A 57,033-nucleotide genomic window follows, 5' to 3' on the forward strand; every position below is an offset into this window, starting at 1 on the left:
AAGTCGACAGCGCCCGTAGCACCCTGGGTGCCCAGCAGAACCGCCTGCAGTCCACCGTAGAAGGCAACGCCACGACTTCTACCAACCTGTCTGCTGCCATGTCGCAGATCAAGGACGCCGACTACGCGACCGAAGTGTCGAACATGTCCAAGGCCCAGATCCTGCAGCAGGCCGGTACCTCGGTACTGGCGCAGGCCAACCAGACCACTCAGGGCGTCATGTCCCTGCTGCGTTAATCGCAAGCGGTCAAGCATCAAGGGGCGCCTTCGGGCGCCCTTTTTGCGTTCAACAACAACTAGATACTGTTAAAGAGCGACAGCCCTCGCAGGCATGACACGAAGGCAGCGGCGCCGAGCCAAAAAAGTCATCGCTAATTCAAGGCATTTTTAACCTGGATCAAACATGAAGTAAAGTTTGGTTAAATACCAGAGCGTAATTTCATGTGAAAAATCTTATATTGGACCTAAAAGGATGGCGCCCGGCCGGGATAATAAGCGCGGTGATAACAGGGTGGAAAAGCAGGAGAGACGACAGGTGTGTCTAAAAGAGTCGATATAGGCTCATGGCCCGAAAAAAAGAACCGGCGGAATGAACCGATGGCGTTCTTTTCAAAAATGAAAGGTGTTTGTTGGGCGCATTGTATTAGTTTAAACAAATAAAATGCTGGCGATGTTTCGTGTTACCCGCGTGTAAGTCCTGATGCAGGTTATTGCCCACCTCTACCAATTCCTTCCTCATACGAGATCGCAATGGCGCTCGAAGGCTGTGCTGCCACAGCAGTAAGACCTTCAGGTATGGACAATGTTGTTAAAGCAACAAAAAAGGCGCCCGAAGGCGCCTTCCTGGTACGGTCGTGCAGCGATTAACGCAGCAGGGACATGACGCCCTGAGTGGTCTGGTTGGCCTGTGCCAGAACCGAGGTACCGGCCTGCTGCAGGATCTGGGCCTTGGACATGTTCGACACTTCGGTCGCGTAGTCGGCGTCCTTGATCTGCGACTGAGCGGCAGACAGGTTGGTCGAGGTAGTGGAGTTGCCTTCCACGACCGACTGCAGACGATTCTGCTGGGCGCCCAGAGTGCTGCGGGCACTATCGACATTCTGCAGGGCCGCGTCGATGTCGGCCAGAGCAGTACCTGCATCAAAATCGGCAGCAGTGACATCAGGTGTGGTACCGCTGCCACCCGCGAAGAGCGTCGCGCTGGTCATGTCTGCCATGGTCAGGTTGATGGTCTGACCGTCGTTGGCACCGACCTGAATGCGGATGTCTGTTTCGGTACCGTCCAGCAGGTTCTTGCCGTTGAACTGGGTCTGGCCGGCCAGACGGTCAATCTCTTCCATGCGCTGACCGATTTCTTCCTGAATGGAGGCCAGGTCAGAGTCAGTGTTGGTGCCGTTGGCCGCCTGTACGGTCAATTCACGAACGCGCTGCAGGTTGTCGGTGACCTGGCCCATGGCGCCTTCAGCAGTCTGTGCCAGAGAAATACCGTCGTTGGCGTTGCGGTTGGCCTGATTCAGACCGTTGATCTGTGCGCCCATGCGGTTGGAGATGGCCAGGCCTGCGGCATCGTCCTTGGCACGGTAAATCACGAATTCGCCTTTTTTGAGGCACAGCAGGCAACTACGTTAGCGCTGGAAAAATCGTCGGATTCAGACTCATCAGTGTCCCAACAATGAATGATGCGGCTGTATTTATTTTTCAATGATACAACGAGGTTTAAGCACCGAATTGACGGCATTCAAAACCTGAAAATTGACCCAACAGATACCCAATTCTGACGCTAAAATGTCCTTTTTTAAAAATTAGCTGTCATTTTTTCTTGATTTTAACCATCAATGACGGCTTATATTTTAGGAGAAAACCCACAGGTGATGTATGCCGACGCTGAAATTTACCCAGAATCGCGTTGATAAACTCAAGGTAGAGTCGGGAAAACGCAAGACGGTCTATGCCGATAGCACGACAAAAGGATTGCTGCTGGAAACCCGTTCCTCCGGCAGTGCGACCTGGTATCTGCGCTACCGGGACGCGGATAAAAAACTGCGCCAATACCGCATTGGGGATCGAAATGTGATCACCCTGGGCCAGGCACGGCACATTGCGCATCAGCTCCATTTTCGCATCAGCAGCGGCGAAGACCCGATGATCATGCGTCGCGAGCAGTTCGAATGCCCAACGGTAGAGGCCTTTTTTCGGGGCGATTACCTGGACAGCGTACGCCAGCGCAATCGGGGCTGGCGCACCGATGAGGCGTTTATCCGCCTTTACGTCGTGCCCATCATCGGACATCTCAAGGTCAATCGCGTCGGCCTGCAGGAAGTTCAGGAGGTGATGCGCCACCGGGAGCCGCAGGCCAGCGCCGCAACGCTCAATCGAGGGATTTCATCGTTGCGCTCGCTTTTTAACTGCGCGGTGAAGTGGCAGGTGGGCGGGATCACCGAGAACCCTGCCCGGGGACTGAAAAAGTACAAGGAGGCACAGCGCCCGGTGAAGTACCTCTCCCCCGATCAGGCCCGTCGGCTGATCGCTGCGGCGGAGCACTCCGCCAACCCCTGGCTCAAGTACATTCTTGTGCTGCTCTTACAGACCGGGGCGCGCAAGGGGGAGCTGCTCAAGGCACGCTGGAAGGATATCGATCTGGATCGCGGACACTGGTACGTACCGCAGAGCAAAAGCGGCAAGCCGCTGTGCAAGCTGCTCAATGCCCGCGCCGTGAGTACGCTGCGTGCCCTGCCCTCGCGCCACAGCTCCGAGTGGCTCTTTCCCAACGAACACAATCACGGCCAGCCACTGGGCATGTTCTACCACTCCTGGGATACCGCCCGACGGGAAGCAGGGCTTGAGGGCTTCCGGATTCATGATCTTCGCCACACCTTCGCTTCGACGCTGGTCAGAAGCGGCCATTCGCTGTACGAGGTCAAGGAGCTGTTGGGTCATACCAACATCACCACCACCCAGCGCTACGCGCATCTGGACCCCGAGCATCTGCGTCAGACGCTCAACACCATGGACCGGCTGTTTGATATCCGGGTGTCGTAACGCCCCGCCGACCCGGCATTCGGGTAGCGTCCTTCGAACCTCGATATTTGAGACGCTGAAAAGCCTGAACTTTCAGCGTTTCAAAAACGCAAAACCTGAGAAAGTAGGCGTCAGCGGCCTTTTTATCGACCTACGAGATGATTAAACATGGCGCCTTCCTTTTGTGACTCAGGACGGCATTGGTCGCCATGATGACACAAGGCGTGATGCATCATTTAAAATCATGGATAGCTCCAGAAAAACACATCTGGCCAAAGCCTCAACAACAAGACTGGCCAGCCTTGTGCAACCCATACTTGAGATATGTATGTATATGGATACCAGAACACATCTTAAAAAAATATTTTTATCAAAAACGGTTTACGGGCTATTCTTTACAGCCCTTGGTCTTTGTTATCTTTATGCATATACGCGCATTATTGGAAGACCCGATATATTTGTAACTGCCTTGAACGACAGCGCCATCGTTATTTACGTTCTCGCGTTTCTGGCAGTCATGGGTGTTGTTGCTCTTACCATTTTCGCCCTGCCTTCCTATTTTCTAATTTTCGCATGCGACAGAACAGCAATAGAAGCCAGAATGTCTGACAGATACGACACCAGAGCGTGTATCACTGCCATATCAGGAATTTGCACGTTTTTAGCAATATTCATAATATCAGTTTTTATTGATGTACAGACAGGAACTTCTGTGACGGCCTCTCAAATATTGCTGGCACTATTGATATCGATGATAATTCTTTATGTCTTGATAATGCGGAAGGAAATCAAAGTCAAAATAAACAGCAGGCATTATCGAAAATTCCCGGGATTTATAAAAATAGCATTTGTACATTTTCAAATATTATTTTTTCTGTTCGCCAGCTCAATATTGAGCTTTTTTGTTGTCGATCTTGTTTTCAAGTTTAACAATTGGGAAGAGAATTGGCACGACTATGCTTTAATTGCTGCATACTGTTTTATCTGCATGACAACTACACTTCTTCCGGGTGTTTTTTACCTGTTGGCACGCCCGTGCCGCAACAGTGAAAACCACAGCAATATAAAAAACAAGATTATCGCACTTTTTATAGGCTGGATAGTGTTTACGGCCATCCTGATGGCTTGTACCGGAAACCTTTTAGGCGTAGCAGCCTTGAACCTGGGTAAGGGGCTTGGCATGACTGACGAAACTGCTCGCTACTACAACGTCCCGGCAGTCTACAGATACAGCTTGACCCCTGAGCGTTGGGGTAAATATGAAGCAAATGGAAACACTCTACAGCTCAAGGGTAAGCTACTGTTCAACTTCGGCAACATCAGACTGCTCTGCCCTGCCGATATCGACCTCACGTGGTCCAGCATGGATCAGATTCGCAAAACGTCCGATCAGTGCATCAGCTTTCATCGCGACGACATTACGAAGCTGCATGCCGCCGCTGAAAAGAGCGATGGCGCCAACCCGGAGTAACCGCTTGCAGCGAGCATTGCGTACGCTCAGCCACGTCTGGCAAAACCGCTGCCATACGCCTTTTTTCACATTCCGGCATCAAACATGGCGCACACTTGTTTTCCGGCTAAACCTCAGCAAACTTTGGCCGTTACGCCCCTTATTCAATAAACCGCCTTTTCAGGAGCGGCATGATTACAACCTCCTCTACGCTGTCCCGCTCGGTCAACAACCAGCTCGACAGGACCCAGCGCTCACTCAATCAGGCGATCGAGCGGCTCTCCAGCGGCCGGCGCGTCAATTCAGCGGCCGATGACGCCGCGGGGCTGGCGATCGGTAATCGGATGGAGGCGCAGATACGCGGTACCGAGCAGGCCCGGCGCAACACCAACGACGGCGCTTCGATGTCGCTGACCGCGGAAGGCGCGCTGTCGCAGGTCAATGACCATTTACAGCGCATTCGCGAGCTGACCGTGCAGGGGCTGAACGGCACGCTCAAGCTGGTCGATCAGGACGCCATCCAGCAGGAGATCAATCACAATCTCAAGGCGATCGATCGCCTCAATACGCAGGCCGAGTTCAACGGCGTCAACCTGCTCGATGGCTCGGCGGGCACGGTCAACGTGCAGGTCGGCGCCAACGACGGCGACACCCTGGGCGTGGATCTCAACCCGCCCGGCTTCAGCGTGGAGAAGCTCGGGCTGACCGATTTCACCGTCGCCGGCATCAGCGGCGAGGTCACCGATATCAATATCGTCACGGGCCGGGCGCGGGATATCGCCGTCGAAGCCGGTGACTTTGCCCTGCCCACCGGTTACAACAACCCGCAGCTGATGCAGGCCAGTCCCCGCACGGCCGATTATCCGGCCGACTGGTACACCCGCGCGGAGGACAGCGCGGGCAATACGGTCTATTTCGCCTCAAGTGTGGAGGCCTCCCACGATACCGCCACGGATGCCAGCCGGGTTCGCATCGATATCGGTCAGCAGCTCCATGCGCCGGTCACCAGCCATCAGGGATATCGAATCGAGGACGTGGACAGCGTCTTTCGCGACAGCCGCGGCAATCCGCTGGAAGGTGACCATCAGCTGGTCAGGACCGGGACGCAGCACTTCATTAAAAGCGGCAGTGACCCTAATGCCACCTACTCCCCAGCCAATGTCACCACCGCCCCGGCCGCCATCGATGCCCGGGTGAGCAGCGACGAGGCCGTGTGGCCGCCCTCGCCGGCGACCACCATTGACGGCGTGGCGTTCAGCAACGAGGACGTCGACTATTTCGACAGTAGCGGGCAGGCCGTTAGCGGCGCGACGCTGAGCCGAGTGGGCGATGAGGATTATCTAACGACCTCCAATGGCGATTTTTATCCGGCCACGGTTGAGAGCACGCCGGATGGCTATATCGTCAGGGCGACCGCGGATTGGCCGGCGTCCGCGCCGGCCACCCAGCCGGTCACCGAGGTCAATGGCCAGTCGATCGACGATGCTCGCCATCGCTATCTTGATGCCAACGGCGCGACGGGCTCGTTTCAGGAGGCGACGCTCACGCAGTCCGGTGACGGTCAGTACTATCTCGAGCAGAACGGACGCTACTACGCCGTCACGGCGGACAGTGTCACCGCCAGCCGGCCGCAGGTGATTACCACCGCCACGACGGAGACGTCGATCACATCCCCCGACAACGCCATCACGACCGAGCGCGACACGGTCGATGGCACCTCTACCATTACGCTTGACCCGCGCAACGTCACCGCCAGCTACACCGACCGCGACGGCCGTCGCATTGAAGACGCCCTGCGTGTGGATGCCGACGGGCAGTATTTTCTGCGCGCCGCCAGCGGTAGTGATGACACCACCGGCTATCGCTCCGCCACCCTGGTCAATACGCAAGAGATGGGCACCCTGCTCAAGACGCGTACCGGCAGCGGCGACCTGATCATTTATTATCGGATGAACGTGCGCGCCAATACGGATGTGCCCGATACCCACAGCACGGTGGAGCTGACGGAAGTGAATCCCGAGATTCGCCTTAAAACACCGGATGACCCGCTTGCCGCGCTTGATCGCGCCATCGCCCGGGTCGATGACAAGCGCAGCGCGCTGGGCGCCACACAACACCGCATGAGCGCGATCATCGATCAGCAGGGCCATACCATCGGTGCCCTGGGCGAGGCGCGATCCCGCATCATGGATGCCGACTACGCCCTGGAAGCCGCCAGCATGAGCCGCGACCGCATCATTCAACAGGCGGGTACGGCGGTGCTGGCCCAGGCCAATCAGCGCCTCGACAGCGTGCTCGCCCTGCTGCGTTGAACGTGAACCGGCTGTCGGCCTTGATACCGACGTTCCGCTTTTCCCTGCCCGCTTTTAATGGCCTTCTCCTGCCCGGTAACAACACACCCTGGGCAGCCTTTTTGTTACACAATGTTAAAGAAACTTTGCCCCGGGCCGTTATTTCAGCCATCAGACAGTGCTTTCGATTCGTCATACGACGTCGTTTTTCGCGCTGAATCATCGCCTTCATGGAGGTTATGCCGGTACGCCTGACCATCACTTTTTATGGAATGTTGTCATGTTTCGAATCACGCGGCCTTTTCCAGCTTCCCTGATGGTTATCGCACTGATGGCGTTGTTCATGCTGCCCGGGCTGTCCCGGGCAGCATCGAGTGACGTTCAACAAGGCGACTGGCTGCTGCGCCTGAAGGTAGCCGGCCTGATTCCCACGCATGAAACAAGCCGCACTACCCCACTGGGCGGCCATCTGGACACACCATCGACGGTATTACCCACGCTGGATGTGAGCTGTTTCCTGACGGACCACTGGGCCATCGAAGTGAGCGGCGGCACCTTCTCAAGCGATTATCGACTGCGCGATAGCCTGCTGGGCGATCTGGAAGTCGGCACGATCAAAAGCGGTAGCGTCTCACTGGTGGCGCAGTATCACTTTCGCCCGGAGACCGCTCTCAGGCCCTGGCTGGGTCTTGGTCTCAACCATGCCTGGCCGATAAGTATCGACCCGGAAGAAGGTGTGCCCGATTTCAGGGCCGGCAGGCTGACCAGCCCGCTGCTTGATGCCGGCCTGGATTACCCGTTATGGGGGGCGTGGTTTGCCAGTGCCAGCATGCGCTATGTGATGCTGCCGACCCAGCGCTTTGAGGGGAATGGTTTCAACGCCAGATCACGCTTGAATATTTTGATCATGAGCGCCGGTCTGGGGCTTCATTTCTGACAATAGACGCCACTACTGGCGTCTTTATTTTTCCTGATTGTCTGGTGGTGGCGCATTACCCGTGCGGCCCAAACGACAGATTACCGGAAACCGGCATATTGGCAGGGGGATCATTCACCTTGATGCTCGATCTCGGCACACTTCATTTCTCGAGCGCGGTCAGCCGTGGAGCCTATTTTGCCGTGTTTCTGGTGCTGGCCCTGCGCCAGTGCGAGGCACGCTATCTGTGGCACTGGATCGGCGCGACGCTCGCCTCCCTGCTGGGCACGCTGGTGTTGTTCAATAATCCCATCGACGGGCAGCTTTCCGTCTGGGAAAGCGCGCAGCTCTTTACCTTTTACATGACAAGCCTGGTGCTGTCATGGAGCGGGCTACGGCGCTTTTACGGACACCATCTGCCCTGGCCCGCGATGCTGATACTGATCATGTTGCCGTCGCTGCTCTGCCTTCCTGCCCCCGGGTTCAATGTGTCCCCCCACGCCCAGACCCTGGTGTTTTTCATCTGCGCCGCGCTTGCGGCCGCACTGGTCGTGACCGAGATCATCAGGGCCAGGGGCGAGACACTCTGGTCACAGCTGCTCGTGGCGGTGGCCTTTGCAGGCTACTGTGCCAGCTTCCTGCTGGTCGTCGTGCTGCTGCTGTTTACCCCGACACAGGTGTCCACGAAAACGTCATACCTGTCGATGGTCTTTGACCAGGTCACCAGTATCCTGGTGTATGTCGGCTTTATCGCCATGAACGGCGAACGCGCCAATCTAAAGCTGAGACAGCAGGCCGACACCGACCCGCTGACCGGGCTTTTCAACCGGCGTGGCATCAAGCGCATGCTTCATGAAAAAGTCTTCTCGAAACACAATGCCGGGCCAATGAGCGTCATGATTGGCGATCTGGATCATTTCAAGCGTATCAACGATTCGCTGGGGCACGAGGGGGGCGATATGGTGTTGAAAACCTTTACCGAGTGTCTGAAAAGTACGCTGCGCCGCGATGATCTGGCGGTGCGTTGGGGCGGCGAGGAGTTTCTGGTGGTATTGCCGGATACCGATATCGAGGCCGCCGAAGCATTTGCCGAGCGCCTGAGAGCGCTGACCGAGACGCACTCCTTTCGGGTGGGCGGTGAGCCTCTTGGCGTTACCATCAGCATCGGCGTGGCCGAAGTGGACCCGCACGCGGACACCATCAACCAGGCGATCCAGCGGGCGGACAAGGCGCTCTATCGCGCCAAGCGCGAAGGGCGCAACCGGGTCTGTTACTGGCACGAACCTGCCGGGCACCATCGCTGACACCCGACAGGCTCTCCGGTCGCCATGCGCTCAGTAGCGGTTGCCTTCCATATCTTCATAACCAAAATCTGTCGTCATCGGTCGGTGATCAAACAGCTCCCCCCAGGCACGATCATGCGCCGGTGAACGGAAGTTTTTCATGCCGCCGGTCGGGGTAAAGGTAATTTCACCAAAGTAGATCGCATCACGCATCAGATAGAAATCGACGCGGGCAAAGCCAAATCCTTCCGACAGCTTGAGCGCCAGCGCCATGGCACGATCCAGCTGTGCCGGCTTCTCGATCGGACAACCGGTGTTGTAGCGCTCGTTAACCACATCCACGAGATTCCAGTCCTGATCGTAGTAATCGACGTGGAAATCGGTGAAGCGATCATGGGTCACCTCGATAAAGACCTTTGGCGCCTGACCTTCGGCCCGGAAACAGTAAAACTTGTAGTCCTTGGGGATCTTGTTGTTTTCGTCCAGCAGCAGCTTTTCACACATCAGGCGCGGCGTAATGCTGCGATAGTGCAGTTCCCGACTGTCACGGTAAAAGTTGCTGGCCAGCCAGTGATCGCTGACACCACGCATCAGCTCATAGCTGTAATCGGCCTTGTTACGCACCACCAGATTGTAGCCGGAGCCATGATTGGCCTTGAGGACAAAGCTGTTGGGAAGCTGGTCGTAATCCTCCCGGGTAAAGGGCTGGGAGATCGGATAGAGCGGCAGCAGGGTGTCACTGCCGATTTTCTGACGCACGTAATCGCGCACCAGCAGCTTGTCACTCAGCGGTGAAAAGATGGGCTCGGGACGCAGGCGCCGATAGCAGATCTTTTCGTTAAAGGTCCGGGGATTGACCAGATTGGGCCTGACGCCAAAGCGTTTCTGGTAACGATAGGCAATATACAGGCGATCCGGTATCCAGCGGCTGATGCTCCTTCGCATCATCCGCAGCAGGTTCTGACGTTTTCGAGGAAGAAGCTGCTTGTTATCTATCTTGTAACCCTGCATTTCCGCTTTGGCGTGCTGACTTGCGGTTGAAAACACGTGTAGTTCCGCCATTGCCTTCCCCTGCGAGGTCAATTGATATTTCATTAAGTAACTTTGACTACGCAAAAGGTAAAACGAGTAACCTGAAGAAAGTGTGCTGCAGCGAGCATTCCCCCTGGTTGTAACTTATCCCCTGGAGATGGCAGAGCTCACCAGAAAACAGTATGTCATGAATCGGAACCGAATCACGCGACCTTTTCAGGCAAGCACCAGGCAGCATGATAATCCCCTTTTTTTGGCTTTTTTTCGCTTTATCGGTGCAGAAGGGACCATTTTAAAGAAAATTAATGTCAGGAAACGATCTTGTTGTTGTGGTGTGGCGCATGTATCCCCTCCTGAATCGTCAGATTCGAATTCATGTTTTTTAGTGATTTATTGCATCAGCCGGTTTTTATATAAAGGCGTTTCAGCACAATTTTGTAAATCACATCGATCACCTTCAACAGCAACCCCGGCAAGGGATCTCCTCCATGACCATCGATCTACATCCCGTATCCCGCAGCGCTACCGGCGCACTCTCATTGAACCGCGCCCTGTCAGCCGCTTCTATGCCTGATGTCTCATCGCCCCTGCCCATGAGCCAAACGGCGATCACCGCGGGGCTGGCAAGCGCTGTAACGCAGCTGAACAGGGAGTTCGCCGTCATTGGTATCGAATTTGATATTCACGACGACAGTGGTCGGATCGTGACGCGCGTGATCGATCGCGACAGTGGCGACGTGATCCGTCAGATTCCCGGTGAAGAAGTGCTGCACATGGCGCGCCTGGCGGCACGCGAGCAGGGCCGGCTGTTGCAGACAACTGCTTGAGCCGCCGCCGGAAGCACAACATGTGATGGCAAGGTGAAAACCGCAAAAAGCGCTCTTTCGGGCGCTTTATCAACACTTGTCGAGTCCTGCAGGAACGCAGTCGACGTGACGCCAATGCTTACACCTGCATGCTCATGATCTCGCGGTAGGCGCTGAGAACACGGTTGCGTACCTGAATACCCATTTCCGTGGCCACACTGGCCTTTTGCATGTCGACCATGACGTCGTTGAGTGCCACGTTGCTGTCACCACGTGAAAACGCTGCGGCCTTGGTTTCGGCAGTCTGCTTCATGCCATCGATACGATCGATGGCGCCCTTGAGCTCCCCTGCAAAACTGACCCCGCCTGCCTGTTGCGCAGCGTTGTGCTGACCGCCTGCCTGCTGCGCCACACCCTGCATCTGCTGAACCAGGGCCTGAAGGCCCGCTGCTGCCACTGACATGTCGGTAACTCCTCGGAGAGAGAAAGTAACTAAAAGTAATTTTTGTCAACGAATGTGGCGCAGCTTAAAGACAAACCGTTCCTGTCGATTGTTCTAAATAGTGAAAAAAACCACGGCTATTCGATCCTTCAATCTGGTTACTTACCGTAATAATGACGCCACTCCCGGTATAGGGCGCCACCGTTTGCAGGCGCCCAGCGCATAAAGAGTCCGCCGATGCCCATCGAGCTCAACCCGCGTACCACCAATAACACTGAGGCGATGTGATGAGTGCTCAAGCAACAAAAGGCACCGATCAGAAGTTGTCCGGATTGATGGATCGCCTCAAGGCCAATCCGCGTCTGCCCCTCATTGTGGCCGGCGCTGCTGCCATCGCGATTCTGGTCGTGCTTTTCCTGTGGGCACGCTCCCCCGACTATCGCGTGCTGTTTTCCAACCTGAGCGACAGCGACGGCGGCGTCATCATCGCCCGGCTGGATCAGATGCAGGTGCCCTATCGCTTCTCCGAGGGCGGTCAGGCCATCCTCATCCCGGCCGAGCGTGTCGAGCAGACCCGCATGGCACTGGCCAGCGAAGGACTGCCCAAGGGCGGCGGTGTCGGCTTTGAGCTGATGGATGGTCAGTCCTTCGGCATCAGTCAGTTTGCCGAGCACGTCAACTACCAGCGTGCCCTGGAGGGCGAACTGGCACGCTCCATCGAATCCGTCGATGCCGTCCAGAGCGCGCGCGTCCACCTGGCCATGCCGCAGGAGTCCGTTTTTGTCCGGGACCGTCGTCAGCCGTCGGCCTCGGTCATTCTGACCCTTTATCGCAACCGGGCCGTCAGCGAAGGACAGGTCAGCGCCATCACCCATCTGGTGTCCGCCAGCGTGTCGAATCTACCGGTCAATCAGGTCACCGTGGTGGATCAGAGCGGCAACCTGCTGTCGCAGTCCGGTAGTGAAGGCAGCCGTAACCTGAACGATGCGCAGCTCAAGTACACGGGTCAGATCGAGGAAAACTATCGAAAGCGTATCGAAACCCTGCTGTCGACCATCGTGGGCCACGACAATGTCCGCGCGCAGGTCACGGCCAATATCGACTTTTCCGTGGGTGAACATACCCAGGAAACCTATGACCCCAATCAGGACCCCGCCCAGGCCAGCGTTCGCAGCATCCAGTCCAGCGAAAGCGAACAAAGCGGCAGTAACGGTGCTGGCGGAGTTCCCGGCGCGCTGAGCAACCAGCCGGCGCCTACCGTCCCCTCGCCGGTCGAAAACACTGACGATGACGATCAGGAAGAGGGTGAAGGTGAAGAAGAAGCCGATACGGTGGCGGCGCCTGCCCCACCGCGCTCTACCACACGCAGCAGCACGACCAATTACGAAGTCAATCGTCTTATCCGCCATGTGCAGGAAGAGACCGGCCGGGTAGAGCGTCTGTCGGTGGCTGTCGTGGTGAACTACCGCGAACGGACGGACGAAGACGGCCAGACCGAAATGGTCCCCCTCTCCGAAGAGGAGATGGATCGCATCCAGCGTCTGGCCCGGGAAGGCATGGGCTTTTCCGAGACGCGCGGTGATTCGCTGGAAGTGGTCAACGCCACCTTCAGTCAGCAGGCGACACCTCAGTCACCGGAACTGGCCTGGTATGAGAATCCCGAGCTCATTTCTCTGGCCAAAACGCTGGGTCGTTATCTGCTCATCGCCATCGTCGCCTTCATTCTCTGGCGCAAGCTGCTCAAGCCGCTGGTAGAGCGTCAAAAGAGCCTGCTGGTACCGGCAGGCAGCACGGCCGACGCCAGCAGCAGTACCAGCAACGGCGCCCTGCTGGCGACTGCCGGGGAGGACGAAGAAGATGAGACGACAGAAGAAGAAGACATTGCCGAGCAGATCGCGAAAAAGCAGAAGCGTCGCCAGCGCATCGAACATGAAACCCTGTTGAGCACGGTTCGCGAGCAGGCTCAGAAGGATCCCAGAATGGTCGCGATGATTATCAGAGGCTGGATCAATGGCAAGGACTGAAGTCAGTGAAGAAGGCATCGAGCGCAGTGCCATTCTCATGATGGCACTGGACGATGACTCGGCCGCCGAAATCTTCAAATACATGTCACAGCGTGAAGTACAAAAGGTGGGTCTGGCCATGGCCGGCCTGAGCCAGCTGACCACCGAGCGTCTGATGGAAGTGCTCCGGCAGTTCGAGGTCGAAGCCGAAGAGCTGGGCGGCCTCAACCTGCAATCCGACGATCATATCCGCTCGGTACTGGTCAAGGCGCTGGGCGAGGAGCGGGCGTCGAGTCTGCTCGAGGACATCTTCGAAACCAACAACGACTCCGGCATCGATGCGCTGAATCTGATGGAGCCCAGCGTGGTCTCCGAAATGATTCGCGACGAACACCCGCAGATCATTGCCACCATCATGGTCCATCTGGAGCGTCATCAGGCCTCTGAAGTGCTGTCGCTCTTTGATGAAGGACTGCGCAATGATGTGGTGCTGCGTATCGCCACCTTCAGTGGTGTCCAGCCGGCCGCCCTTCAGGAACTGACCGAAGTACTCAGTGGCCTGCTGGATGGCCAGAACCTCAAGCGCAGCAAGATGGGCGGCGTGAGAACGGCGGCCGAGATCCTCAATTTGATGAACAGCACTCAGGAAGAGAGCGTCATCGACAGCGTGCGCCACCACGACGACTCGCTGGCACAACAGATTCTTGATGAGATGTTTGTCTTCGACAACCTGGCCGATGTCGATGACCGCAGCATCAAGCGCATCCTGCAGGATGTCGACAGCAACTCTCTGGTCATTGCCCTCAAGGGGGCCCCGGAAGCGGTACGCGACCGCTTCCTCGCCAACATGTCCTCGCGTGCGGCAGAACTTCTGCGCGAAGACATGCAGATGCGCGGACCGATTCGACTGTCGCAGGTCGAAGCCGAGCAGAAAAACATCCTGCAGATGGTGCGCCGTCTGGCCGATGCCGGCGAAGTAACCCTGGTCGGAGGCGACGACGCCTATGTCTGATTCGAATGACCGGGCCGTGTGGCAGCGCTGGGAGATGGGCAATCTGGAGCGGCGTGAAACGCGCCAGCCCTCCCCCCGCGAGGCGGAAAAGCACAATATTCCCCAGCGTCGGGAAGATGACGACGCGCGTCGGGAAGCCTTCGAGAAGGCGCGGCGGGAAGGCTTCGAGCAGGGCCAGCGCGAAGGGCACGAGGCCGGCTATGCCGCAGGGCTTGAAGCCGGCCGGGAGCAGGCGCGTCACGACTATCAGCTCGAGCTGGAATCGCGCCTGCATGAGGCGCTCGCCCCGGTGGCCGATATGGTCAACGCCTTTGATACGGCGGCCGGCCGGCTCAGGGACGATATCGCCTACAGCCTGGTCGAGCTGGCGCTGGAGACCGGTCGCCAGCTGGCCGGGCGGTCACTGGAGCTCGCCCCCGAGCATATTCTCGACGATATCGAAGCGCTGATGATGGAACACCCGACCCTGGGCGGGTCACCACGGATCTGTGTGAACCCCGATGATCTGTCCATGGTCCAGAAGCAGCTCAGCACGTTACTGGGGGATGCCGGCTGGCAGCTCAAGAGCGACCCGTCGCTGTCACGCGGTGACTGCCGGCTGGAAACCGATCAACTCGAAATTGATGCCACGCGCGATGATCGATGGGAACGGCTGCGTCACGCCGTCGGTCATGGCAAGCATTGATGGCCCCCGGGACAGGAGTCAGCGCTCATGTCATTGAACAGTGATGCCATGCTCAGCCAGTGGAAACGCACGCTGGACACCGCGACCCGCCGTGTCCAGAAGCTTCCCGCCAATCGCGAGCGCGGCCGGCTGACCCGCGCCACCGGGCTGGTGCTGGAAGCGGTCGGGCTGCGTCTGCCGCTGGGCTGCAGCTGCATGGTCGAACTGGCCGATGGCCAGGGAGAGACCGAAGCCGAAGTGGTCGGCTTTACCGGTGACAAGCTCTTTTTGATGCCACTGGTCGAAACCTCCGGCCTGGTGCCAGGCGCGCGCGTGTGGCCGGCCAGCCCGCGTCCCGGCGCCAGCCAGTCCCAGAGCAAGCAACTGCCGGTAGGTGATGCCCTGCTCGGGCGCGTGGTGGATGCGCGTGGCCGTGTACTGGATGGTCGCGGCCCGCTGGCCGAGCCGGACAACGTCTCGCTCAATGCGCCAACGCTCAACCCACTGCAACGCGCGCCCATCGAGGAAGTCCTTGATGTTGGCGTGCGCGCCATCAACGCCCTGCTCACGGTCGGCCGTGGACAGCGACTGGGCCTGTTTGCCGGTTCCGGCGTGGGCAAGAGTGTGCTGCTGGGCATGATGGCCCGCTATACCCAGGCCGATGTCATCGTGGTGGGGCTGATCGGCGAGCGTGGCCGTGAGGTCAAGGATTTCATCGAAAACATTCTGGGCCCCGAAGGCCAACGCCGCGCCGTGGTCGTTGCTGCCCCGGCCGACATGTCCCCGCTGCTGCGTCTGCAGGGCGCGGCCTACGCCACCCGCCTGGCCGAGGATTTTCGCGACCGCGGCAAGAATGTGCTGCTGATCATGGACTCCCTGACCCGCTACGCCATGGCCCAGCGTGAAATTGCGCTGGCTATCGGCGAGCCGCCGGCGACCAAGGGCTACCCGCCCTCGGTCTTTGCCAAGCTGCCCGCGCTGGTTGAACGCGCCGGCAACGACGCACCGGGCAAGGGCTCGATCACCGGCTTTTATACCGTACTGACCGAAGGCGATGACCAGCAGGACCCGATTGCCGATGCGGCACGCGCCATTCTCGACGGCCATATCGTATTGTCCCGAAAGCTGGCCGAAGCCGGCCACTACCCGGCCATCGATATCGAAGCATCAATAAGCCGTGCAATGACCGCGCTTATCGACGAACCACATTTCGAGTGCATCAAATACTTTAAGCAGATGTTGTCACGCTATCAGCGCAACCGTGATCTGATCAGCGTGGGTGCCTACGCCGCAGGCAGTGATCCGATGCTGGATGAAGCCATCAGGCTCTACCCGGAGCTCGAAGCCTTTTTGCAGCAGCGCATGAGCGAACGGGCCGATGTCGAGCACTCGGTAGAAGGGCTCAAATCGCTTCTGCACGCCTAGCGACCGGCACAGCGGATACCAGGCGGCCATCCGGCTGAATGTCACCGATACCCGAGGGGACCATGTCCAATCATTCCTCACTTGAAATGTTGATCGAGCTGGCCGAAGGCGACCGCGACGCGGCGGCCAAATTGCTGGGACAGCTGCGCTCGGCGCATCAGCAGAGCCATACACAGCTCGAGATGTTGAGTGATTACCGCAACGACTATCTGCGTCGCTTCGAGCAGGCCATGCAGCGTGGCCTGACCATGGCCGCCATCCAGAACTATCAGCGTTTTTTGTCGTCGCTCGACCGCGCCATCGACCATCAACGCCAGCAGGTCGACCAGCACCAGGGGCGTATCGCGCGCGGCATGACAAACTGGCAGCAACAGCAAAAGCGCGTGAACTCCTACGACGTCCTGATCAACCGACGCCGCCAGGAAGCGGAGCATCGCATGAACAAGCTCGAACAGCGCCAGAGTGATGAATATGCCAGCCGGGCCGTCTCCGCACTGGGCGGGTTCTAACCACGTTTTTTCTGTCAGGAAACATGACGCATGCTGACGCCAGTCAATGTCCAGCCCACCACTCAGGGCTCTGCCAGCACCAGCACCAAAAGCAGCAGTGATGGTGACAACGGCTTCGGCGCCCTGTTAAGCGATACCAGAGCGCGCCGCCAGAACGACGCCGGCACTTCGGCAACCGCTACCGAGACACGCGCATCGGCGACGTCCCGGCAACAAACACATGCCAAAGACGCCGACTCCGAGGACAAGCGCTCGGCCCTGAAGGCAGGTGGTGAGGCCAGTCACGCCAATGAGCGTCTCCCCCTGCAGGCCGACAATGCACACCGGGCGCTCTCCGGTACGCAGGAACGCTTCCAGAACAGTCGCCTCGACGGCCGTGAATCGCGCGGGGAGACGTCGCTGCAGCAGGGCGATCGACCTCGTACGCCGCTGAGCGAGCAGACATCGACTGACGATACCCGCCGGGCCGGACTCGCTGCGCTGGCCGGTGGCCGCCAGCCGCTTGAAGCGCTGAGCACCGAGCGTGGCGGCAACAGGCTGGCGGGGATGGACCGGCAGATGGCTCGCCGTAGCGATGCCGAAACCGACGCACTCGGAGACAAGGGTAAACGCCTGGCCGACAGCGAGCCGACAGAGGACAAAAGCCCCCTTTACGCCCTGATGGATACCGGATTTTTGATGCAGGCATCGCCGGGACAGAAAGCGTCCACCGGTCGTGAAGGCGCCATGCCCGCTCGTGGCGCCATGCTCGAGCAGGGATTGCGCGGCCGTAACGCTGAAGCGTTTGAGACCGCATCAAGAACCCTGAAGGGTGGCGATAACCAGGACATTGGCAGAAGTGATCGGCTGTTCGGCGATCTACTGCAACAGCGTGAAGGACCCCTGTTCCGGGCAGGCGGAACCGGAGCTGCAGCCATGGCCGATGCCCGCACCGGTGCCTCTTCGACCAGCGATAGCCCGCTGAATGCCCTCTCGGCACTGACGGGGCAGACCACCGCCAGTCCGATGACACCCAACGCCGCCCAGGCCGTCACCACGGCGACCCTGCCCGCCATGGACAGCGATCAGTGGAGCTCGGCACTGGAGCGTCAGACCATCAGTCTCAGCATGAAGGGTGGCGGTGAAGCCCGGTTGAACATGAATCCGCTCGAACTGGGTCCGCTGTCCATTTCACTGAAGATGGGCGAACAGAGCGCGCAGCTGCATATTGCCTCGCATCATGCTCAGGTACGCGCCGCCGTTGAAGCCGCCCTGCCTCAGCTGCGGGATGCCTTCAGCGCCAGCGGTATCGAGCTGGGCCAGACCTCCGTCAGCGACCAGGGCAGCTTCCAGCAGGGCGGGTTTCAGCAGCAGCAGGAACGTACACCCGGTGCCCTCGCCGCCCATGATGCTTCAGGCACGATGCCCGGTATCAGCGCCGAAGCCGACAGCGATGTGATCTCGATTACCACGCCGATCGGGCGGGCACTCAATGGCGGTATCGATCTGTTTGCCTGATCGTCCCCGAGCGCTGAAAACGCGCTTCTCAAGGGCCGCGTCGATGGTCATCGGCGCGGCCCTTTTGTTTTCTAAAACGTGTCGTGCAAAGGGCTGCCCGTCGGTCAAAACGCCGAGATAACCCCATGAGACCGCGCTATTTGATCCATCGTTTGGTGCGCCAGCCCGTACCATGGCATCAACCCGAACACACCATGACACATGATGTTACGGACTCACGAATTAGTGTTCTCAACCCTGATGGATTGATCTGACGCCATGACGACATCTACCGCAACGCCACCGGCCAAGGCCGGCAATAAAAAACTTCTCTGGGTCATCGTCGCGCTGCTGGTCATTCTGGTCGGCATGGCGTGTGCCGCCGGCGCCTGGTTTTTCCTCAAGGATGACACCGCCGCGGCCGGGACGGCCCAGGAGAGCGTTCAGAGCGAGCCGGCCCCCGTCCCGGTATTTGTCGAGCTCAAGCCCTTTACCGTGAACCTCAATGATGGCACCGGCCGCATTCTCTACGTGGGCATTACCCTCAAGGCAGAAGGCGAAGAAGCCGCCAGCACGCTCAAGGCGCAGATGCCGGAAGTGCGCAATCGTATTCTGATGGTATTGACCGGCCAGCAGGGGGATCAGCTGACCACATCGGCCGGCAAGCAGGCCCTGGCCCGCTCTTTGATCGGCGCCTTCGAGCAGCCGTTCAATGGCGATACAAGCAGCGTCGCGGTAAGCGATGCCCTGTTCACCGACTTCATCGTTCAGTAGGTCCCCATGGCAGATGAAATGCTGTCCCAGGAAGAGATCGACGCGCTACTCAAAGGGGTGAGTGGCGAGGAAGAAGAGACGCGTTCCGGGGACGTCGGCACCAAGCGTATTCGCCCTTTCGATCCAGCCAACCAGCAGCGTGTGGTACGCGGCCGGCTGCAGTCGCTCGACATTATTCACGAGCGCTTTGGCCGTCGCTTTCGCATGGCGCTGTTCAACCTGATCAGACGGTCAGCAGATGTCACGGTAGGCCCGGTCAAGATTCAGAAGTACAGCGATTTCACACGCAATCTACCGGTACCGGCCAACATCAACATGATTGCCATCAAGCCCCTCAAGGGCAATGCGCTGATCGTGTTTCCACCCAACCTGGTGTTTCTGGTGGTGGACAGCCTTTTTGGCGGCGACGGGCGCTTTCTGACCAAATCCGAAGGTCGGGAGTTTACCCACACGGAGCAGCGCATCATTCAGCGTCTTCTGAACCTGACGCTGGAGAGCTATGCCGAGGGCTGGCAGGCCATCTACCCGGTGGAGCTTGAGTACCAGCGCTCGGAGATGCAGGTAAAATTCACCAACATCACCAACAGCGCCAATGAACTGGTGGTCAACACCACCTTTCATGTCGAGGTCGGGGCCTTTGGCAGCGATTTTCATATCTGCATGCCCTACTCGATGATCGAACCCATTCGCGAGACGCTGTCCGGCCCGCTGCAGCGCAACGACCCGGAAGAGGACCGCGAAAGGATGCAGCGTCTTGCCGGTGAGGTGAAATCCTCGAGCGTGGAGCTGGTCGCGGACTTCACAACGATCGAAACCACCCTGAGCAAAATCTCGAAGCTGTCGGTAGGTGATGTATTGCCCATCGATCTGCCTCAGGACATCAACGTGCGCGTTGACGGTGTCCCGGTCATGGCCTGCGACTACGGCAGCCTCAATGGCCAGAAGGGTCTGCGCGTTAAAAGATTGATCGACCATCGTCCCATCGATGCCCACAGGAATACGCATCATGACTGATCCCAAGAATCCGGATTCACCCAACGACAAGTTTGACGAGATGCCCGAGGACTGGGCCAGTGCCATGCAGGAGCAGGGCGCCGGCACCGATGAGGATGATATCGACTGGGGTGCGGCCTTTGCCGAAACCGGCGAGACGCCGGAACATGAGCTCGAGGACACCTCGACCGCAGCGCCGACAGCAGCGACCGCGGAGTCTGCCAGCGACCGGATCTTCCCGCCCCTGTCGGGCACCGATGCCAACGGCCAGTCACGCGAGCTGGATGTCATCATGGAGATTCCGGTCACGCTGTCGGTAGAGCTTGGCCGGACCCGCATGACCATCCGCGAACTGCTCGATCTGGCCAAGGGGTCGGTTGTGGAGCTCGACGGTCTGGCCGGCGAGCCCATGAATATCCTGATCAATGGCTACCTGATCGCTCAGGGTGAGGTTGTGGTGGTGGAGGACAAGTACGGCATCCGTATTACCGACATCATTACGCCTTCCGAGCGTATTCATAAGCTTAATCGTTGAAGGCGCGCCTCGCTCGTGCTAAGTCGTGTCTTTTGAATGAAACGACATGAGTCATCCCATGACCGACAGCCACACGCGCGAGGCCACTGCCTCCGCCCCCGCGGAACCCTACAGGCACTTTGTCGACGGCCCACTTGATGTCGGCGCGCTGGCAGGTGCTTACCGTATCGGCACGGCGCATGTCGCCATCGCGCCGGCGGCCTCTTCATCGACACCGTCACTCGCCCAGGACTCCGGCCTGGGCATGGCGGGTCTGGGCAAGACAGCGCTGGGGCTGGCCCTGGTGCTGCTATTGATCTGGGGGCTTGGGGCAATCATGAAGCGCCTGGGGCCGGGGCGGCGTCTTAACGGACAGTCGCTTCCAGTCGTGGCCAGTCAGAGCGTCGGCGCGCGCGAGCGCGTCGTGGTGATCGAAGTGGATGACACCTGGCTGGTACTGGGCGTTACGCCCAACAGCATCAACCGACTTCACGAGATGCCGGCGAAACCCCGGGAGTCATCGGGTAACGGCGACCCGGCCGATCGGGCCGCTTCTTCTCGCCTCTCCTTTTCCGACAGTTTCAAGCGTGCGCTGGCCCAGCGCTTTGATAGGCGTCCATGACTCATTTTGCCCCGCTTCGTCTGCCTCACTGGACCCGCCAATGCCTGCCAGGGCTTCTGGCATTGCTGGCAGTACTGATGTCACTGCCAGTCCACGCCTCGGCCGAGTTCCCGGCCATGACCAGTCAGCCCATGGACGGTGGGGGCCAGTCCTGGAGCCTCTCGATCGAGACGCTGGTACTTTTGAGCTCGATGGCCTTTTTGCCGGCAGCACTTTTGATGATGACAGGATTTACCCGCATCATCATCGTGCTGGGGCTTTTGCGCAGCGCTCTGGGAACCCAGTCCTCACCGCCCAACCAGGTGCTGATCGGTCTGGCGCTGTTTCTGACCTTTTTTGTCATGTCACCGGTGTTCGAGCAGATCTACGAAACGGCCTGGCAGCCGCTGTCGGAAGGCAATATCGGCATGCCGCAGGCCATCGAAATCGGCAGCCAGCCGCTGCGGGAATTCATGCTGCACCAGACGCGCGAAAGCGATATCGCCATGTTTGCCAATATTGCCAACATGCCGGCCATGGAGGGGCCGGAAGACGTCCCCATGCGTCTTTTGCTGCCCTCCTTTGTCACCAGCGAGCTGAAAACCGCCTTTCAGATCGGGTTTACGATCTTTATTCCCTTTTTGATTGTCGATCTGGTCGTGGCCAGTGTTCTGATGGCCCTGGGGATGATGATGGTGCCGCCGGCCATCGTGTCGCTGCCCTTCAAGCTGATGCTGTTTGTGCTGGTTGATGGCTGGGGGCTGTTGATGGGATCTCTGGCGCAGAGTTTCTACATGTAGCCATGACAATGGCGGCTGGATGTTCCCGGGGCGATGGCCTCGTCGTATCTCGACTTCAAGGAGTGGCTCCATGACACCGGAAATGGTAATGAGTCTGGCCTATCGCGGCATGATGCTGACTCTCATGATCGCAGCGCCGCTGCTACTGGTGGCCCTGACGGTCGGCCTGCTGGTCAGTCTTTTCCAGGCGGCCACCCAGATCAATGAAATGACGCTGTCCTTTATCCCCAAGATTCTGGCGGTCTTTACGACATTGATCATTGGCGGTTCCTGGATGCTGGGAACGCTGTCCGACTTCACCCGGGAGCTGTTCAATAATATCCCCGGCATGATCGGCTAGAGGGCCCCTGCCTTGCTGGAGATTACTTCCGCCCAGCTTGACGCCTGGCTGACGGCCTTTTTCTGGCCCTTTGTCAGGATTCTGGCGTTTATCGGCGTCGCTCCCATCTTTGGCGAAAATGCCGTGCCCCGCCCTGCCAAGGTGGGGCTTGCCTTCGCCCTGACCATCATCGTGGCCCCCGTACTGCCGCCCATGCCAGAGGTACCTCCCACCTCATGGACAGGTCTCATGATTGTGGTCCAGCAGTTCATTATCGGCGCCGCCCTGGGGCTGGTCATGCGTCTGGTGTTTGCCGCCGTTCAGGCCGCCGGCGACTATATCGCCCTGCAGATGGGCCTTTCCTTCGCCTCGTTTTATTCGCCCGAGGCGCAGGGCACGACCACGGTGCTGGCGCGCTTTCTCAACATGATCGCCATCCTCATGTTCATGGCCCTTAACGGCCATACCATCATGATCCGACTTCTGATCGAGACCTTTACCCGTTTACCCATCGGCCGGATGGGGCTTGAACCGGCCGGTTTCGAGGCGATCGCCCGCTGGGGCAGCTACATTTTCTCGGCCGGCTTCCTCATGGCACTGCCGGTGCTGACGGCCCTTTTGATCATCAATATCTCGATGGGCATTCTCAACCGTGCCTCACCGCAGTTTTCGGTCTTCTCGGTGGGCTTTCCCATCACCCTGACCACCGGCGTGACGCTGCTTACCTTCATGACACCGGAACTGGGGGTGGTCTTTCAGCGCATGTTTGAAAGCGCCCTCAACCAGATGGTCAGCGTCACTGAGCTGTTCTACTAAGCGGCGACAGTGACCGTGTTTCAAGCGCTGCGCGCCTGAACAAGGTCTCAAGGCTACCCGTCACGCCCATAAAAAACCCCATGCCGGTAACGACATGGGGTTTTATAGAACGCTGTAACCGCGGTCAGCGAATCAGGTTGAACAAAGACGTCTGCTGTGTCTGTGTAAACATCTTCTGAGAGGCCTCGAGCCCGATCTGTCCCAGCGTATAGCGGGAGATGGCTTCAGCGTAATCCAGATCTTCCAGATCAGAGATAGCTGTCTGGTTGCTGATACTACGGGTCATTCCGATGTCATCCAGTACATCCAGCTCGTTGAGCTTGCTGCCGATTGCGGAACGCACGGCCAGAACATTGTCGCTGCCGCTATCGATCTGGCGATTCATTCGGTCCAGCGTCGAGCTCAGCTCGTCCTGATTCTCCGCGGTCTGCGGAGTTCTGAGCGTCTCGATGGCCGTTTCGAATACCGTGAAGAGATCACTTTCGCCATCTCCTGCCCTGGTGTCAGGTACCCTGAAAACTTCCGAGCCGGCGGCATTCACGTTCATGCTCCGCGACGCATCAACCTGAATATCCAGAGGTCGATTGTCGCCGGCATAGGTCTCGATATTGCCATCGGCGCCTGTTTCAAAGGGCTTTACATCACCCTGTGACCCCGAAAACATGTACTGACCGCTGCTGTCTTTTGTGTTGGCGAGCCCCACCATCTGGTTATAGAGGCCTTCAAGTTCGGTGGCGACCGAGGCACGATCACTGTCGGTGTAGGTGCCATTACCGGCCTTGACGATCAGCCCCTTGGCGCTGGTCAGCAGGTCCGACACGCTGTTCAGGGTATTTTCCTGAAGGGAGAGCGTGTTGGTTGCCGTCACCCGGCTGTCCTTGTACTGCTCCTGAACGGCCTGATCCTGCTTGACGATCAGCGCCTGCGACGCAGCACGTGGATCATCGGAAGGCGAGCCAATACGCTTGCCGTTGGCCATCTGCTCACCCACCTTCGACAGATCGCTCTGGCGCCCCTGCATCGCATTCTGGCTGCGCTCGAACATCATTGAAGTACTAATACGCATCTAATGTTTCTCCCTTAGCGCATGATGCCGATCAGCGTATTGAACATTTCCGAAGAAGCCTTGATCATCTGCGCGCTGGCACTGTAAAGCTGCTGATACTTGAGCATGTTGGCCGCCTCTTCATCGATATTGACCCCCGACACCGACTGCTGCGCGCTCTTGAGCTCCTGGGAAATCTGGGTCTGGGCGTCATTGCTGCTCTTGAGCGTGGCCGTCTTGTTGCCCACATCACTGACCATCGACGAATAGGCCGTATTCAGGCTGGTGCTGCCGTTGATCAGCTTTTCATTCTGAATGTTGGCCATGGCCAGCGCATTGCTGTTGCCACGCACGCCCTCGTCACGGCTGCCACGCGCAGCGATGCCTTCCGGCGTCATGTCACTGCTGACCTTCAACTGGCCGGCTGCATTGTCCAGCGGCTTGATGACAAAGCTATCGCCACTGGCAAGCCCTTCCGGAAGGTTGATCTCGAGACCAGCCTCTGAAGCATCCACCGACTTCCCACTGTCCGTGCGCGTCAATGAGTAACCATCGTTGGTTACTGTCAGCTTGTAGTTGCTGGCCGCCACCTTCGACACATCGTCTGTAAACGATACCGACGGCACACCATCGCCACTGTTGGCACTACTGGCCACCACGGCAGGGGTGCCGGCCGTGAAAAAGGCCTTGCCGGCATCACCATCCAGATCAAAACCGCTGGTCTGCAGATCGTTGATACTACTGCCCAGCGTATGGGCCATCTGGTCGATACGCAGCTGGGTAGGCTCCAGCGACTGGCTGCGAAACTGCGAAAGCCCGCCCAGCGTGCCGCCGGTCATCCGGCTTTCATCCAGTTCGAACAGGTTGCCGTCACTGGCCCTGAGGGCCACCACCTGACGGGTCGGGTCATCTTCCGAGGCGGTCATTTCCAGCGACTGTACCTGCTTGCCGGCCACCAGTGGCTGTCCGCTCGATAGCGATACCGTGTACTGGCCGTCCTGATCGACCACCGAGATACCGGTCAGTTCGCTGAGCTTCGCAACCGCCAGATCCCGCTGATCCAGCATGTCGTTGGGCGGCGCCCCGGTCCGGGCCTGGGTCTGGCTGATCTGGGTATTGAGTGTGGCAATCTGTTTTGAATAGCTGTTGATCTCATCGACCACGCCTCCCATCTGCGCCACGGTGTTGTCCGACATGTTTTTCAGATAGCTGTCGGTGGCACGAAACTGCGCGGTCATGCTTTCGGCATTGCCCAGCAGGGCCTGACGTGCCGATGTATCGGCGGGACTGTTGGCCATGGTCTGCATGCCGGCGAAAAAATTCTGCATCTGCTTGTTGAGACCGGCATCGCCATCGCCCAACAGGTTATCGATCTGGGAGATCTGCTTGAGATGCGATTGGCTGGCACCCAGCTCGCTGTTGGCCTCATTGAGCTGCGTGCTGAGATACTGTTCATACTGGCGCTGTACGCCGGTTACGCTCACGCCGCTACCGGAAAACAGGCCGCCGGCGCTGGTTCCCTTCGACTCGGCAAGCCCGGCAATCTGGCGGTTGTAGCCTTCGGTATTCACGTTGGCCACGTTGTTGCTTGTCGTATTCAGGCCGATTTGAGCTGCTCGCAGCCCGCTCAGCGCTGACCCCATCAGTGAACCGGACATGGTATTTCCTCGCACGCGCCCTTAAGGGTGTTATCTGTCATGTACTATCGGCCTGTGGCCGAAAACTTTTAGCAAAACGCGCCATAACGTCGATAAATCAGAAAATTCTGCTGGCCTCGTTTTCAAGCGCATAGGCCATGGCGGCCCGTCGCTGTGCAACAGCCGACAAATCGTTTTCCTGCCGCCCCTGCGAGCGTGAGGCATACAGCGACCCGGGAGCACCGGCGTTGTCATTCGGCATCTGCGCCATGATGGCCACCAGCTTTTCGCCATAGCGCGGGTCGGTCGCATAGCCGCATTCCTGCAGGGCATGAGCGGCGGCCTCGGGCGTTTGCGCATCCAGTACCGGCTGGTAGCGCGGATTATCGGTCAGAAGCCGTGCATAGTCGGAAAATGCCGCTTCATAGGAGTCATAGACGCGGAAGGCGGCGCGCTCCTTGCGTGCCGTCCCCGCCTCGAATTCCGTGGTCATGACGCTGGCCCGCTCGCCCTGCCAGCCGCCGGTCGCCTTGATGTTGAAAAGGTTGTGGCTGGCCTGGCCATCACCGGTGCGAATTTCCTTCGCACCCCAGCCGGTTTCAAGCGCGGCCTGCGCCAGAATCAGCTGGTGCGGAATCCCGGTACGATCGCTGACCGCACGCGCCGCAGAGCCCATCTTCGACACGAATGAAGAGACATGCGGAGCAACATCCGCCATCACCTTCTGATGCTCGTCGCGTCCCTGAAGCCCCTTGTCCAGCGAGGCGTAACCCTCGATCAATGGCCCACGCTGTTGCTCGGCGGGCCTGGACGCCCTGCTCCCTGCCTCGATCTCGGCGTTGCGCTTCATCTGTTCATCGCTCAGCGGAACGGCCATTGCCGAGGCGATGTTGCGGGACTGCGAGCGAAGCGTTTCCAGCGAACTGTTGGGGGACGGGCTGTCCGGTTGAGCGCTGCCGCCTTTCGACAGCTGCTTGACCATCATGTCAGACAGTCCGATGCCCTGTTCGGAGAGATCCTGCGCCCACTGCTGATCCAGCATCTGGGTGTAGGTGTCCATGCTGTCGCTTCTGAGCAGATCGCTTTTGGGCATGGCATCGCGCATGCTTTTCAGCATCTTTTGCAGAAACAGCGCTTCGAACTGCTGCGAGGTTTCCTTGAGACTCTCCTGAGGATTGTCGCGTGCGCTGTACTTGAGTTTTGAAAGCCCCTGTACATCGAGCGCCAGACTTCCCCGACTGTCCATTGCCATCAGATGATCTCCAGATCCGCGTTGAGCGCCCCGGCCGATTTCAGCGCCTGCAGGATGGCCATCAGGTCGTTGGGCGTTGCGCCCAGACGATTGAGGGCATCCACCACCTGGCTCAGGTCGGCCTCGCCGCTGACGATATTCAGCGCACCCGACTCCTCCTGAACATTGATATCGGCATTGGGTACCACGGCAGTCTGCCCGCCCGACAGCGCATTCGGTTGGCTGATTATCGGGTTGGAATCGATGGTAATCGACAGATTGCCATGAGCGATCGCGGCGCGGCTGAGCGTCACGCGGGTGTTCATCGCCACCGACCCGGTACGCGCGTTCATGATGACCTTTGGCGAGACCACGCCGGGATCGACATCAATGTTTTGCACCCGAGCCAGAAAGGAGACCTTCGAGGCGCTGTCCATCGGCGCCGCCAGTGAAATCACCCGCGAATTCTGCGCCACCGCAACGCCATCCCCCATGGCATTGTTGATGGCGTTCATGGTGCGCAGGGCCGTGTTGAAATCGGCATCCTTGAGCTCAAGGTTGATGCGACCCTGCTCGGCCAGCCGGGCAGGTACGGTGCGCTCAATGATGGCGCCGGCCGGGATGCGGCCCGACGAGGTCTGGTTGACCTGAACACTGCTGCCGCCAGCCTCGGCACTGATGCCGGGGATAACCACGTTGCCCTGCGCCAACGCGTAGATCTGACCATCGGCCCCCTTGAGCGGCGTCATGAGCAGCGTACCGCCCCGGATACTGCGCGCATTGCCGACCGAGGAGACAGTGATGTCCAGCTTCTGGCCCGGACTCGAAAAGGGCGGCAGTTCGGCCGTGACCATGACGGCGGCCACGTTCTTGAGCTGCATGTTGGTGCCGGCCGGGACCGTAATGCCCAGCTCGGAGAGCATGTTGGTCACCGACTGCCCGGTGAAGGGCGCCTGCATGGTCTGATCGCCGGTATTATCCAGTCCCACCACCAGGCCATAGCCCACCAGCGGGTTGGAGCGCACGCCCTCGAAGGTGGCGATATCGCCCAGGCGTGCGGCCTGAGCCTGACAGACCATACCGATCAGGGCCCAGCACCCCAGCAGCAACATGGCATGGCGCCGGAAAACGGATTTCATCATCGACATCATCAAAGGCTCCTGCTCGATCAGAACGGTGAGATGTTGAGGAAAAAGCGCTGCAGCCAGCCCATGGTCTGCGCTTCGTTGATATAGCCGTCGCCGTAATATTCCAGCCGGGCGTCGGCCACCTGGGTAGAGGGCACGGTGTTGAGCCCGGTGATATTGCGCGGGTTGACGGTCCCGGAAAAACGGATGTACTCGGTGCCCTGGTTGATGCCGATACGCTTCTCGCCGGCCACCTGCAGGTTGCCGTTGGGCAGCACATTCATGACCGTGGTCGTAATGGTGCCGGTAAAGGTGTTGGACGCATTGGCCCCACCCTGCCCCTGGAAGGTATTGCCCCCGGAAAGGCTGGTCGTCTGATCGTCCAGCAGCCCGCCGATCACCCGGGGCGTGGCCTCGACGCCCAGCGTGGCCGAGCCGTTACGGCTGGCGTTGGCCGCGGAGCTTTTGGTCGCGCTGACGTTTTCGTTGATGACAATGGTCAGAATGTCACCCACGCCGCGGGGACGGCGGTCCTCGAACAGGGGACGCGTGTAATTGCTCTGATAGATCGAGCCGTTGGCGACCGGCATGGGCGGAAGCTGAGGCGGCGCCGTCGTCGGCCCCTCGACCACGTTTTGCCGCGGTATCTGGGCACAGGCCACCATCGTCATGGCCATGCAGACCACCAGAAACAGCTTCCACACAGACACATATCGCATCATTGACCCCCGGTTACCCCTGCACGCGTGCATCAATATCCCCTGTCAGAGCTGGGTCAGACGACCCAGCATCTGATCGACGGTCGACACGGCCTTGGAGTTGATTTCATAGGAGCGCTGCGTCTCGATCATGTTGACCATCTCCTCCACCACATTGACGTTGGAGGTCTCCACGAAGCCCTGATAAAGCGTACCGGCGCCATTGTTGCCGGGGATGCTGTCATTGCGTGGCCCCGAAGCGTCAGTCTCGCGATAGAGGTTGTCGCCGATGCTTTCCAGGCCGGTGGGATTGATAAAGGTGGTCAACTGCAGCTGGCCGACCGGCTGGCTGGCCGCATCGCCGGGAACGGTCACGGAGACCATGCCATCGTTGGCGATCGACACCGACAGCGCGTTGGGCGGAATCACGATGCCCGGATCAACCGGAAAGCCGTTGGCCGTGACCAGCTGCCCGTCCTGATTGACCTGGAAGGCGCCATCACGGGTGAAGGAGTTGGTGCCGTCGGGCATTTGTACGGCAAAGAACCCATCGCCACGAATCGCGACATCCTTGGTGTTGCCGGTCTGCTCCAGGTTGCCCTGGGTATGCAGTCGTTCGGTGGCCACGGCCCTGACACCGGTACCAATCTGGAGCCCGGAAGGCAGATTGGTCTGTACCGAGGACATGGACCCGGGCTGACGCAGGTTCTGATAGAGCAGATCCTCGAACACCGCGCGCGAGCGCTTGAAGCCGTTGGTCGAGACGTTGGCCAGGTTATTGGAAATGACGTCCATGTTGGTCTGCTGGGCATCAAGACCGGTCTTGGCAATCCAGAGGGCGTTGATCATCGTTTTCTCCATTCATCGGGCGTTGCCCGGTGACATCATGTGTCTGTTCAGTGTCGGGATGGCCCGGCGCCATCAATTCATCGAGAGCAGCGAGTTGGCGCGCTGGTCGTTTTCATCGGCGGTCGAAAGCACTTTCATGTTCATTTCAAAGCGACGGGCCGTATCGATCATGGCAACCATGGCTTCGGTCGGGTTGACGTTGCTGCCTTCAAGCGTGCCGCTGACGACCTGAACCTCTTCATCGCGTTGCAGGGCATTCATGGGGGCACCCTGCGCGTTCCAGGCCCCGAACAGACCGTCATCGCGACGGGCCATACGACCATCGGGATTGCTGGCCAGCATCAGCCGCCCGACCTCGGCCTGCACCTGGGTGCCGGGCTCGCGGGCAGAGATGGTGCCGTCACCGGCAATCGAGACTTCGGCATTGAGCGGCAGGATGATGGGGCCGTCCTCGCCCATGACCGGCCGACCCTGCGACATCAAAAGTCCCGTTGGATCGACCTGCAGTGCGCCGTTGCGGGTATAGGCCGTGTCACCGTTACCGGCCTGCACCGCCAGCCACCCGTCACCGTTGATGGCCACATCCAGCGAACGGCCCGTGGTGGTAAAGGAGCCCGGCGTAAAATCGGTCCCCGGGGTGGAGTCTGCCGTAATGGCGCGCGTGGCGTAGCCTGCACCGTTGACCGGTACTGCACGAGCGGCACTAAGCTCGGCGCGAAAACCGTTGGTCGAGACGTTGGCCATGTTGTTGGCAACGGCCGACTGCCGCTCCAGACTCTGTTTGGCGCCCGACATGGCGGTATAGATGATTCTGTCCATGACCCGCTCCGAAAAGCTTGAGGAAGTATCGCGGCCGGCGTTTGGGGTGTAACCGAAGGCCCGCCCTTTGTGACGCCTAGTAAACACGCAAAGACGTCTTCTCAAAGTCACAAGAAAGGCACGAGAAAGGTCGCATTTCGTCAGCTGCTATTGTGGCGACCAAAAAAGGACCGGCCCCGGGGCCGGTCCTTGTCACTGCGTGGAAGGGATTACCGCATGGTGACCATGGTCTGCAGGATCTGATCCTGTGTCTTGATGGTCTGCGCATTGGCCTGGTAGTTGCGCTGCGCCACGATCATGCTGACAAGCTCCGAGGCCTGATCGACGTTGGAGCTTTCAAGCGCGCCCGACAGCAGCGAACCCAGCTGCCCTGTACCGGCGCTGCCCAAAAGCTCCTGGCCGGAATCAGTGGATGCAAGCCAGGCGTTATTGCCATCCGGTCGGAGGCCCTGCTCGTTGGCAAAGCTGGCAAGCGCTACGCGGCCCAGCGCACGACTCTGGTTGTTGGAATAGTTGCCCCGCACATCGCCGTTATCGGCAATCGAAATCCCGGTCAGGCTACCCGCGGCATAGCCGTTCTGGCCGGCGGCCTTGACCACAAAATTGCCGCTGTTCTGGGTCACATTGCTGATGTCAATTTTGGCATCAATCGGAGACGCTCCGTTGCGAGGGTCGAATCCGATGTCAAGCGCGGCTTCACCTGCACCGTTGGGCCGGATCCTGCCGTTATTGTCAAAGGTGACAAAATTTCCGGTGACGTAACGACCCTCTGAATAACCGGCAATGCTCCAGCCGTTATCCGCCCCTTTCTGGAAATAGAGATTCAGCTGATGATCATTGCCCTGGGAATCATACATCGTCAGGGAGGTTTGCCAGTTGTAGGTTTTGGAGTCCGCGGGATCGATGAAGATCCGCTGGCCATCATTGCCTCTTATGGCCTCGGCTGAAGAATCCAGATTAAAGGTCATGCTGCCACCGGTGGTGGCGCTGGCGTCCAGATCACCCTGCGGTACCTGTAGCGCCACCGGTCGGGCGCCGGCCAGCACCGTCGGATTGGTAGACGCGGGATCGTCCACCGGGTAGCCGGTCAAACGGCTGCCGGTGTTGTTAACCAGAAAGCCGCTGGCATCCATCTGGAACTGGCCGTTGCGCGAATAGCTGGTTTGCCGGCCGTCGGTCAGACGGAAGAAGCCACCGCCGTCGATGGCCAGGTCCAGATTTCGGTCGGTAGTCTCCAGGGCCCCCTGGGAAAACCCTTGCGTCACCCCGGAGACCTGTACCCCCAGACCTGCCCTGGCACCGGCATAAAGGTCGGCAAACTCGGTACGGCTTTTCTTGTAACCGACGGTTTGTGAGTTGGCAATATTATGGCCGATGGTATCCAGCTGTCTGGATGCTGCATTAAGGCCACTGACACCCTGCGTAAACGCCATGTAAACCTCTAATCAAAAAAACTGATGTTAGAGACCTGTCGCCATGGCGATCTGGCTATCGCAGTGGCGAATCCCGGGAGGCGACTCAGCCCGTCAACGGATGCAGAGGGTGGCCTATCACCTGTTTGATACTGGAAAGCAACCGGCACAGGACCGGTTGCCTTCTGACAACAACGACTATCAAGGGAAACCGCAGTCCGTTAACGCATGGTGACCATGGTCTGCAGGATCTGATCCTGGGTCTTGATGGTCTGCGCGTTGGCCTGGTAGTTGCGCTGCGCCACGATCATGCTGACAAGCTCCGAAGCCTGATCAACGTTGGAGCTTTCAAGCGCACCCGACAGCAGGGAACCCAACTGGCCGGTGCCGGCGCTGCCCAAAAGCTCCTGACCGGAATCGGTGGACGCCAGCCAGGCATTGTTGCCATCCGATTTCAGGCCCTGCTCGTTGGCAAAGCTGGCCAGCGCCACGCGACCCAGCGCACGGCTCTGACTGTTGGAATAGTTACCCATTACGTTGCCATTTTCGGCAATCGAGATGCCGGTCAGACTGCCCGCGGCATAGCCATCCTGGTTGGCGGCCTTGACCACGAAGTTGCCGCTGTTCTGAGTGACACCGGCAAGATCAATGTCGGCATTAATCACATTGGCCCCGTTCTGCGGATCGATGGTCAACTCGAGCGTGTCACCGCCAATGATCTTGCCATTTTCATTGAATGTCAGATTTGATGTGCCGACGTCCTCACCATTGCTACGAGCATGGACGGTCCATTCATTATTGTTGGCCGCCGATTTGACAAAGTACATGTTGACCTGCTGGGCATTACCCTGCGAATCATAGGTCGTCAGCGACGTCTGCCAGTTGTAGCTTTTGGGATCTGTGGCATCAAAGGCGATTGGATCACCGTTGGCATCCACCTTGGCCGTATCGGTCGAATCCAGGTTGAAGGTCATGTTGCCACCGGTGGTGGCACTGGCGTCCAGATCACCCTGCGGCACCTGCAGCGCGACCGGCTGGGCGCCGGCCAGCACGGTGGGATTGGCAGAGGTCGGATCATCGACCGGATAGCCCGTCAGCCGGCCGCCAGTGTTGTTGGTCAGATAGCCGTTGGCATCCATCTGGAACTGGCCGTTGCGCGAATAGGTGGTCTGCTGACCGTCGGTCAGACGGAAAAAACCACCACCATCGATGGCCAGATCAAGCTCACGGTCGGTGGTTTCCAGTGCGCCCTGGGAGAACCCCTGGGTGACACCGGAGACCTGCACTCCCAGACCCGCCTTGGCGCCGGCGTAGAGATCGGCAAACTCGGTACGGCTTTTCTTGTAGCCGACGGTCTGCGAGTTGGCAATGTTGTGGCCGATGGTATCGAGCTGACGGGAAGCTGCGTTAAGGCCACTGACGCCCTGTGTAAAAGCCATGGTTCATCCTCTGTTTTGAAATCGTCTTGCCGGCGGTGCCGGGTGGATCGTCAGGACGCGCCACACCGCGCCCGGTGGTGCGTTAAAGGATCTGTTTGACGTCGTTGAAGGCGACGTTGCCCATATTGGGTCCCAGATCCAGCTTCGTGGTGTTGTCACCGGTCATTACGCCACTCACGTAGCCATATTGGAGAGCGCGGGAGGTAACCGCCCGGCCACTGGCATCGGTGGCATTGATGGTGACCTTGTAAATGCCGTCATCCACGCGCGCGTCGCTGGCATCCTGGCCATTCCAGTTAAAGGACTGGACACCGGCCTTGAGCTCACCCAGATCGTACTGGTTGATCGTGCGACCCGAGCCATCGGTAATGGTGGCGGTGACACTGGCGGCATCATCGTCAAGCTCAACGCCAAAGGGCAGTACAACGTCTCCGTCAACCTGAACCCTGTCACCCTCGACCAGTACGCCACGGCCCACCATGGCACCGGCCTGCATTTTCTGGGAGGCATCGATCTGCCCCGTAACGCTGGACAATGTTTCATTGAGCTTGTCGATACCGCTGACCGTATTGATCTGCGCAATCTGCGAGGTGAACTCGGAGTTCTCCATCGGATTGAGCGGGTCCTGGTTCTTGAGCTGGGCGACCAGCAGGCTCATGAACTCCTCGCCCAGTTCGCCGGCGCTGCTCTTGCCCTTGCCGCTGCTGCCGTCCGTGGCGCTGGTGCCGTTCACACGGGCCAGCATTGAGCTGTCAATTGCCATGTTTTACTCCTTGATCACCCGGTTTACTGACCCAGCGTCAGCGTCTTGAGCATCAGTGACTTATTGGTATTGAGCACTTCGACGTTGGCCTGATAGGACCGGGCTGCCGAAATCATGTTGACCATTTCAGAGGTCGTATCCACGTTGGGCATGCTGACGTATCCCTGGTCATCCGCCGCCGGGTTTTTCGGGTCATAAAGACGCCGGAATTCACTCTGATCTTCACTGATTCCCGACACGCGCACGCCGCCGATCTGTTGACCGGATTCATAGGCCGTCTCGAAGGTCAGCTGTCTGGCGCGGTAGGGCTGTCCATCAGGGCCTGCGACACTGTCGGCGTTGGCCAGGTTGCTGGCGGTCACGTTCATGCGCTGCGACTGCGCCGACAGCGCCGATCCCGAAATATTGAAAACGCTGAAAAGACTCATTGTTCATTCTCCCGTCAGTGATCAGGACTCACGCTGCATGGCGTTTTTCAGGCCCTGCAATCGACTGGTCAGAAACTGTACGTCGGCCTGATAATGCACGGCGTTGTCTGCAAAATTGACGCGCTCCATGTCCATGTCGACCGTATTGCCATCCAGGCTTGGCTGGGATGGATTGCGATACATCAGATCGATGCCGCCCATGGCGCCACTGGCCTGCGCCGGGATATGCCGACTGGATGTCATGCTCAATGACAGCCCGCTCTGCCCTTCTGCTCGCCCCTGATTGACGACACGATCCAGCTCGGTCTTGAAGTCAAAATCGCGCGCCTTGTAGCCGGGGGTATCGGCATTGGCAATGTTGGCGGACAGTACTTCCTGGCGCTGGGCACGCAGGCTGAGAGACTGCTGAAACACGTTGAGTGAGGCGTTGAGCCGGTCGATCATGGGGAGTCGCTCCATTGCGCCATGAATCATTAAGACACCAAGGGTTACTTTCTTTTACCTTTTGGAATGAGCGCAGCTTAAAGAGACCGCAATCGTCACCATTGAATGAAAAGGCTGCTTTTTAGGGGTTATTTCGAACCCTGTTTTTTTGACCGCTTCTCTAGAATGCTCAGCATCCGGGTAACCGTTTGATGACAACAGGCCATTTCATGTCACTGTCCTTCACACGCTCACAACAAAGACAATTTCGCCGTGGCACGACGCTTTTGCTGATCGCGGTCGGTCTTGTCTGTGCGCCGGTGCAGGCAGGCGAGCAGGTCATTTATGATGTGATCGAAGGCTTTTTGCTGGAGCAGACAGCCGGGGAAGACGGCGACGTCACCATTGACGTAACGCCGTCTCCAATGGCGGCCAGAACCTGTCAGACACCTTCTGCTTTTCTACCGGGTCGCGGTGGCAGGGTCTCCGGTCGTACGTCAGTCGGTGTGCGCTGTCCGGGCGACGCGCCGGAGACACGCTACTTTCAGGCCTACGTGCATATCCACGGACAGTATCCGGTCGTCAATCGCACCATCATGCCAGGTGACGTCATCGAGCAGAGTGATCTTGACTGGCAACAGGGGGATCTGACCCGGCTTTCCAGTCGCCTGATCACCGATGCCTCAAAGCTGGTGGGCCAGGTATCACAGCGCCGCATTGCCCCCGGCCAGCCGCTTCAGGAAGGCATGGTCAAGGCCCCGGTGGTCATCAAGCGCGGTGCGGAAGTTGCCCTGCAGGTCAGAGGCAACGGATTCATGATCAGCAGTAGCGGCCGGGCGTTGAACGACGCCGGGCTGAATGAAGAGGTTCGGGTTAGAATGCCCTCTGGCAGCGTTATCAATGGTGAGGCAAGTCGCGAAGGGCTGGTGGAGGTTCACTAGTCGACAGGACACAAGAGTTACGCATTGATATCCGTTTGACACTTTTCGTTACAAGGGCAGGTTAAAGAACCGCCCTGTGGTGTCGATAATGGGTACAACAGCGCTTGTCTGCGCCCCTTTACCAGCTCACCCGAGTGAGCGCTTCGGAGAGCATCACGATGAAAATTGATAGTAGCAACAGTTCGATCAACCGCATTGCCAATCCGTCTCCGGTGACACGCGTCAACACGCCTGAAACTGCCAAAACCGAGCAGAGCGCGGCGACACGCTGGGTGCCTTCCAGTGCGCATGACGGCTCCCGGGATATTGACACGGCACGTGTCAACGAGCTGCGCCAGGCCATTCGCGAGGGCAGCTTTGAGGTGGATACCGGAAAAATTGCCGATGGCCTGATCGCAAGCGCACAGGAGCTGCTTTCGAACAAGGGCTAGGCACCTTCTGCTTGAATGCCTTTGGAGAATACGTGAATGAACGATTACGCCAATATCCTCAATCAGATCGATGAAGCACTCGGGCGCTTCATCGAGCTACTGGATCATGAGGCCGAGCTGCTGGAACGCCATCCGGTAGATATCGAAGCCCTGCTGCAGACCTGTGAGCACAAGGGGTCCGCAATGGTCCGGCTGGATCAGCTCGAGCGCGCCCGCAGCGCCCTGCTCGAAAGCCGCGGCCTCAATACGGATCGTGCTACGGGCGATCGCGTCGCCATTAAACTCGAACTCAACGAGCTGTGGCAGCGTGTGATCGAGCGTACCGAAGCGGCCGCTCAGCGTAATCGTCTCAACGGTTTCGTGATCGGCAGACGTCTGGACTTTCACAGCCGCGCTCTCAACTTTCTGCAGACCGCCGCCGGCATGACCATGTATGGCCCCAACGGGCGCCAGCACCATCTCGGCCGCTCCAGTACGCATCTGGTCGGCTGATACCGACCCGGTTGTTCGACACCCTGATTTTTAACAGAAAAGGGCCGCGCCATGACCATGGCGCGGCCCTTTTGCTGTCTCCTTCGGTCCTTTATGACGCGTCACGCCTCAGCCAGTAAAATGCCCTTGCATCGCAGCGCCGCGTTGCTTGACCGTCCGATCGGGAGCCATCCTTCAAAAGACCGTCTAGCGATCGAGCCGGCGGTAATTGACAAATACCTGTGCCACGCCGCCGCGCACCGGACGCTTGAGCATCCCCTCGCCGGGTAACACGAAACGCAGCGACAGCGGCGTATCGGTCGGCAGGCCCGCCAGGGCATCGGTACTGCCGTAAGGCATGTTCAATGTCACACACCCTGTCGGCGTACACAGCCGGGCAGCCGGCACCGGCCCATCCGATGCCAGCTCATAGCGCCACGACACTTCGGTCAGCAGGGTATCGGCCGGTGCCCGGTCGGTATAGGGCAGCGCCACCCGGTACTCCCACCCCTTCTGCGCCATGTCGGGTAGATTGACCTCGACCGGAATTGCCCCGCCGGCGCCGGCTCTGGCAATAGCCATCGGCAGCATCAATGCGGCGGTGACCATCAGCCGATGTCGCAATGGACGCCCTGTCATGACTGGGACCCGATAATGGCGGTGACACGAATCTGGCGCTCTTCGGGAATTTCTGCCTGGGAGAGCACGACCAGACGCGGCAGGCGCCGGCGCAAAAAGCGCGACAGCAGCGAGCGCACGCCGTGTTGCACCACCAGCACGGCCGGCAGTCCCCGCTCTTCCTGACGCTGGACGGCAGCCTCTGCCTGCTGAAGCAGGGTATCGGCCAGTCCCGGTTCCAGCGCCCCACCGTTGTTGAGCGCCTGCATCAGCATTTTCTCCAGATCGACGTCGAGACTGATAACCTCGGCAGGCTCCTGCCCCGGGAAATACTGCTGCGTAATGGCGCGTCCCAGCGCCAGCCGCACGACCGCCGTCAGCTCCATGGCATCGGTCGTGTGCGTGGCATGATCGGCCAGTGCGTCGACAATGGTGCGCATATCGCGGATTGACACATCTTCCGACAGCAGCTGCTGCAGTATGCGGGTCAGCGTCGTCAGCGAAATCAGCTTCGGCACAACCTCCTCGACCAGACTCGGCGACTCCTTCGCCAGCCGATCCAGCAGCTTCTGGGCTTCACTGCGTCCCATCATTTCGCTGGCGTGCTCACCGAGCAGGTGATTCAGATGGGTGGCCACCACCGTGCTGGCATCCACCACGGTAAAGCCCTGCATCTGGGCCTGATCGCGCTGATCGGCATCGATCCAGGTGGCCGGTAGTCCGAATGCCGGGTCTTTCGTCGCACGCCCCTCAAGACTTCCCATCGCCTGACCGGGATCGATGGCCAGATACTGCCCGGGCCACGACTCCCCTTCGCCGATCAATACGCCATTGAGCGCAATGCGATACTGCTGTGGCTGCAGCGACAGGTTGTCGCGAATATGCACCACCGGCGGGAGAAACCCGACCTCCTGGGCAAACTTCTTGCGCAGACTCTTGATGCGCTTCAAAAGTTCGCCATCCTGATTCTGATCCACCAGCGGAATCAGGCGATGGCCAACCTCGAGACCAAGCGGGTCTACCAGCTGTACGTCATCCCAGCTGGCTTCCTGGGTGTCCGTAGTGGCAGCCGGTGCCGGCCGCGACTCCTCCACGACGTCGGCCTCCTGCTTTTTCTTGCTCAGATACCAGCCCAGACCGCCCAGCATGGCGGTAAACATCAGAAACACCAGGTTGGGCATCCCGGGAATGATCCCCAGCAACCCGATGACCCCCGCCGCCAGATAGAGCACGCGCGGATTGGTGAACAGCTGCCCCAGTAGCTGCTGGCCGACGTCCTGTTCGGTATTGACGCGCGAGACGGTCACACCGGCCGCCGTCGAGATGATCAGGGCCGGAATCTGGCCGACCAGACCATCTCCGATGGTCAACAGCGTATAGGTGTGGGCCGCTTCGCCCACCGACAGCCCGTGCTGGGCCACGCCCACGATCAGGCCGCCCACGATGTTGATGACCATGATCAGAATGCCGGCGATGGCATCACCACGCACGAACTTGCTGGCACCATCCATCGAGCCGTAGAAATCGGCCTCTTGGGAGACTTCACTGCGTCGATGCTTGGCCTGGGTTTCGTCGATCAGGCCGGCGTTGAGATCGGCATCAATGGCCATCTGCTTGCCGGGCATGGCATCCAGTACAAAGCGGGCCCCCACCTCGGCAATACGCCCGGCGCCCTTGGTAATGACCATGAAGTTGATCACCACCAGAATAATGAACACCACCAGGCCCACGGCAAAGTTACCGCCCACCAAAAACTCGGCGAACGCCTCGATGACCTTGCCGGCGGCATCTCCGCCGCTGTGACCTTCCATCAGGACCACGCGGGTCGAGGCAACGTTCAACGACAGTCGCAATAGCGTCGAAAACAGCAGTACCGCCGGGAAGGCCGCAAAATCAAGCGGCTTGGTGGTAAACATGCTGACCAGCAGCACCATGATCGCCAGGGCGATATTGAAGGTGAACAGCATATCCAGCAGAAATGGTGGCAGCGGCAGCACCATCATCGCCAGGATCATGAGAATCAGAACAGGCCCGGCCAGAAACTTCAGCTGGCCGCTCTGATTCAGACCACCACGGGAAAACAGTGCACTCAATGCATTCATGTCAGCAATGACCTGTCATGGTAGATAGGTTGTCCGGAACCCTTGATGGGCAATGCAGTACCCGGGCATCAGGGTTCATTGTTGTCGTCTTCATCGGAAGTCGGCGGGGTATAGGCCATTTCTTCAGGGACCTCGATGTGGCCGGGTCGCTGCGGGGACTGACCTCCTTCGCTACGATAGCGCCGGAGCTGATACACCCAGGCCAGCACTTCCGCAACGGCGGTATAAAGTGGTGCCGGGATTTCTCGCCCCAGCTCGCCATGGCGATACAGCGAGCGCGCCAGCGCCGGTGCCTCCAGAAAGGGGATACGGTTTTCCTGACCCAGCTCGCGGATTCTGCCCGCTACGGCATCGGCTCCCTTGGCCACGACCCGGGGCGCGCCCATCTCGCCATCCTTGTAGACCAGCGCCACAGCGAAGTGGGTCGGGTTGGTGATAATGACATCGGCCGTGGGCACCTCACTCATCATGCGACGGCGAGCAGCCGCCTGCTGCTGCTGACGGATACGCCCCTTGACCTGAGGGTCCCCTTCGGACTCCTTGTGCTCCTGACGAATATCATGCCGGCTCATGCGAAGTTTTTTGGTATGACTCCACAGCTGATAGGGCACATCGATCAGGATAACGACGATAAAGGCCAGCAGAATCAAAGCGCAGCAAAAGAGCACCAGCAGCAGCATGTGGCGCATGGCGGCCTGCAGGCTTTCCCCGGCAAGGCCGAGCAGCTGACCCTGATGGCTATAGATGAAGGCAGCAGCCACCAGCGCGATCAGTACTGATTTGGCAATGGTCTTGGCCAGCTCCGCCAGCACCTGGCTTGAAAAAATGCGCTTGAATCCGGAGATCGGATTAAGCTTTTTGATGTCAAACTTGAGGGATTTGGTCGAAAACAGCCAGCCGCCCAGCGCCATCGGCGCCAGCAGTGCCACGATGACCATGATGCCCATGATGGGTGCCAGGGCCAGCAGGGCCTGCCCCCCCATCGCCGTGACGTTGATCATCATGCGCGAAGGGTCCCGCGCCACACCGGCATCGAAGGTCATGGCGTTACCCATTACTCCCGAAAGCACCTCGCCCATCCAGCCCATGCAAAGCGCCAGGCCACCGGCCCCGACGGCCAGCACCAAAAAGGTGGTCAATTCACGTGAACGGGCAACCTGTCCCTCTTCACGGGCCTTTTCAAGGCGTCGTGCCGTGGGCTCTTCGGTCTTTTCTTCGTCGCTGTCGCCTGACATTTCGACCCCATGAAATCATGTGGAGCGTCGTGCTCTCTGGGCGACATTGTGAAAGGAAGGGAGGAGAAACAATCGCTTGAATAGCCCTCCCGAGGGAGAGCTATTCGACACATAAGCGGGGAATGACGCCTAGAACCCGAGGCTGTCGAGCAGATCATCGACCTGGGACTGGTCGGTGACGATATCGGCACGCCCTTCTGTCTTGACCTGCGGGCCGTTGAGCAGGTCTTCTGCGGTCCTGTTGTTGCTATTGTCGTCTTCCCTGGCACGCTCTCGCATGGTGTCCGAGGGAATATTGTCGATCAACACCTGGACCAGCTCACGCTCGATCTCGTGGATGACTTCCATCATCTTCTTGATGACCTGGCCGGTCAGGTCCTGAAAGTCCTGGGCCATCATGACTTCCATCAGCTGGCTCTGGGTCGCGCGCGTCTGTGCCGGCACCCACTCCAGATAGGCCCGGGTGTCTCCCACCAGGTCACGCGCCTCATCCTGTTCGAGCGGCTTGTCGAACCACTGATCCCAGCGACTGGCCAGTTCCGCCGACTGTTTCTCAATGTTGTCCTGAATCGGCTGGGCGATTTCGATGGCATTGAGCGAGCGCTCGGCGGCCTGCTCGGTCATGGAGGCGATGTAGCTCAGTCGATCACGGGAGTCCGGAATGGCCTGGGCGGCCTTCTCGACCTCCTTGTCCAGGCCGAGCTCTCGCATGTTGTCACGCAGGGCACGCGTCAGCTGGCCGATTCGCGCGATAAGATCCGGCGGGATGGCATCATCCATGTTCTGCGGTTTGGCATTGGCTGTCATTTCATCAACTCCCGATGGCGAATCCGCAGGCCTATTTATCGAGCTTTTCGAAGATCTTGTTCAGCTTCTCTTCGAGCGTTGCGGCGGTAAAGGGTTTGACCACGTAACCATTGGCGCCGGCCTGCGCCGCGGCGATGATGTTTTCCTTCTTGGCTTCTGCCGTCACCATCAGCACCGGAAGATGCTTGAGATTGTCATCGGCACGAATCTGCTTGAGCATTTCCAGACCGTCCAGGTTGGGCATGTTCCAGTCAGAGACCACAAAGCCAAAGCTGTCACTGCGCAGCTTGGCCAGACCGTCGACACCGTCCTCGGCTTCATCGACATTGTTGAAGCCGAGTTCCTTGAGGAGGTTACGCACGATACGACGCATGGTGGGAAAGTCGTCCACCACCAGAATGTGAATGTTTTTGTCAGCCATGTCTGCCATTTCCTTTTCAAATAAGTGCGCTTGCGCGCGAGTCAACGATTCAGGGATGCCGCGCTACACGCGCAGCGCCTGGCGATTGTTGCCACCCAGCTGCGCCAGTGCCCGCTCGCACATGTCGGTGATGGAGACCACCTCGCACGCCCCGCCCAGTGCGATGGCCTCCCGCGGCATGCCAAAGACCACACAGCTGGCCTCATCCTGCGCCAGCGTCCAGGCGCCGGCCTGACGCATCTTCAGGAGTCCCTGGGCACCATCCTTGCCCATGCCGGTCAGCAGTATGCCGATGGCATTCTTGCCCGCATTGGCGGCGGCCGATTCAAACAGCGCATCCACGGAGGGGCGGTGGCGATTGATGGGCGCTTCATGATCCAGTTCGATCACATAGTTGGCACCACTGCGCGCCAGGCGCAGATGCGCCTCGCCACCCGGCGCCAGATAGGCGTGTCCGGGCAAAACCCGCTCGCCATGGACGGCTTCACGCACGCTGATGCGGCACAGGGTATCCAGACGCGCGGCGAAGGATTTGGTAAAACCGGCCGGCATGTGCTGGGTAATCAGGACTGCCGGACTGTCTGAAGGCAGCGGCATCAGAAACTCCCGGATCGCTTCGGTGCCCCCGGTGGAGGCGCCCACGATCAAAAGTTTTTCGCTGGAGTACATCGGCGCGCGCAGTGCCGCAGGTGCCGGCGCCGATGAGGGCTGTGCGGCCTTGAGCTTTGCCCTGGAGGCTGCCCGGATCTTGTCGGTAATGGCATGGGCGTATTCGACCATACCTTCACGAATGCCAAGCTGTGGCTTGGTCACGAAATCCACGGCCCCCAGCTCAAGCGCCCGCATGGTGATTTCCGAGCCGCGCTCCGTGAGGGACGAAACCATCACCACCGGCATGGGGCGCAGGCGCATGAGCCTTTCCAGAAAATCCAGCCCATCCATGCGCGGCATTTCGACATCGAGTGTCAATACATCGGGATTGGTCCGCTTGATCAGATCACGAGCCACCAGTGGATCGGGGGCCGTGGCGACCACCTCCATGTCCGACTCCTGATTGATGATTTCGCTGATCAGACTGCGAATCAGGGCCGAGTCATCAACACACAACACCTTGATCTTGTTCACCGCACTGCTCCTTTCATTCCTGCCCCCGCGACCAGCGGCTGGACATTTTCTTCGACCAGTGCCTCGATCAGCGTCTTTTCGCGGCTGCAGACCGTGGCACTACCGCTGAGACGTCTCACCCTGACCTGGCCGGTCCCCGGCAGATAGTGCACACGCCGCGCATGGCTACCCTTGAGGTCCTGCGCGAGGACGCGAATATTTTCCCGATCAAGCCATGCCATGACGAAATCGGCATTGGCCTGACCGATACGCGAGGCCATGCCGGCAATGACCATGCCGCCACCAAAGACCTTGGCTTCCAGCCGGTCACGCCGTCCGCCCAGTCGACACACCTCTTCGACCAGCGTGCTCATGGCGTGCTCGCCATAGCGCAGACGCGGTCCGTTGGCATCGTGGCTGCCATCGCCGGGCAGCATGTAATGATTCATGCCCCCCACACCTGCGACGCTGTCGCGAATGCAGGCCGAGACACAGGAGCCCAGCACCGTCGACAGCACCATCGGTGTTGAGGTCACGTAATACTCGCTTGGCAGCAGTTTGACGGCGTCAAGGCTGTCATCACGATCGAAATAAAAGTGATTGGCTCGGCCCTCCTGCCCTCGCCCTGTCATGACCTTGCCCCTGGTCCGGATGCCAGCCCGTAGACGGTATGCCCCCGCAAACGAAAGACGTCGGTCAGATAGGTAAAGTTTTCAGAGTGCCCTGCAAACAGCAGCCCGTTGGGCTTGAGCAGCGGTGCAAACCTTTCCAGAATCCGTTTCTGGGTGGGCTTGTCGAAATAGATCATGATGTTGCGACAGAAGATGGCATCAAACGGCCCTTCCACGTTCCAGCGCGCTTCCAGCAGGTTCAGCTGGCGATATTCCACCATGGCCAACAGCGCCGGGTTGACCCGGGCCACGCCGGATCTGGCTCCGACACCGCGCATGAAAAACCGCTTGCGCTGCTCCATCGACAGCTTCTCGATCTGATTGATCGGGTAGATACCGGCGGCGGCCGTGGCAAGCGCCTTGGTATCAATGTCGGTGGCCACGATTCTGGCATTCGATGCCCTGGGGCCCAGCGCTTCGGTCAGCGTCATGGCCAGCGACCACGGCTCCTCACCGGTGGAAGCCGCACAGCACCAGACCCTGACATTGTCGCCCTGGGCGCGCACATGATCGGCCAGAATCGGAAAATGGTGCGCCTCACGAAAAAACGAAGTCAGATTGGTGGTCAGCGCATTGACGAAATGTTCCCACTCCTGGGACTCGGCATGACCATCCAGCAGATCGAGATACGCCTTGAACTGGTTAAGTCCGAGCATGCGCAGGCGACGTGCCAGACGGCTATACACCATCTCCTTTTTGTGTAATGCCAGTGCGATACCTGCACGCTCATGGATCAGGCGCCTGACACGCTCGAAATCCTCATGCGTCAGTTTCAAATCGCGGCTTTCAGCGACTTCTGTCACGTCTTTTACTCCGCATCACCGAGGTGATTAAAAGGTGGTCCAGTCCTCATTGGCCGTGTCCGTTACCGACTCATCACGCTGACGAGTCGCTGACGTCGCCGCAGGGACAAAGGCGCCGGTCCGGCCAGAGTCGATATGTGACGACGCGGACGTGCGCCTGCTCGACTCTCTGCCGCTTGGCTGCTCCCCGCGCTCCCCTGCAAGAGCAGCCCCGTCTGAAGCTATTATCGGCGTGCGCGCGCTTTCCTTGATCCTGAAAAGACTGACAATTTCATTGAGATGATCGGCGTTTTGCCGCATCGATTCAGACGCCGCGGAGGACTGTTCGACCATGGCGGCGTTCTGCTGAGTCATTTCATCCATGCGATGAATGGCCTGTCCAATCTGCTCGATACCGTTTTTCTGTTCACTGGAGGCCGAGGAGATCTCCTGCATCAACCCACTGACCCGATGCACGCCGCTGACGATATCGGTCATGGTGGACTGTGCGCGGGCGACCAGCTCACTGCCGGCACTGACCTCGACCGAGGATTGATCAATCAGCTCACGAATCTCGCGAGCGGCCTGAGCGCTGCGACTGGCCAGGCTGCGCACTTCGTTGGCGACCACGGCAAAGCCCTTGCCCTGCTCACCGGCCCGGGCGGCTTCCACCGAGGCATTGAGCGCCAGAATATTGGTCTGAAAGGCGATGCTGTCGATCACGCCCACGATATCGGAGATGCGTGACGACGCCTGCGTGATGCTCTCCATGCGCGCCACCACATCGCCCATCTCGCTGCGACCGCGCTCCGCCACGCTTGACGCCTCGTGCGCCAGCTGCGAGGCATTTCTGGCATGCTCGGCATTGTGGCCAACCGTTGCGGTCAGCTCCTCCATGCTGCTGGCGGTCTGCTCGAGCGACGCGGCCTGCTCTTCGGTACGACGGGAGAGATTCTGGTTACCGGTGGCCAGTTCACTGCTGGCCGGAGAGATCACGCCGACACTGCCCTTGACGTCACGGACGACGCCCAGCAGACACTTGCGCATGGTATCCAGCGCAATCATCAGCTGGTCCTGACTGTTGCTGGTTGCTTCAAGATTGCCGCTGGCGATCTGGCGACAGCACAACAGTGCCTGCTCAAGCGAGTGCTGCCCGCGCCGCGCCAGCAGCGCGCCTGTCACAGCAGTCCCTGCCGACAGCAGCGCCGTGGTGACCGTGAAAACGCTCATCAATACCGGTAGCGTCTGCTGCGTCGCGAGCATCTGATAGTCCGCCACCAGAAACCCCAGCAGCGCGACCGATGACGCGGCGCTGGTCATGCCGGCCCAGCCGGCCAAACGAGCGGGCGCCAGGCGCCTCAGCCGATGCAGCCAGCCCAGCGGCCCGGCCGGCGTGATGACACCATGCACCAGTGTCCATCCCTTGCTCTGGCCCTCGCCGATCTGTCGATACACACGTTCAGCGTGCGCAATGGCAGCATCATCAGCCTTGACCCGGACCGAGGCGTACCCCTTGACCCGGCCCCTTTCCATCATCGGCATGACGGTCGCCCTGACCCAGTAATAACCACCATCCTTGCGACGGTTCTTGACCATGCCGGTCCAGGTGCCGCCATCCCGCAGGGTCTGCCAGAGATTGGCAAAGGCCACTCGCGGCATATCCGGATGTCGCACCAGATTGTGCGGCGCGCCGATCAACTCGTGACGTTCGAAGCCGCTGACCTCGATAAAGGCCGGGTTGGCGTAGATGATGTTGCCATCCAGGTCCGTCTGCGAGATCAGAAACTGCTGCTCGTCAAGGATGTAGTGTTCGTCGTTGACCGGTTGATTGTTGCGCACAAATCAATCCCCTGCGGTAGCGTTCTGGCTGATGAAGGTCAGTATTCATGTGCACATCAAACTATATTTCGAATAAAACAAAACATGGATTAGCGCCTTTTGAATCACGCTATTCATGCCGATGCCCCCTGGTGCAGATACAAAAAAAGCGCCGGCAGAAGCCGGCGCTTTTGGCCATACAGGGGATCAATCATGCGGCCTTGTCGATCAGGGCCATCTCTTCACTGGTCATCAGCTTTTCGATATCCACCAGAATCAGCATGCGATCGTCCAGACTGCCCAGGCCCATCAGATAGTGGGTGGACAGGGTCGAGCCAAATTCCGGTGCCGGTTTGATCTGCTCGCCGGTCAGCGCCAGCACATCGGAAACGCCGTCCACGACCACACCCACCACCCGGTGACCGATATTGAGCACGATCACAACGGTCTGTGCCGTATAGTCGGCGTTGCCCAGCGCAAACTTCAAACGCAGATCCACGATGGGGACGATAACGCCGCGCAGGTTGGTCACCCCCTTGATGAAGGAGGGCGCGTTGGCGATGCGCGTGACCCCTTCGTAGCCGCGGATTTCCTGAACACTGAGAATATCGATACCGTATTCTTCCGTGCCCAGCCGAAAGACCAGAAATTCGTGGCTGTCGCCGTCCAGTTGCGCCTTCTCGATAGCAGAATTTTCCATTGTTCCAACTCCCCGATGCCCGACCCTTCGGGCAGAATTAAAGATGGTTGTTCGGTTTACGTTCGCATCAGTGCAGCGTGGCAGCACTACGCTGATTGCCCGCCTGACTGCCTTCGCGATCCTGGGGCGCCCGTGACAGCGCCGGGATATCCAGGATCAATGCCACGCTGCCATCGCCCAGGATGGTGGCGGCAGAGATACCGGGCACACGTCGATAGTTGGTCTCCAGGTTCTTGACCACCACCTGGTGCTGTCCGATCAGCTGGTCCACCTGCAGGGCAAAGCTGCGCCCTTCGCTTTGTACGATCATGACAATTCCCTGGGTGACATCCTGCTGGGCCCCGGGAATATCGAAGACGCGATAGAGCTCGACCAGGGGCAGATATTCGCCGCGGACATGCAGGACGCGGTCATTGCCGGTCACGGTGCTGATATCTTCCGGCTTGACCTGCATGGACTCCTTGATGGCCCCCAGCGGCAGGATATAGACCTCTTCTCCCACACGGACCGACATGCCATCGAGAATGGCAAGCGTCAGGGGCAGCACGATGCGCGTCGTGGTGCCATGCCCGGGGCGTGAAAGGATGTCTACATGGCCGCCCATCTGCGCGATATTACGCTTGACCACATCCATGCCGACGCCGCGTCCGGACAGGTCGGTCACCTGATCGGCCGTTGAAAAGCCGGGCGCAAAGATCAGCTGCCAGACATCGTCATCGCTCATGGCATCGGATACGCTCAGACCGTTGTCGCGGGCCTTGTTCAGGATACGCTCCCGACTCAGACCGGCGCCGTCGTCACTGATCTCGATAAGGATGTTGCCGCCCTGATGGCTGGCGGACAGGGTCAGTTTGCCCGCGGCCGGCTTGCCGGCGGCCAGGCGCCGATCGGGCGTTTCAATGCCGTGGTCCAGACTGTTGCGAACCAAATGCGTAAGGGGGTCGACAATACGCTCGATCAGCCCCTTGTCGAGCTCGGTGGATTTGCCCACCGTTTCAAGCTCGACCTGCTTGCCAAGCTTGCCTGCCAGATCGCGCACCAGCCGCGGAAAACGGTTGAAGACCACATCCATGGGCATCATGCGAATTGACATGACCGCTTCCTGCAGATCGCGAGCGTTTCGCTGCAGCTGGGTCATGCCACTGAGCAGATTTCCGTGAGTCACCGGATCAAAATCGGCAGTACCCTGCTCCAGCATGGACTGGGTAATGACCAGCTCGCCGACCAGGTTGATGATCTGATCGATCTTTTCGATCGACACGCGAAGAGAGGCGTTTTCACTGCTGGCGGCCGAGCGCTCGGACTTTTTGGCAGCAGGTGCGCCAGCCTGTGCCGGCTCGGCGGGTGCTGCCGGCGCAGCGTCCGCTGCCGGCGGTGATGGCGCGGCCTCGGTCGCGTCGGATGCCTCCTGCTCGGACGCTTCAGCAGCCGGGGCCGCGGCGTCCTCTTGTGCCTCGGCCGGCGCGGCGTCAGCCGCGTCAAAGGTAATCTGGTCGTCATCGACCACGAAACAGAGAACGGCGCGAATATCGTCCTCACCCGTGGCGGTTTCAAGATGCACGGTCAATACATCGTTGGCATGCTGCTGCTCGAGTACGGTGCCAAACAGTGCCAGCTCTTCTGCCAGACTGGCGGCGTTATCCGCTGCCACACCGGTAATTCTGATGACCATGGCACCGCTGCTGACAGGCGCCGCCGCAGCGGCCTGCTCGTTGCCCTCAGTCACGGGCGCGATACTGTCTCCTCGCCCCTTCTCTTCGGCCAGCTTCTTCAGCGTTTTACAGATACGCTCATAGGTAGCGCTGTCCGGCTCGGTCTGTTGACGATAGGCGTTGAGCTGATCGCTGAGCATATCCTTGGTTTCCAGAAATATGTCGATAGTGGTCGGGTCAAGGGTCAGTTCGTGATGACGCGCCTGATCGAGCAGGTTCTCGAACAGGTGTGTGGTCTCCTGCAGTATCGTGAAGCCGAACGTACCCGCCCCCCCCTTGATGGAGTGTGCTGCCCTAAAGATGGCATTGAGCTGTTCGCCGTCGGGATCGTTGGGATCGATCTGCAAAAGCTGCTGCTCCATGTCGCTGAGCAGCTCTTCGGCTTCGTCAAAGAATGTCTGGTAGAACTCGGAGATATCGATACTCACGCCTGATGCCCTGCCCTGCTTCTGGATTCGTACCAGCGCTCGAGTCGAGCGCACGCGAATGTGTTGTCAAAACCTGCCGGCCTGCTGTTCATTGTGCAGCGACCTGTCTGGACCCGGTGGCGTCCTCGGGCGCGTTACCCTCCCGGGTCAGCTCATTGACCGCCCCCGGGGGCTGATCACTGTCGATGACCGCCGGCGTTCCGGGTGCCATGTTTTCCTGCTCCATCATTTTCTGGGCGCGACTGTTGAGCACCAGAATGCTGATCCGACGGTTAAGCGCACTATCTTCTTCACCGGGCATGTTCATGGTGTCCGCCATGCCGATCACTCGCAGCAGCTTTTCAGGCTCCAGTCCGCCTGCCACAAGCTCGCGTCGTGAGGCGTTGGCCCGATCCGTCGAAAGCTCCCAGTTGCTGTATCCCTTGAACCCGGCTGCAAAGGGCAGATCGTCCGTATGGCCCGACAGGGTCAGCTTGTTGGGCAGCTCATTGAGCAAGGGCGCAATGGCCGTCAGGATGTCGTGCATGTAGGGCGCCACGCGCGCGCTGCCTATTTCGAACATCGGACGACGCTGACTGTCCACAAGCTGAATCCGAAGCCCTTCGGGCGTAAGGTCAAGGCGCATCTGCGAGCGCAGATCCCGCAGGGCCGGGTTTTCCTGCATCAACGCTTCGAGGCGCGCCTTGAGCCTGCTGAGTGCTGACATGTCGGCCGCCATTCCACTGTTTTGCTCGATGGTGATACGAGAACGCTCACCCTCGCTGTGCATGACGTCATCACCGCCGCCGGGAATGGCGCTATTACTGGCCGAATTACGGTCTCCGCCGGCCAGGGCCACCTTGAGCGGGGTGCGAAAATACTCACTGATCTGCTCGAATTCAGCCTTGGAGCTTCCTGCCAGAAGCCACATGACCAAAAAGAAGGCCATCATGGCCGTCATGAAGTCGGCGTAGGCAATTTTCCAGCTGCCGTGTGCACCATGGTGGCCGGCAGCCTTCTTGCGACGTACGACAATGGGACGACGATGCTGGCTCATGATTTACCCCTGACCATTGCCACTGGGCTGTGAACGAACGCTGCGTACGTGCTCTTCAAGCTCGTTGAAGCTGGGCCGCTCACTCGAGTAGAGCGCCTTGCGCCCGAACTCGACGGCAATGGGTGGCGCGTAGCCATTCAGATTGGCCAGAAGCGTGACCTTGATGCACTGCAGCATCTTCTCGACTTCGCTGATCTGATGGCGAATGTGAGTGGCCAGCGGCGTTACAAACCCATAGGCCAGCAGAATGCCCAAAAAGGTCCCTACCAGAGCGTGCGCAATCAACGGCCCGACCTCTTCCGGCGACAGCCCTTCAGCCCCAAGGGCATGGACAACGCCCATGACCGCAGCCACGATACCGAAGGCCGGCAGGCCATCACCGACGTTGGCAATACAGTTGGCAGGGATTTCAGCTTCGTGCTGGAAGGTCTCAATTTCATGATCCATCAGCGACTCGATCTCGAAGGCGTCCATATTGCCGCTGATCATCAGGCGCAGATAATCTGTCAAAAACTCCATCAGCAACGGGTCCGCCATCAGTTTGGGATAGCGCGTAAACAGCGGACTTTCCGAGGGGGATTCAACATCACGCTCAAGCGCCATCATGCCTTCCTGGCGTCCCTTGGCCAGCAGAAGATACAAAAGCGCCATGAGCTCCATGAAAAGCTCCTTGTTGTACTTCACCCCTCTCTTGAGTTTGGGGACAACCTTGAGCGTGGCCTTGATGGCTTTTCCATTATTACTGGCGATGAAGGCACCCACGGCGGCACCACAGATAATGACGACCTCGGCCGGCTGCAACAGCACGGCCAGGTGCCCACCTACCATCATGTACCCCCCGATTACCGAGGCAATAACAGCAACGTATCCAAATAATATAAGCACGGTAATTCCTCAGTATTCAGAATCTGGAGATAACATCGGCCGAAAGTGGCCCGGCTTGAGAGCCCATCCCATCAGATTCATCGGCGCAAAAGGTGGATGCCATCGCAAGCGCTGCTGGTTCGACCTGCAGGATAATATCGGCAAGATTACAGTCTTTGATGACCTTTCAAAGACAGGACTAGCTCTATAAAAAGCAGCCATTTTTCTTTTTTGGTGCCGGGCGCGCGGTCAGCATGAGGCAACAAAAAACCCCGAAAGCACAGGCTTTCGGGGCAAGGGGAAAATCGTGATCACGGCGGCGGTATTTTGCAACGACATGGGTACCGCTTGCTCAGTATTGCGTCCCGCTTTCCTTTCTGATGCGCTCTTTTTCGGCCGCGCGACGAGTTTTTCCGGCACGCGACGGAGGCTGGCAGATACCACATACAAAGTCCTGGTCAAGACTATGAGCATGATTGACGAATCTACCGCTGCACGAGGTGCAGGAGGAGAGCTGCATCATGTCACTTTCAAAAAAACGTACCAGCGTCCATGCCCGGGTCAGCCCCAGCACGGCTTCGCCATCTTCGAGCATGGAGATCTGCTCAAAGTAGAGCCGGTAGGCCTTGATGATGGCCTCCATGCGATCGCAGTGACTCTTTTCACGAAGAGAAAGGTAGATATTGTAAAAAAGCGACGAATGAATATTGGGCAGCCAGGTAATAAACCAGTCGGTCGAAAACGGCAGCATGCCTTTCGGGGGAGAAACCCCCCGCACTTCCTTGTAAAGGCGGATCAGCCGCCCACGAGAAAGATCCGTTTCGGTTTCAAGAACCTGAAGCCTAGCCCCTAGTTCGATCAGTTCAATCGCCAGCTGAATATCGCGAACTTCGTTAATAACGCTTTTATCGGCCATGGTGATGCCCCTTTTTCAGCACCACCTCCTCCTCTTCACCATGCATGCTACCGGCCAGCAGGATGGCGGCATGAGTACGCTTGAGATCGTCTTCGCGCTGCTGCGTGGTCAGCGAAGAAAGCTGGGAAGGGTCCACCAGTGCAAAATGGCACAGCAGCTGATTGGAGTTGGCGAGCTTGGCAAGCTGGGAGATGGGTAACGATGCCAGGGTATCAGCCATCTGCTCGTTCAGTTTCAATCTGAACATGGCCGAAGAGCGATCTTCATTTAATAGACGCTGTACCAGAAGCAGATAAGACAGGTTGACGTTACGAATATCGTCCAGCAGATGGCTTGTGGTCATGTTCCCTTCCCCTCGTCTTGAAAGTTTGTCCCTGGTCGCGACAGGTGCAGCGGCGATTGTTCACGCTCTTGACCGGTTGTTCGCGGCAGGTCATTGCCAGGCGAGACGACATTTGCTCTATCAAATGTAACGCCCCGTTACTTTCTGCAATATTGGCACATCACACTTTCCTACCACAACCATTTTTTTACTGGTAATAAAACAATGTTTTCTCATACTCTGGATTAGAACAGTATCAGAGAATTTACCCAATAAAATCAACGTTAGACGAAAAGGGCCCAATATGTGGCCCATTTCGTCAGTCGGGAAAGCTTTACTGTATCTTTAGGTAAACGATGTGTTGCGGGGATGTATCAGCGCGTGGAGGCGACATCCTGTTCGAGTTCATGTATCCAGCACAGGAGCTCGGCCAGTGCCAGATACAATTCCCGGGGGATGCGATCATCGAGATCGACATGTAACAAAAGATTGACCAGCTCTGCAGACTGGTGCACGTAAACGCCGCTTGCCTGCGCCTTTTCTATGATGGCATCGGCTGTCGTGCCATACCCCTTGGCCACTACCCGGGGGGCTTCGTTGCCGTCATGTGCAATAGCCACTGCGCGCTGGCGATCGGAGGGATGATCATCAGACGTCGTCATGCGGTTCCCTCTTCATGATCATTGTGACTCCGGGGCGAGAAATGCAGCGCCGTTAATTGAAGGCCTGCGCCGGCCAGCCGCTCGTCAAGATGTCGTCCCTGAACGGTCATCCACGCCAGCCAGGGAGCTTCTACACTGCCGCTGACATTGATGGTGCTGTCCTGCAGGTTGATCTCCAGATCGACATGGCCCAGCTCCGGCAGCGTCAGCTTCAGCCTTGAGCGCCAGACACGCGCCACCTCTTCTTCGCCTTCGCTGTCCGCCTCATCGGGCGCCTGCTCGATTTCCCACTGCACCGGTACCTGAGGGGTCAGAAAGCCTTCCCAGCGAATCAGCGGATAGGTCATGAGCTCCAGCTGATGACGCAGAATGCCCTGGAGGTCATCCTGCACGGAGGACAGGGTCATACCACTGTCCTGCGAAGACGTGCCGTTTCCCGACACCATTGAGACACGCTCGCTTATGGCTGCTGCCCGGACACCATGACTTGCATCGGCGCTCCCCCGGTTTCCGGGTGCAGGCGGCTGGAAAAGCCTGTTTTGCGGCTCCTTGAGCAACGCCTGCTGGTCAAACTGACCCAGCAGCCACTGGCGCAGATGGGATTCATAGAAAAGGCCGCTGTGTCGAATCTGACCGGCAAGCGTCGCCGCGAGACCGGCGGCTTCTGGCGTGCGCCCGGTGGGCAGCATGACCGTATTGGTATTAATGACGGGTGCCGTGGCCGGGAATCGTTCCAGGATGCGGGAAATGGCTCGGGCTTCGGCACTGAAGTGCGTAGTGGAAGAGCGGGAGGCGCTACTGACTTCCCTGTTTTCGGGGGCAGGATGATCGCTCGACACGGTGACCCGCGAGGCAGTCTTCCCGGCGGCTCTGGCCCTTGCCGACGCATCGTCGCTTTGACGCTGGAGTGTCTCATCCGGCGTATCCGAAGTGCCATGACGTACCGCCGGAGTGTAGGTCACGCCACCCAATGGCAGATCGGGTTGCCTTGAAGCAACCCGATCCAGATCTGCCCGACGTCCCAGGACGTTATGCAGCAAGGTATCAAGCAGTGGCGTGATCATGCTCATGACTATTCCCCCATCGGGGCGGATGTTGCACCGTAGGCGCGACTGACCTGCTGCTGCACCCGGCCCTGCCCTATCAGCTGACCGAGTTCGGCAAGCCTTTGCTGCAACAGTGTATGCAGTCGATGGTCATTTTCCAGAAGCTGCGCCAGCATTTCCCTTTTATAGGCCTGGCGGTCGCTATCCAGCGATATTGTATCCTGCGTTCGCAGACGATTGACCTCATACAGATAGTCATGCTCAAGGGCAATGAGCTCCTGCCATTGCCCTGCATCGGCATGACCAAGCATCGTCCGGCTCAGCTCGAGCGCACGCTCGTAGCCATGAATGATCAGGGCGCGTTTTTTTTCCATATCAGACTCGAGAGGCAGCAGTGGGTTGCTGTACGCCCGTGCCGATTTCCTTCCACGCACCGGCGATATCGCTTAAAAGGGTTTCCACATGCTCAAGCAGCGCCTTGTCGTTGGACACGTTGGCCTTCAGCAAGGAACGTGACATGTATTCATAAAGCGATGACAGACGCTCGGCAAGCTCCCCTCCCCGTGTCATGTCCAGACTCGCGCGCAGCCCGCCGTCGATGATGTCGATGGCTTTGGATATGGCCGTGCCCCTGCCGGCGATATCGTTGTGCTCCATGGCCCATTTGGCCTTGAAAATGGCGGCCATGGCGCCGTCGAACAGCATGACGATCAGCTGGTGCGGCGATGCACTCATCACCCCTGTCTCGACACCCACCGATGCGTAGGTGCTTGCCCCTCTCTGTGCATACATAATTGGTATCCGTCACTATGAACCGGTTAGTTTTTCGCAGCGCCATCAAGCGCAGCAAACTGCTGGGTAAGGTATGACTGTGTGTTGTTGAGCTGCGACATCAATGAATCGAGCTGCTGGAACTGTTTCTTGTAACGATCAACCGTTCTGTCGATGGTTTCCTGCATTCGCTCGCTGCGGGCTTCAAGGCTTTTAATGGAGTTTTCAAGGCCCGCCTCGGCACTACCTATCGCGCCGTTGGTTGTCAGCATTTGACTGACGCTGGTGTCGAGTCTGGCCGCAATACCGTTTTTTCCGTCTCCGACAAAAAGTCCTTTCACGCCATCCAGATTGTTGGCCAGCGCCTCGTCCAGCTTGCTCTCGTCAGTGATCTCGAGCTTGCCGCTCTTGCTAAGGTCACTGCTGAAACTGATGCCGGCTTCAAAAAGGTAATTCATGCCCTCGCCGGCCACGGTGCTGCTCATAACATTGCGCAGCGTATTTTGCACAGAGCGCACGGTACTATTGCCTGTCAGAACGCCGCTTTGGACCTTGTCGCCCTTGCTGTCAACCTCGGTCAGCGATGTAATTTTGTCGTTCAGCGTATTATAGGCCTTCACAAAATCCGTCACCGCTGTTTTGACACTTTCCGTGTCCTGGCTGACTGTCAGTTTTGTAGAAGCGCCTTCTGCAGTTGTCTCGGCAAGATTAAGGGTAACGCCCTGGATTGCCTCCTCAACCTTGTTGGTCGAACTGGTAATGGCCAGCCCGTTCACCGTCAGGGAGGCATCGGCTGCTGCAACCGTTTCGGTAGTGCCGGAAAACAGTGCACTGAGGTCACTGTTATCACTTGAAAAGGACATGGTCGATGCCGCACCAGTCGTCTCTGAACTCAGCACCAGGCGATAGGGCGTATCGCTGCCATCATTGACAATGGAAGCTGTCACACCGGCATCGGCCTTGTTAATGGCATCACGTATGCCGGACAGCGATCCGTCGGTGATATCGATAGCGGTGGACTTGTCTCCGACATTGACCGTCAACTGCCCCGTTCCGATCGCGCTTTTCGTATCAGCATGTCCGTCGGTCGCCAGGGACTGGGCCGTTGCCAGCGAATTGATCTTGATATCGTAACTGCCTGCTGCTGCACTACTGCTGGCTTCGGCCGTCAAGGCGGACCCGCTCACCTCGGTTGCAAATCCCTCATAGAGCTTGGGATCGTTCAGCTTCTGTGCCGCGGTCTGGAAGCTTTCGAGCGATTTTGTCAATTGACCAAAGCCCGACAGTTTGGCGTTGGTCGAGGAAATCTTGGAATTGATGGGTGCAAGCTTTTCCTTTTCTGCTGATTCCAGATTTGAAAGCAGCGATGTAAGGTCAAGATTGGAGCCGACACCCAGTGATTCGATGGCCATTGATAACACTCCGGAATGGGAATCCTGGCAGGCAAAAGCGGATTCGTTGTTCTCACAGGGGGAACTATCGGCAGACGCCGGCAAATGTTTAAGACAATTTATTGCCGGCGTCCCTTAAAAAGGCAGGGGAGTTCCATGTTTCATCAAGCCCTCGCCCCAGGGCGATGAAATCGGGATTGATCAGTGACTGACGCTGATTGTATTTAAGTGCCTCTTCTATCTGGAAACCATCAGGGTTGAGTCGAAGAACGGTGCCACCGGCCTCCTCGAGAATAATGTGCGCCGCACCGGTATCCCACTCACAGGTGGCTCCAGGCCTTGGATAGCAGTCGGCGGCGCCCTCTGCGATACGACAAAACTTGAGAGAGCTACCGATACCCTGCAGCTGGTACGGCGGCAGTACCTTCAACAAACGCTCGAGCGCCTCACTGCCGTGAGAGCGACTGCCGACAACGCGCAATGGCTGCCCGGGCTGCCAGGTGGCAGCAGCGATGGGTTCGGCCGTTTCACCCGAGCGCTGACGCCATGCCCCCTCCCCTCTGGCGCCGTACCACAGGGTGTCCAGGGCGGGCGCGGCAATAACGCCAAGAATCGGACGACCCTCGTATATCAACGCGATATTGACCGTAAATTCTCCGTTGCGATCGATGAACTCCCTGGTGCCATCGAGAGGATCGATCAGCCAGCAAGCAGGCCATGACAATCGATCCTCGACGTCATCAGCATCGGATTCTTCGGAAAGCATCGGC

At 58.7% G+C, this 57,033-nt stretch carries 59 protein-coding genes (2 of these 59 running past the window's edge); 23 read left to right on the top strand and 36 right to left on the bottom strand.

The window, feature by feature from the left end; genetic code table 11:
• On the top strand, positions 1–236 hold the final stretch of the coding sequence (locus tag M1D97_RS08785) for a FliC/FljB family flagellin (RefSeq protein ID WP_456267367.1). Its footprint begins 853 nt before the window's first position; 236 of the gene's 1,089 nt are visible here — the last part of the coding sequence; the start codon falls outside the window, past its left edge; it ends in the stop codon at positions 234–236.
• A gap of 626 nt (positions 237–862) precedes the next feature.
• On the opposite strand, the gene M1D97_RS08790 is transcribed toward M1D97_RS08785, so the two are convergent.
• On the bottom strand, positions 863–1,588 hold the full coding sequence (locus tag M1D97_RS08790; protein WP_456267368.1) for a flagellin N-terminal helical domain-containing protein: 726 nt from the start codon (positions 1,586–1,588) through the stop codon (positions 863–865).
• Positions 1,589–1,874: 286 nt separating this feature from the next.
• Here M1D97_RS08790 and M1D97_RS08795 point away from each other — a divergent pair, with 286 nt between their 5' ends.
• The 5 genes from M1D97_RS08795 (at position 1,875) to M1D97_RS08815 (ending at position 8,978) form a co-directional block, all read left to right on the top strand.
• Complete coding sequence (locus tag M1D97_RS08795) at positions 1,875–3,038, top strand: tyrosine-type recombinase/integrase (protein WP_456267369.1); 1,164 nt, start codon at positions 1,875–1,877, stop codon at positions 3,036–3,038.
• Between the two features lie 163 nt (positions 3,039–3,201).
• Positions 3,202–4,488 (top strand): hypothetical protein, encoded by a 1,287-nt coding sequence (locus tag M1D97_RS08800; protein ID WP_456267370.1) that lies wholly within the window; start codon positions 3,202–3,204, stop codon positions 4,486–4,488.
• Between the two features lie 170 nt (positions 4,489–4,658).
• Entirely contained in the window at positions 4,659–6,779 is a 2,121-nt protein-coding gene (locus M1D97_RS08805) for a flagellin N-terminal helical domain-containing protein (RefSeq protein WP_456267371.1), read from the top strand.
• Between the two features lie 259 nt (positions 6,780–7,038).
• Positions 7,039–7,695 carry an OmpW/AlkL family protein gene (locus M1D97_RS08810; protein WP_456267372.1) on the top strand — a complete coding sequence of 219 codons (657 nt, stop codon included), beginning with the start codon at positions 7,039–7,041 and terminating at the stop codon, positions 7,693–7,695.
• A 122-nt stretch (positions 7,696–7,817) separates the two neighbouring features.
• Positions 7,818–8,978 carry a GGDEF domain-containing protein gene (locus tag M1D97_RS08815; RefSeq protein WP_456270200.1) on the top strand — a complete coding sequence of 387 codons (1,161 nt, stop codon included), beginning with the start codon at positions 7,818–7,820 and terminating at the stop codon, positions 8,976–8,978.
• 30 nt (positions 8,979–9,008) lie between these two features.
• On the opposite strand, the gene M1D97_RS08820 is transcribed toward M1D97_RS08815, so the two are convergent.
• The gene (locus M1D97_RS08820; protein WP_456267373.1) at positions 9,009–9,905 is read right to left on the bottom strand and encodes an ATP-grasp fold amidoligase family protein; all 897 of its coding nucleotides are present in this window, start codon (positions 9,903–9,905) and stop codon (positions 9,009–9,011) included.
• Between the two features lie 572 nt (positions 9,906–10,477).
• On the opposite strand from M1D97_RS08820, the gene M1D97_RS08825 reads away from it, so the two are divergent.
• Entirely contained in the window at positions 10,478–10,816 is a 339-nt protein-coding gene (locus M1D97_RS08825) for a flagellar protein FlaG (protein ID WP_456267374.1), read from the top strand.
• A gap of 118 nt (positions 10,817–10,934) precedes the next feature.
• Here M1D97_RS08825 and fliE read toward each other — a convergent pair whose 3' ends face one another.
• Positions 10,935–11,258 carry a flagellar hook-basal body complex protein FliE gene (gene fliE / locus M1D97_RS08830; RefSeq protein WP_456267375.1) on the bottom strand — a complete coding sequence of 108 codons (324 nt, stop codon included), beginning with the start codon at positions 11,256–11,258 and terminating at the stop codon, positions 10,935–10,937.
• A gap of 266 nt (positions 11,259–11,524) precedes the next feature.
• Between fliE and fliF the strand changes: the two genes are divergently transcribed.
• The 13 genes from fliF (at position 11,525) to fliR (ending at position 23,143) form a co-directional block, all read left to right on the top strand.
• On the top strand, positions 11,525–13,261 hold the full coding sequence (fliF, locus tag M1D97_RS08835; protein WP_456267376.1) for a flagellar basal-body MS-ring/collar protein FliF: 1,737 nt from the start codon (positions 11,525–11,527) through the stop codon (positions 13,259–13,261).
• Entirely contained in the window at positions 13,248–14,252 is a 1,005-nt protein-coding gene (gene fliG / locus M1D97_RS08840) for a flagellar motor switch protein FliG (protein ID WP_456267377.1), read from the top strand. Before fliF ends, fliG begins: the two co-directional genes overlap by 14 nt.
• Positions 14,245–14,937, top strand: coding sequence for a flagellar assembly protein FliH (locus tag M1D97_RS08845; protein ID WP_456267378.1), 693 nt, complete (start codon positions 14,245–14,247; stop codon positions 14,935–14,937). The genes fliG and M1D97_RS08845 overlap by 8 nt, the downstream gene beginning before the upstream one ends.
• 27 nt (positions 14,938–14,964) lie before the next feature.
• The gene (gene fliI / locus M1D97_RS08850) at positions 14,965–16,341 is read left to right on the top strand and encodes a flagellar protein export ATPase FliI (RefSeq protein WP_456267379.1); all 1,377 of its coding nucleotides are present in this window, start codon (positions 14,965–14,967) and stop codon (positions 16,339–16,341) included.
• A gap of 62 nt (positions 16,342–16,403) precedes the next feature.
• On the top strand, positions 16,404–16,850 hold the full coding sequence (gene fliJ / locus M1D97_RS08855; RefSeq protein WP_456267380.1) for a flagellar export protein FliJ: 447 nt from the start codon (positions 16,404–16,406) through the stop codon (positions 16,848–16,850).
• Positions 16,851–16,880: 30 nt separating this feature from the next.
• Positions 16,881–18,347 (top strand): flagellar hook-length control protein FliK, encoded by a 1,467-nt coding sequence (locus tag M1D97_RS08860; protein WP_456267381.1) that lies wholly within the window; start codon positions 16,881–16,883, stop codon positions 18,345–18,347.
• A gap of 258 nt (positions 18,348–18,605) precedes the next feature.
• Entirely contained in the window at positions 18,606–19,100 is a 495-nt protein-coding gene (gene fliL, locus M1D97_RS08865) for a flagellar basal body-associated protein FliL (RefSeq protein WP_456267382.1), read from the top strand.
• A 6-nt stretch (positions 19,101–19,106) separates the two neighbouring features.
• The gene (gene fliM / locus M1D97_RS08870; protein WP_456267383.1) at positions 19,107–20,114 is read left to right on the top strand and encodes a flagellar motor switch protein FliM; all 1,008 of its coding nucleotides are present in this window, start codon (positions 19,107–19,109) and stop codon (positions 20,112–20,114) included.
• Positions 20,107–20,628 (top strand): flagellar motor switch protein FliN, encoded by a 522-nt coding sequence (gene fliN / locus M1D97_RS08875; RefSeq protein ID WP_456267384.1) that lies wholly within the window; start codon positions 20,107–20,109, stop codon positions 20,626–20,628. The genes fliM and fliN overlap by 8 nt, the downstream gene beginning before the upstream one ends.
• Before the next feature lie 46 nt (positions 20,629–20,674).
• Positions 20,675–21,229 (top strand): flagellar biosynthetic protein FliO, encoded by a 555-nt coding sequence (gene fliO, locus M1D97_RS08880; RefSeq protein WP_456267385.1) that lies wholly within the window; start codon positions 20,675–20,677, stop codon positions 21,227–21,229.
• Between the two features lie 77 nt (positions 21,230–21,306).
• Positions 21,307–22,008 (top strand): flagellar type III secretion system pore protein FliP, encoded by a 702-nt coding sequence (fliP, locus tag M1D97_RS08885; protein ID WP_456267386.1) that lies wholly within the window; start codon positions 21,307–21,309, stop codon positions 22,006–22,008.
• Positions 22,009–22,078: 70 nt separating this feature from the next.
• Positions 22,079–22,348, top strand: a complete 270-nt coding sequence (gene fliQ, locus M1D97_RS08890; RefSeq protein ID WP_456267387.1) for a flagellar biosynthesis protein FliQ — start codon at positions 22,079–22,081, stop codon at positions 22,346–22,348.
• Positions 22,349–22,360: 12 nt separating this feature from the next.
• Complete coding sequence (fliR, locus tag M1D97_RS08895; RefSeq protein ID WP_456267388.1) at positions 22,361–23,143, top strand: flagellar biosynthetic protein FliR; 783 nt, start codon at positions 22,361–22,363, stop codon at positions 23,141–23,143.
• A gap of 124 nt (positions 23,144–23,267) precedes the next feature.
• On the opposite strand, the gene flgL is transcribed toward fliR, so the two are convergent.
• From flgL to flgB, 12 genes are all read right to left on the bottom strand, one after another.
• Positions 23,268–24,209 carry a flagellar hook-associated protein FlgL gene (gene flgL, locus M1D97_RS08900; RefSeq protein WP_456267389.1) on the bottom strand — a complete coding sequence of 314 codons (942 nt, stop codon included), beginning with the start codon at positions 24,207–24,209 and terminating at the stop codon, positions 23,268–23,270.
• A 14-nt stretch (positions 24,210–24,223) separates the two neighbouring features.
• Complete coding sequence (gene flgK, locus M1D97_RS08905; protein ID WP_456267390.1) at positions 24,224–25,846, bottom strand: flagellar hook-associated protein FlgK; 1,623 nt, start codon at positions 25,844–25,846, stop codon at positions 24,224–24,226.
• Between the two features lie 97 nt (positions 25,847–25,943).
• Entirely contained in the window at positions 25,944–27,077 is a 1,134-nt protein-coding gene (gene flgJ / locus M1D97_RS08910; RefSeq protein ID WP_456267391.1) for a flagellar assembly peptidoglycan hydrolase FlgJ, read from the bottom strand.
• Positions 27,077–28,207 carry a flagellar basal body P-ring protein FlgI gene (locus tag M1D97_RS08915; protein ID WP_456267392.1) on the bottom strand — a complete coding sequence of 377 codons (1,131 nt, stop codon included), beginning with the start codon at positions 28,205–28,207 and terminating at the stop codon, positions 27,077–27,079. Before M1D97_RS08915 ends, flgJ begins: the two co-directional genes overlap by 1 nt.
• Before the next feature lie 17 nt (positions 28,208–28,224).
• On the bottom strand, positions 28,225–28,902 hold the full coding sequence (locus M1D97_RS08920) for a flagellar basal body L-ring protein FlgH (RefSeq protein WP_456267393.1): 678 nt from the start codon (positions 28,900–28,902) through the stop codon (positions 28,225–28,227).
• 45 nt (positions 28,903–28,947) lie between these two features.
• Positions 28,948–29,730: a flagellar basal-body rod protein FlgG gene (gene flgG / locus M1D97_RS08925; protein WP_456267394.1), complete on the bottom strand. Its 783-nt coding sequence runs from the start codon at positions 29,728–29,730 to the stop codon at positions 28,948–28,950.
• Positions 29,731–29,802: 72 nt separating this feature from the next.
• Positions 29,803–30,549: a flagellar basal-body rod protein FlgF gene (flgF, locus tag M1D97_RS08930; RefSeq protein WP_456267395.1), complete on the bottom strand. Its 747-nt coding sequence runs from the start codon at positions 30,547–30,549 to the stop codon at positions 29,803–29,805.
• Between the two features lie 209 nt (positions 30,550–30,758).
• Positions 30,759–31,982 (bottom strand): flagellar hook protein FlgE, encoded by a 1,224-nt coding sequence (gene flgE / locus M1D97_RS08935; RefSeq protein WP_456267396.1) that lies wholly within the window; start codon positions 31,980–31,982, stop codon positions 30,759–30,761.
• A 200-nt stretch (positions 31,983–32,182) separates the two neighbouring features.
• Positions 32,183–33,400, bottom strand: coding sequence for a flagellar hook protein FlgE (flgE, locus tag M1D97_RS08940; protein WP_456267397.1), 1,218 nt, complete (start codon positions 33,398–33,400; stop codon positions 32,183–32,185).
• A gap of 82 nt (positions 33,401–33,482) precedes the next feature.
• Entirely contained in the window at positions 33,483–34,163 is a 681-nt protein-coding gene (locus M1D97_RS08945; RefSeq protein WP_456267398.1) for a flagellar hook assembly protein FlgD, read from the bottom strand.
• 23 nt (positions 34,164–34,186) lie between these two features.
• Positions 34,187–34,591, bottom strand: coding sequence for a flagellar basal body rod protein FlgC (gene flgC / locus M1D97_RS08950; RefSeq protein ID WP_456267399.1), 405 nt, complete (start codon positions 34,589–34,591; stop codon positions 34,187–34,189).
• Positions 34,592–34,612: 21 nt separating this feature from the next.
• Positions 34,613–35,035, bottom strand: coding sequence for a flagellar basal body rod protein FlgB (flgB, locus tag M1D97_RS08955; protein WP_456267400.1), 423 nt, complete (start codon positions 35,033–35,035; stop codon positions 34,613–34,615).
• Between the two features lie 209 nt (positions 35,036–35,244).
• Here flgB and flgA point away from each other — a divergent pair, with 209 nt between their 5' ends.
• The 3 genes from flgA to M1D97_RS08970 all read left to right on the top strand — a co-directional run bounded on the left by flgA (position 35,245) and on the right by M1D97_RS08970 (position 36,878).
• Entirely contained in the window at positions 35,245–35,955 is a 711-nt protein-coding gene (gene flgA / locus M1D97_RS08960) for a flagellar basal body P-ring formation chaperone FlgA (RefSeq protein WP_456267401.1), read from the top strand.
• A gap of 158 nt (positions 35,956–36,113) precedes the next feature.
• The gene (gene flgM, locus M1D97_RS08965) at positions 36,114–36,386 is read left to right on the top strand and encodes a flagellar biosynthesis anti-sigma factor FlgM (protein ID WP_456267402.1); all 273 of its coding nucleotides are present in this window, start codon (positions 36,114–36,116) and stop codon (positions 36,384–36,386) included.
• Positions 36,387–36,422: 36 nt separating this feature from the next.
• Positions 36,423–36,878: a flagella synthesis protein FlgN gene (locus M1D97_RS08970; protein ID WP_456267403.1), complete on the top strand. Its 456-nt coding sequence runs from the start codon at positions 36,423–36,425 to the stop codon at positions 36,876–36,878.
• Between the two features lie 186 nt (positions 36,879–37,064).
• On the opposite strand, the gene M1D97_RS08975 is transcribed toward M1D97_RS08970, so the two are convergent.
• The 21 genes from M1D97_RS08975 to cysQ all read right to left on the bottom strand — a co-directional run.
• Positions 37,065–37,439: a flagellar protein FlhE gene (locus tag M1D97_RS08975; protein WP_456267404.1), complete on the bottom strand. Its 375-nt coding sequence runs from the start codon at positions 37,437–37,439 to the stop codon at positions 37,065–37,067.
• Between the two features lie 53 nt (positions 37,440–37,492).
• Positions 37,493–39,577, bottom strand: coding sequence for a flagellar biosynthesis protein FlhA (flhA, locus tag M1D97_RS08980; RefSeq protein WP_456267405.1), 2,085 nt, complete (start codon positions 39,575–39,577; stop codon positions 37,493–37,495).
• 68 nt (positions 39,578–39,645) lie between these two features.
• Entirely contained in the window at positions 39,646–40,812 is a 1,167-nt protein-coding gene (gene flhB / locus M1D97_RS08985) for a flagellar biosynthesis protein FlhB (protein WP_456267406.1), read from the bottom strand.
• Between the two features lie 129 nt (positions 40,813–40,941).
• Complete coding sequence (gene cheZ, locus M1D97_RS08990; RefSeq protein WP_456267407.1) at positions 40,942–41,619, bottom strand: protein phosphatase CheZ; 678 nt, start codon at positions 41,617–41,619, stop codon at positions 40,942–40,944.
• A 31-nt stretch (positions 41,620–41,650) separates the two neighbouring features.
• Positions 41,651–42,040 (bottom strand): chemotaxis response regulator CheY, encoded by a 390-nt coding sequence (gene cheY / locus M1D97_RS08995; protein ID WP_090129602.1) that lies wholly within the window; start codon positions 42,038–42,040, stop codon positions 41,651–41,653.
• Between the two features lie 63 nt (positions 42,041–42,103).
• A complete protein-coding gene (locus M1D97_RS09000) occupies positions 42,104–43,165 on the bottom strand; it encodes a protein-glutamate methylesterase/protein-glutamine glutaminase (protein WP_456267408.1) in 1,062 nt (353 codons plus the stop codon).
• The gene (locus M1D97_RS09005; protein WP_456267409.1) at positions 43,162–43,776 is read right to left on the bottom strand and encodes a chemoreceptor glutamine deamidase CheD; all 615 of its coding nucleotides are present in this window, start codon (positions 43,774–43,776) and stop codon (positions 43,162–43,164) included. Before M1D97_RS09005 ends, M1D97_RS09000 begins: the two co-directional genes overlap by 4 nt.
• Positions 43,773–44,618: a CheR family methyltransferase gene (locus M1D97_RS09010; RefSeq protein ID WP_456267410.1), complete on the bottom strand. Its 846-nt coding sequence runs from the start codon at positions 44,616–44,618 to the stop codon at positions 43,773–43,775. Before M1D97_RS09010 ends, M1D97_RS09005 begins: the two co-directional genes overlap by 4 nt.
• A 27-nt stretch (positions 44,619–44,645) precedes the next feature.
• Positions 44,646–46,436: a methyl-accepting chemotaxis protein gene (locus M1D97_RS09015; RefSeq protein WP_456267411.1), complete on the bottom strand. Its 1,791-nt coding sequence runs from the start codon at positions 46,434–46,436 to the stop codon at positions 44,646–44,648.
• Between the two features lie 190 nt (positions 46,437–46,626).
• Positions 46,627–47,115 carry a chemotaxis protein CheW gene (cheW, locus tag M1D97_RS09020; RefSeq protein ID WP_456267412.1) on the bottom strand — a complete coding sequence of 163 codons (489 nt, stop codon included), beginning with the start codon at positions 47,113–47,115 and terminating at the stop codon, positions 46,627–46,629.
• A gap of 67 nt (positions 47,116–47,182) precedes the next feature.
• A complete protein-coding gene (gene cheA, locus M1D97_RS09025; protein WP_456270201.1) occupies positions 47,183–49,249 on the bottom strand; it encodes a chemotaxis protein CheA in 2,067 nt (688 codons plus the stop codon).
• A gap of 94 nt (positions 49,250–49,343) precedes the next feature.
• Positions 49,344–50,291, bottom strand: a complete 948-nt coding sequence (gene motB, locus M1D97_RS09030) for a flagellar motor protein MotB (RefSeq protein ID WP_456267413.1) — start codon at positions 50,289–50,291, stop codon at positions 49,344–49,346.
• A gap of 3 nt (positions 50,292–50,294) precedes the next feature.
• The gene (gene motA, locus M1D97_RS09035; protein ID WP_456267414.1) at positions 50,295–51,176 is read right to left on the bottom strand and encodes a flagellar motor stator protein MotA; all 882 of its coding nucleotides are present in this window, start codon (positions 51,174–51,176) and stop codon (positions 50,295–50,297) included.
• Positions 51,177–51,507: 331 nt separating this feature from the next.
• Positions 51,508–52,071: a flagellar transcriptional regulator FlhC gene (gene flhC / locus M1D97_RS09040; RefSeq protein ID WP_456267415.1), complete on the bottom strand. Its 564-nt coding sequence runs from the start codon at positions 52,069–52,071 to the stop codon at positions 51,508–51,510.
• Positions 52,061–52,414, bottom strand: a complete 354-nt coding sequence (flhD, locus tag M1D97_RS09045) for a flagellar transcriptional regulator FlhD (protein ID WP_456267416.1) — start codon at positions 52,412–52,414, stop codon at positions 52,061–52,063. The genes flhC and flhD overlap by 11 nt, the downstream gene beginning before the upstream one ends.
• A gap of 353 nt (positions 52,415–52,767) precedes the next feature.
• Positions 52,768–53,055, bottom strand: a complete 288-nt coding sequence (locus M1D97_RS09050; protein ID WP_456267417.1) for an EscU/YscU/HrcU family type III secretion system export apparatus switch protein — start codon at positions 53,053–53,055, stop codon at positions 52,768–52,770.
• Positions 53,052–54,125: a flagellar hook-length control protein FliK gene (gene fliK / locus M1D97_RS09055; RefSeq protein ID WP_456267418.1), complete on the bottom strand. Its 1,074-nt coding sequence runs from the start codon at positions 54,123–54,125 to the stop codon at positions 53,052–53,054. Before fliK ends, M1D97_RS09050 begins: the two co-directional genes overlap by 4 nt.
• Positions 54,126–54,127: 2 nt before the next feature.
• Complete coding sequence (fliT, locus tag M1D97_RS09060; protein ID WP_456267419.1) at positions 54,128–54,475, bottom strand: flagellar protein FliT; 348 nt, start codon at positions 54,473–54,475, stop codon at positions 54,128–54,130.
• Position 54,476: 1 nt separating this feature from the next.
• On the bottom strand, positions 54,477–54,836 hold the full coding sequence (fliS, locus tag M1D97_RS09065; RefSeq protein ID WP_456267420.1) for a flagellar export chaperone FliS: 360 nt from the start codon (positions 54,834–54,836) through the stop codon (positions 54,477–54,479).
• Positions 54,837–54,919: 83 nt separating this feature from the next.
• Positions 54,920–56,284 (bottom strand): flagellar filament capping protein FliD, encoded by a 1,365-nt coding sequence (gene fliD / locus M1D97_RS09070; RefSeq protein ID WP_456267421.1) that lies wholly within the window; start codon positions 56,282–56,284, stop codon positions 54,920–54,922.
• Between the two features lie 88 nt (positions 56,285–56,372).
• A protein-coding gene (cysQ, locus tag M1D97_RS09075; RefSeq protein WP_456267422.1) for a 3'(2'),5'-bisphosphate nucleotidase CysQ crosses the window boundary here: on the bottom strand, positions 56,373–57,033 show its 3' portion. The gene runs 179 nt beyond the window's last position; 661 of the gene's 840 nt are visible here — the last part of the coding sequence; its start codon lies beyond the right edge, outside the window; the stop codon is at positions 56,373–56,375.

It is taken from the genome of Kushneria sp. AK178 (assembly GCF_053903105.1).

Bases quoted from the DNA above. Each gene is read 5' to 3' on its own strand.
- flgF (WP_456267395.1), bottom strand. From the start codon at position 30,549: ATGGACAGAATCATCTATACCGCCATGTCGGGCGCCAAACAGAGTCTG.
- M1D97_RS08795 (WP_456267369.1), top strand. From the start codon at position 1,875: ATGCCGACGCTGAAATTTACCCAGAATCGCGTTGATAAACTCAAGGTA.
- fliN (WP_456267384.1), top strand. From the start codon at position 20,107: ATGACTGATCCCAAGAATCCGGATTCACCCAACGACAAGTTTGACGAG.
- M1D97_RS09005 (WP_456267409.1), bottom strand. From the start codon at position 43,776: ATGACAGGGCGAGGGCAGGAGGGCCGAGCCAATCACTTTTATTTCGAT.
- flgM (WP_456267402.1), top strand. From the start codon at position 36,114: ATGAAAATTGATAGTAGCAACAGTTCGATCAACCGCATTGCCAATCCG.
- M1D97_RS08920 (WP_456267393.1), bottom strand. From the start codon at position 28,902: ATGCGATATGTGTCTGTGTGGAAGCTGTTTCTGGTGGTCTGCATGGCC.
- cheY (WP_090129602.1), bottom strand. From the start codon at position 42,040: ATGGCTGACAAAAACATTCACATTCTGGTGGTGGACGACTTTCCCACC.
- flhC (WP_456267415.1), bottom strand. From the start codon at position 52,071: ATGGCCGATAAAAGCGTTATTAACGAAGTTCGCGATATTCAGCTGGCG.
- flgA (WP_456267401.1), top strand. From the start codon at position 35,245: ATGTCACTGTCCTTCACACGCTCACAACAAAGACAATTTCGCCGTGGC.
- M1D97_RS08915 (WP_456267392.1), bottom strand. From the start codon at position 28,207: ATGATGTCGATGATGAAATCCGTTTTCCGGCGCCATGCCATGTTGCTG.
- M1D97_RS08945 (WP_456267398.1), bottom strand. From the start codon at position 34,163: ATGGCAATTGACAGCTCAATGCTGGCCCGTGTGAACGGCACCAGCGCC.
- fliK (WP_456267418.1), bottom strand. From the start codon at position 54,125: ATGAGCATGATCACGCCACTGCTTGATACCTTGCTGCATAACGTCCTG.
- flgK (WP_456267390.1), bottom strand. From the start codon at position 25,846: ATGTCCGGTTCACTGATGGGGTCAGCGCTGAGCGGGCTGCGAGCAGCT.
- flgB (WP_456267400.1), bottom strand. From the start codon at position 35,035: ATGATCGACCGGCTCAACGCCTCACTCAACGTGTTTCAGCAGTCTCTC.
- M1D97_RS08845 (WP_456267378.1), top strand. From the start codon at position 14,245: ATGTCTGATTCGAATGACCGGGCCGTGTGGCAGCGCTGGGAGATGGGC.
- flgC (WP_456267399.1), bottom strand. From the start codon at position 34,591: ATGAGTCTTTTCAGCGTTTTCAATATTTCGGGATCGGCGCTGTCGGCG.
- flhD (WP_456267416.1), bottom strand. From the start codon at position 52,414: ATGACCACAAGCCATCTGCTGGACGATATTCGTAACGTCAACCTGTCT.
- M1D97_RS08805 (WP_456267371.1), top strand. From the start codon at position 4,659: ATGATTACAACCTCCTCTACGCTGTCCCGCTCGGTCAACAACCAGCTC.
- fliS (WP_456267420.1), bottom strand. From the start codon at position 54,836: ATGAGTGCATCGCCGCACCAGCTGATCGTCATGCTGTTCGACGGCGCC.
- flgE (WP_456267397.1), bottom strand. From the start codon at position 33,400: ATGGCTTTTACACAGGGCGTCAGTGGCCTTAACGCAGCTTCCCGTCAG.
- fliT (WP_456267419.1), bottom strand. From the start codon at position 54,475: ATGGAAAAAAAACGCGCCCTGATCATTCATGGCTACGAGCGTGCGCTC.
- M1D97_RS09050 (WP_456267417.1), bottom strand. From the start codon at position 53,055: ATGACGACGTCTGATGATCATCCCTCCGATCGCCAGCGCGCAGTGGCT.
- flgL (WP_456267389.1), bottom strand. From the start codon at position 24,209: ATGCGTATTAGTACTTCAATGATGTTCGAGCGCAGCCAGAATGCGATG.
- M1D97_RS08975 (WP_456267404.1), bottom strand. From the start codon at position 37,439: ATGGCTATTGCCAGAGCCGGCGCCGGCGGGGCAATTCCGGTCGAGGTC.
- fliO (WP_456267385.1), top strand. From the start codon at position 20,675: ATGAGTCATCCCATGACCGACAGCCACACGCGCGAGGCCACTGCCTCC.
- fliM (WP_456267383.1), top strand. From the start codon at position 19,107: ATGGCAGATGAAATGCTGTCCCAGGAAGAGATCGACGCGCTACTCAAA.
- M1D97_RS08815 (WP_456270200.1), top strand. From the start codon at position 7,818: ATGCTCGATCTCGGCACACTTCATTTCTCGAGCGCGGTCAGCCGTGGA.
- flgE (WP_456267396.1), bottom strand. From the start codon at position 31,982: ATGGCGTTTACGCAGGGTGTCAGTGGCCTTAATGCAGCATCCAGACAG.
- fliF (WP_456267376.1), top strand. From the start codon at position 11,525: ATGAGTGCTCAAGCAACAAAAGGCACCGATCAGAAGTTGTCCGGATTG.
- M1D97_RS08860 (WP_456267381.1), top strand. From the start codon at position 16,881: ATGCTGACGCCAGTCAATGTCCAGCCCACCACTCAGGGCTCTGCCAGC.
- M1D97_RS08825 (WP_456267374.1), top strand. From the start codon at position 10,478: ATGACCATCGATCTACATCCCGTATCCCGCAGCGCTACCGGCGCACTC.
- cheW (WP_456267412.1), bottom strand. From the start codon at position 47,115: ATGGAAAATTCTGCTATCGAGAAGGCGCAACTGGACGGCGACAGCCAC.
- fliI (WP_456267379.1), top strand. From the start codon at position 14,965: ATGTCATTGAACAGTGATGCCATGCTCAGCCAGTGGAAACGCACGCTG.
- M1D97_RS08820 (WP_456267373.1), bottom strand. From the start codon at position 9,905: ATGATGCGAAGGAGCATCAGCCGCTGGATACCGGATCGCCTGTATATT.
- fliE (WP_456267375.1), bottom strand. From the start codon at position 11,258: ATGTCAGTGGCAGCAGCGGGCCTTCAGGCCCTGGTTCAGCAGATGCAG.
- M1D97_RS08810 (WP_456267372.1), top strand. From the start codon at position 7,039: ATGTTTCGAATCACGCGGCCTTTTCCAGCTTCCCTGATGGTTATCGCA.
- flhA (WP_456267405.1), bottom strand. From the start codon at position 39,577: ATGAATGCATTGAGTGCACTGTTTTCCCGTGGTGGTCTGAATCAGAGC.
- cheZ (WP_456267407.1), bottom strand. From the start codon at position 41,619: ATGACAGCCAATGCCAAACCGCAGAACATGGATGATGCCATCCCGCCG.
- flgG (WP_456267394.1), bottom strand. From the start codon at position 29,730: ATGATCAACGCCCTCTGGATTGCCAAGACCGGTCTTGATGCCCAGCAG.
- fliD (WP_456267421.1), bottom strand. From the start codon at position 56,284: ATGGCCATCGAATCACTGGGTGTCGGCTCCAATCTTGACCTTACATCG.
- fliQ (WP_456267387.1), top strand. From the start codon at position 22,079: ATGACACCGGAAATGGTAATGAGTCTGGCCTATCGCGGCATGATGCTG.
- flgJ (WP_456267391.1), bottom strand. From the start codon at position 27,077: ATGGCAATGGACAGTCGGGGAAGTCTGGCGCTCGATGTACAGGGGCTT.
- fliL (WP_456267382.1), top strand. From the start codon at position 18,606: ATGACGACATCTACCGCAACGCCACCGGCCAAGGCCGGCAATAAAAAA.
- motB (WP_456267413.1), bottom strand. From the start codon at position 50,291: ATGAGCCAGCATCGTCGTCCCATTGTCGTACGTCGCAAGAAGGCTGCC.
- fliJ (WP_456267380.1), top strand. From the start codon at position 16,404: ATGTCCAATCATTCCTCACTTGAAATGTTGATCGAGCTGGCCGAAGGC.
- flhB (WP_456267406.1), bottom strand. From the start codon at position 40,812: ATGTCAGGCGACAGCGACGAAGAAAAGACCGAAGAGCCCACGGCACGA.
- fliP (WP_456267386.1), top strand. From the start codon at position 21,307: ATGTCACTGCCAGTCCACGCCTCGGCCGAGTTCCCGGCCATGACCAGT.
- fliG (WP_456267377.1), top strand. From the start codon at position 13,248: ATGGCAAGGACTGAAGTCAGTGAAGAAGGCATCGAGCGCAGTGCCATT.
- M1D97_RS08970 (WP_456267403.1), top strand. From the start codon at position 36,423: ATGAACGATTACGCCAATATCCTCAATCAGATCGATGAAGCACTCGGG.